This window comes from Paraburkholderia sp. (assembly GCF_050742655.1).
GTDB lineage: Bacteria > Pseudomonadota > Gammaproteobacteria > Burkholderiales > Burkholderiaceae > Paraburkholderia.
On the sequence record NZ_JBOIGG010000002.1, the window covers coordinates 343,101 to 400,771 of the forward strand.

Consider the following 57,671-nt stretch of genomic DNA (forward strand, 5'->3'; position numbering starts at 1 on the left):
TTCGTCGAAACCGGCGATGCTAGCGATGCCGAGGGCTCGACTCGCTGGCATATCCTCGACGTGCCGATGCCCGGCACGATCCATACGGCCGTGGCCGTTGCACAACCGGTCACGCGGATTCAGGCCTTCGGCTGGGCGAGTCCCGACGGCCGCATCGACGCGGGCTAGGCTGCCGCTAGCGGAGCCGCCTTCAACCGGTTGAGATCGGCTGGCTCGAGAACGGCCTGCGGCGCACCGTGCCGCGCAACTTCCAGCATCGCCTGACCGAGGCTCTCGGTGGTCTGTATCTGCGCGGGAAAGAGCCGCCGCAGCGTCGACAGCAGCGGCGCGAGCACCACGTATACCGCGTCATACAGCCGCGTCTTCGAACGCACGCCGTGCAGCGGCTGAATCACCCCCGGCCGGAACAGATACACCGCCTTGAACGGCAGCCGGCGCAACGCGTTTTCAGTGCGCCCCTTCACGCGCGCCCACATCACGCGACCCTGCTCGCTGCTGTCGGTGCCACTACCCGACACGTAGACGAACGTCATCGCCGGATTGAGCCGTGCGAGCGTGGTCGCCGCGGCAAGCGTGAGGTCGTACGTGATGCGCGCGTAATCGGCCTCCTTCATCCCGGCCGACGACACGCCGAGGCAGAAGAAACACGCATCGTAGCCGGACAGTTCGTCGTCAAGACCCGCGTAGTCGGTCAGATCGCGGCGAACCACTTCATGCAACCGTGGATCGAGTTGACCAGTCGCCGAGCGTCCAACGGTCAGCACCTGGGTCACATCGGGATCGCGCAGGCATTCGCGCAGCACGCCCTGCCCGACCATGCCGGTCGCGCCAAAAATCATCACTTTCATGTCGTCTCTCCAGGCCATCGCACGCCCGCCAGCGGCACGGAAGCCGCCCACAGTCGCGCCGCAACCGCTTCGTCGCGGACCTTTTTGCCGATCGTCGCCGCACCCACCGGCCCCTTCAATTCGAACCGTCCCACCGGCCCATAGTATCCCCCGGGCTTCGCATCCGGCGACGTCGCGGCGAACAGCGTCGGCAATGCGCCGTCCGCAGCGGACTGCGACAGGAACGGCTCGATCGCTTTCGGCAAGCGCTCGAACAACGAGCGCCCCGAGACACGTCCAAGACCCGGTCCCGACGTTTGCAGACCGGTCACCGCGTAGCCCGGATGACACGTGACGCACGTGAGGCCCCAACCCTGCGCGTCGCTGCGTCGCTGCAGTTCGAATGCGAACAGCGACATCGCGAGCTTCGACTGCGCATACGCGCGCCACGGACGATAGCGGCGCTCCCACTGCAGATCGTCGAAATGGATATCGGCAAGCAAACGATCCGCGCTGCTGCTCACATTGACGACACGCGTGTCGCGTCCCGCGCGCAGCAGCGGCAACAGCCGCGCGGTCAACGCGAAGTGGCTCAGATAGTTGGTGCCGAACTGCAGTTCGAAGCCGTCGTCCGTGGTGTGACGGGTGGGCGGCGTCATCACGCCGGCATTGTTCACGAGCAGGTCGAGCGCCGGATGCCGGCTCGAGAAACTGTCGGCAAACGCGCGGACCGACGCGAGATTCGCGAGGTCCAGATGCTCGTAGCGCACGTTCGCGCCCGGATGAAGCACGCGGATGCGGTTCAGTGCGACGCCGCCCTTCGCGGCGTCGCGCCCGGTGAGCACGACCTCGGCACCCGCACCGGCCAGCGCGAGCGCCGCCTCGTAGCCAATGCCGCCGGTCGCGCCCGTGACAACGACGAGGCGCCCCTGTTGATCCGGAATGTCGTCGATGGTCCAGTTCTTCACGATAGGTGCCTAGCGGTCGGGAAAGGCCGGAATCGGGCCGGTGTCGAAGTCGGTCGACAGGCTGACGTCGCGCCAGGCTTCTGCTGAGCGCACGCGTTCCGCGTCGACCTGGTCGAAGAAATGCAGCGCGTCGCTGCCGAGCAGCAGATGCTCAGGCGGATCGCCATGCTCGGCGATCCGCACAACGACCTGCGCGACGCGCGCCGGGTCACCTGGTATAACGTAGGACCCGAACATCTTCAGCAGCGCGCCAACACTCGCTTCGTAGTCGGGCAGCAATGCCGGGATCTTGCTGCCGGCCACCGTACCCCAGTCGGTACGCATGCCACCCGGCTCGAGCGCAACGACCTTGATGCCGATCGGCGCGACTTCGCGAGCCATCACTTCGGTGAAGCCGCCCACCGCCCATTTCGCCGACTGATACGCGGCAAGACCCGCCATGCCGATGCGTCCCCCCACCGACGAGATGTTGATGATATGCCCCGAGCGCTGCGCACGCATCGCGGGCAATACGGCGCGCGTGAGATTCACGACGCCGTAGAAGTTCGTCTCGATCTGCGCGCGGAAATCGTCGTCGCTGACCTGCTCGAGCGGCGCAATGTGGCCGTAGCCCGCGTTGTTGACCAGCACGTCGAGACGGCCAAACGCCTCGATCGCGACTTGTACCGCCGCGCGTGCGGCGGCTGCATCGGTGACGTCGAGTTCGACCGTGCGCAGGCGCTCGCCGAACTGCGCCTGCAGATCGGCGAGACGCCCCGGATCGCGCGCCGCTGCGACGACACGATGCCCCGCGGCCAGCGCCGCATCGAGAATATGACGGCCGAGGCCGCGTGCACTACCGGTGATCAACCAGACTTTGGACATACCGAACTCCTTCGAAAAAGCCGACCTTCGTCGACAGGGTTTAATCTCAATTAATTGAGTGAACACATACTCATTAAAGGGTTATAAAAAAACGCGGTCACTTGCCCGCGATCGCACTCCAGAATGCGACGAAGCCTGCTGCCTTGTAGCGCCTCGCATGCTTCGGATCCTGTTCGATGAACTCCATCGTCACCTCCGCGATTGCGTTCATCACGGCGGCAACAAACGCGGGCGGCTGATCCTTCAGCGGGCCGTCCGACGAGATCCGATGGATCATTGCGTTGATCTCGCCGAACGCCTCCATGCCGGCCGCACGGGTGTGCCCGCTGATGCGTTCGGACACGGCCAGCTGGCTCATCGCCTTGCGCTTCAGCGGAAACGCGACACCCCAATCGATATAGCGCTCCCACACGTAACGGCCGCGCTCTTCGACCGATTGTGCCGCCGGATAATCGCGCGTCATCTCGTCGCGCATATCGTGCTTGAGCGCCAGATACAGCTGGTTGAGCAGCGCGTCCTTGTTCTCGAAGTACGTGAACAGCGTCCCCTCCGCCACGCCCGCGCCTTTGGCGATCTTCGCCGTCGGCGCGCTGACGCCGAGCGTCGCGACCACGGTGGTCGCGGCCGACAGAATGGCGTTGCGTTTGTCTTCGCTGCGGGGGCGTGCCACGAATCGATTCCGATAAATGAGTGTTCACTCAATAATAAAGCAGTTCGCGGATTTGTGCAAGCGACCGGGCTCGCGCAGCCCCTCCGTCTCCCGGTCGACAACATCCCCTCAGTGAATGAACTGGTCGGGTATCTCTGTCAATCGCCGATGTGACAAGGCACTTTGCCAATCGACCGCTGCGGCAGCGACAGCCATCTGCCTGGGTCGACGTTCCACATATGGCTCATCGATTGATTGATGCGGAGCCAGCTGGACGGCAAGAAGATCAACATCGACCGGATCGTGCGACCGGGATCCCGGACCATCGCTCAAAGGATGGGCATTCCGATCTGCCACGTGCTGCTGATTGTCGACTCGACGACCGTTGATGTGACGTATTTTTTGATCGGCTTTCCATACTATTTTTCCCGGCTGCTCTTTCGGGGGAATGGACGAAGTCCTGGTGAGCGAGGTAGCAATCTGATTCTTGCGCTCCGAATCCACTACGCGGGCCGGTGTTTTCGATGGCTCGCCGGCCCCATCGGGTGAAATATGGGCAGGGTGTACTGCGACGTTGATCTTCTCTACTTGCCGATACGTGCCCTCACCTCCATGTGAACCGTGCAGAAGCAGCCAGCCCACCGGAACAACCACTACCGCCGCTATCCCTAATGCGGGCAGCGCTGCGGCAATGAACCGTCGCGTCTTTCCTGGCGTATGGATGACCGGGAGGCGACTTTTAGACGGCGTTTCGATCCCAGCCTTCGCAACAGCCTTGACGTCCGGATTGCCTTGCAGAGGTATCCAGTTGCAAAAGCGATGTGGATCAACAGGATCGATACAAAACGTAGATAGCTTGACCAGATAGAACGCTCTCGATCGATGGCCGGTTGCCCTGCAAGACAGCCATTCGCGACCGAACGTCAACCCCTTGAGCGAATCATATGGAGGTATGTCAGGTCCAACTTTTATAGGGGGGAGTGACGGGACAGTCATTGATCGATTCGACAATGTTCAAAAAAGTCGAACATTTCGACCGATGCGCGATCATCTCGATTTCAAGGCGACAATGGATGAACAATTGTTGCATTCGTTTCGCTCTTGCCTGACGTCGCCGCAACGCAGATACATCGACGCATGACACAGGTTGTCGCGGACGCGCGCAGGCGCACGGCTCGCGTGAGAATACAAGGTACGCCAGCAGATAAGCCAGCGAAGCTGTCGCACGCAGCCTGTCGACCGCTTCGCCCTCCGGCGGCATGCATGGCGCCGCGCACCCGACGTTGCTATGCTTGTGCGCAGTCCCCTCCGGAGAAGCCGCCTTGCCCATCGACGACGCTCTCGCTCCGCACGCCACCCCACAGGGCGGCGCCACGGCCGGCCCGTGCGATGCGCTCGTGATCAACGCGCAGCCGTCCGCCCCCGGCAAACCGTGTCTACATCAACGTCTCGCGCTCGTCGCGACGATCCTCGGATCGAGCATGGCGTTCATCGACGGATCGGTCGTCAACGTCGCGCTGTCGTCGATCCAGACCGAACTCGGCTCGAGCGTCGCGGCGATGCAATGGGTCGTCGACGCGTACCTGCTGCTGCTCGGATCGCTGGTGCTGGTCGGCGGCGCGGCCGGCGACCGCTTCGGCCGGCGCACGGTGTTCATCGCCGGCGTCGCACTGTTCACGCTCGCATCGATCGCCTGCGGTTTCGCGCCCGGCTCCGGCACGCTGATCGCCGCGCGCGCGGTGCAGGGCATCGGCGCGGCGCTGCTCGTGCCAGGCAGTCTCGCGATCATCGGCGCGGTATTCGACGAACGCGACCGCGGCCGCGCGATCGGCACATGGGCCGGCTTCGGTGCGATCACCGGCGCGCTCGGTCCGGTAGCAGGCGGCTGGCTGGTCGACGTGTGGTCGTGGCGCGCGATCTTCTTCCTGAACGTGCCGCTCGCCTGCGCGACGATCGCGCTTGCCGCAATCGCCGTGCCCGATAGCCGCAACCCCAACGCGCAGCGTTCGCTCGACTGGCCCGGCGCACTCACGGCGACCGCGGGTCTCGGCGCGTTCACCTACGGACTCACGGCCGCGTCCGCGCATGGCTTCGCGGCACCGGTCGTATTCGCGCCGATCGCGCTAGGCATCGTGCTGCTGATCGCGTTCGTCATGCTCGAGCGCAGCCGCGCCGAACCGATGATGCCGCTCGACGTGTTCCGCTCGCGCGACTTCACCGGCGCGAATCTCGTCACGCTGCTGCTGTACTTCGCGCTGGGCGGCCTGATGTTCTTCCTGCCGTTCGAGCTGATCCGCGCGCACGGCTACAGCGCGACCGAAGCCGGCGCGGCGCTGCTGCCGGTGCCGCTCATCCTCGGCCTGCTGTCGCGCTTCACGGGAGGGCTCACGACCCGCTTCGGCATGCGCGCGCTGCTCGTCGTGGGACCGTTCGTCTCCGGCATCGGGCTCGCGATGCTTGCGCTGCCCGGCACACACAATCTTTACTGGAGCCGCTTTTTCCCGGCGCTGACCGTGCTCGGGCTCGGCGTGACGATCACCGTCGCGCCACTGACGACCGTCGTGATGACCGCCGTGCCGCGCGACCGAACGGGCATTGCATCGGGCATCAACAATGCGGTCGCACGGGTGGCGAGCCTGCTCGCGATCGCTGTGCTCGGCATAGTGTTCGTCGGTGCACACGATGCGGCACTGTCGGCGCGGGTCGGACGCACGAACACCGAGGCTTCAACCGATGCTACGGTTCTAACGCCCGATGCGACGAAATCCGCCGCCGCGCAGGCCGCTGCGATCGATCGTGGATTCGCGGCGGTCGTGCTCGTCTGCGCCGCGTGCGCATTCGCCGGTGCGATCTGTGCGGCCGTAACGATCGGGCGCAAACCGGTCGATGCGACGTGAGCAGTGCAGGAACTTGTACCGGCCGCGCGCTGTCGGTTCTTTGTTCGGGCCATGCGCTGCATAAGTCTCATGCAGCGCATGGCCTCCGGTCCGCCGTAATACGGTGGTCGCGGTGGTTGCCCCGCTTGCGCCATTGACGTACCGCTTCCCCGTCGTCCTCCCGATCCCGATCGATCCATGCAAAAACTTCTGTCCGCCCTGCTTCTGATGTTGTCCGTGCTCGCGATGCCCGGGTTCGTCACGCATGCCGACGCCGCGCCCGCCGTCACGCTGACGCCCGATCAGGCACGCCAGGCGCTCGACGTGCTGAACGATCCCAGGCGCCGTGGCCAGGTGGAAAACACGTTGCGCGCGATCGCCGCGGCGGGCGCGCTCAGTACCCCGGCTTCCGCACCCACAGAAGCATCGGCGCCGGCAGTTGCCAGTGCGGCGAGCGCGGCCTCCGCCGTTGGAGCGCTGCAATCGAACGGACTCGCATCGCAACTGGTGCGCAACAGCGCGCACTGGACGCTGCATGTGGCCGGCGTGCTGCGTACATCGCTTGAAGCGCTGTTCGACGTATCGTCGCTGCGCGCATGGTGGAACGATCAGCTGACGAACCCGCAGCACCGTTCGGTGTTGTGGCACGTGCTCGGCACGCTGCTCGCGGGGTTGCTGCCCGCGCTGATTCTCGAATGGCTTGCACGCCGTCTGCTGCGGCGCGCAAGCGCAGCGATCGCTGCACGCAAACGCGATGCATCGGACGTGGCATCGCCGTCACCCGCTCCATCCTCGCCGGATGCGGGCACGGCCTCAGACAGCACGTCGAAAGAAGCGACCGGCAGACAGCATGCCGCGCACCACTGGTCGTTGTTGCAGCGCTTGCCGCATGCGGCGTTGCGGCTCGTCGTGAAGGCGCTGCCGCTCGTCGTCTTCGTCGCCGCCGCCAGCGCGACGATGTCGCTGCTCACGCAGGACGGCACGCCGGAAGACGACGCGCTCGGCGCGCTGATCGACATCTACGTGATCTGCCGCGTGATCGCGATCGCGGCCGGCTTCTTCACGCAGCACGATGCCCCGGGCCTGCGTCTATTGCGGCTCGGCGACGCGTGGTCCGCGTGGCTGCAGCGCTGGATCGTGCGCGGCGTCGCGGTAATCGGCGGAGGCGTGGCGATCGTCGAGACCGCCGCGGCGCTCGGCCTGAGCCCCGGTGCGCATCTCGCGCTGACGAAAATCGTCGCGCTGATCGGCCACGTGCTCGTGTCCGCGATGATCCTGCAATGCCGGAAGCCAGTCGCCGAATGGATTCGCGCGCGCACGTCGCACAACCGCCCCACGGCGATCGTCGGCGACGGTTTCGCCGATGCGTGGGCCGCGATTGCGATCTTCCTCGTGATGGCGATGTGGTTCGTCTGGGCACTCGACATCGAGAACGGCTATCACACTGTGCTGCACGTCGGTGGGATCACCGTCGCGATCCTGGTCGGGGCGCGGGTCGGTTCGATCGTCGTGTTCGGCGCGCTCGCACGGCTCTTTCACGTCGACAAGGACGCACAGGCGTCGCTCGTGCATCAGCACGCGTACCGCTACTACCCGCTGCTGCGCCGGATCATCTCCGCGATCGTCGCGATCGTCACCGTGTTCCTGCTGCTGTTCGCGTGGGGCGTGGATCTGCGGCAGTTCTTCCAGAGCGGATCGATCGGCCACCGGCTCGCGTCCGCGATCGTCACGATCGCCGTCGCCGCCGCGATCGCGCTGCTCGTGTGGGAAGCCGTGAACGTGTCGATCGAACGACGGCTCGACAACTGGACCCGACACGGCGATTTCGTTCGCGCCGCACGACTGCGGACGCTGCTGCCGATGCTGCGTTCGCTGCTGTTCGCGGTGATCGCGCTCGTCGTCGTGTTGACCGGGTTAAGCGAACTCGGCGTGAACACCGCGCCGCTGCTCGCGAGCGCAAGCATCTTCGGCGTCGCGCTCGGCTTCGGTTCGCAGAAACTCGTGCAGGATTTCATCACCGGCATCTTCCTGCTGATGGAAAACGCGATGCAGGTCGGCGACTCGGTGACGCTCGCGGGCGTGTCGGGTACCGTCGAATATCTGTCGATCCGCACCGTGCGCCTGCGTGGCGGCGACGGCTCGCTGTACATCGTACCGTTCAGCTCGGTCTCGACGGTGAACAACACGAACCGCGGACTCGGCAACGCGGCGGTCAAGGTCAGCATCGCGTACGGCGAGGACATCGACCGCGCGGTCGACACGCTGAAGGCAATCGGCGCCGCGCTGCGCACCGACGATAAGTTCAAGGACGGCATCCTGTCCGACTTCAGCTACTGGGGCGTCGATCAGGTGGACGGTGCGGCGCTTGCGCTCGTGGGGCAGATCCAGTGTCGCGATACGGCGCGCTGGGGGGTGCAGCGGGAATTTAACCGGCGGATTGCGGAGGAGTTCAACGCGCGGGGGATCCGGATTGCGAATCCGCAGCGGAATGTCTGGGTCAGGGACGAGAGGGATGACGGTGCTCGCGAAAGTACGGGCGACGCATCGGGCAAGAGCGATGCATGAGGTTCGTGATCAATTTTCCGGAGTGGGCGTCGCACCGAGCCGTCGCGCAAGCGCGGTGCCGCCTTCGCGCATCACCGCGTCGTGATTCCACTGGAAGAATGGCCGCGCTAACGGTGCGAGCAGGTTCATCCACGGACGCGTGGTGCGCACCTGCCAGTCGTAGCGCACAACCGTCATACCGCCCTCGGTAGAGAAGCGCCAGCATCCGCGACCCGCGACGTCGCCGGTTGCATCGCCAGCCAGGAGTTGTAGCGGCTCGACGTCGGTGACGTGCACGTCGAATATGAGCCGGTACGGCAGCACGCCCTTCCACGTATAGCGCTGCACCGCGCCGATCCCATCGCCGTTGCCGGGCGCGAGATCCTGCACCCGCTCGACACTCTTCCACCACCGCGGCCAATGCGCCGAATCGTGGATGGCATCCCACACGACCTGTACAGGGGCGTCGAAACACCAGATGGTCGAGAAGCGGTATTCGATGGCGCGCACGGGCGCTCCTGGTTTTGCGCATGTTTCGGGTGATCGACCACCCGTCGCGGTCCCTCTGACACGCTGACAGCGGAAACCCGATTATGCAACCCGACGCGAGCCCTGACGATCACGGGGAATCGGTCTTGCTGACGCTCCCGAGCACGAGGTTTTGCATTTCCTCCATCCACGGGTCCGGACCGATGGCGCGGGCCAGCAGGTTCGAGCCGATCATCGCCGCAAAGATGATCATGGTCTGTTCCCGGGACATCGATGGATTGCCATTTGCTTCGGCCACCTCGCTGAACGCATCAAAAAGACGACGAACGCCCTCGCTATAGGCGACGTGCAGCGGATGCCCCGGAGTCTGCGCGCCGGCGTCGTGACCGAGCCCGATCATGGGGCAGTTGCGGCCCGGCGATTTCGGAGCGAAGTAGTAGGCGACGAGATCCCGAAGCGCCCCGCTGCCTCCGTCCCCTGCTTCACGCACCTTCTCTTTCCAGGCGCCCACTGCCCGTACGAAGGCCGTGGTACAGGCCTCCGCGGCCAACGCGTCTTTCGACTCGAAATGCGTATAAAACCCCCCTTGCGTCATCCCGGCAGCCTTCATGACGTCGGCAATACTCACGGCCGCAACACCGTGCTGGCGAAACAGCCCGGTGGCGACATCCAGGATGCGGGCGCGGTTCTGTTCGGCCTGGCTTTTGCTGGATCGACCCATAGCGAACACCTTCGAAAAATAAAGTACGGTCAAACTCTATTGTTGACATAGAGTTCGATCATACTTTATCGTGAAGCTTCCATCGAAATTCGCAAACGCCGCCCCTGGCCCATTGCTGTTGACCGTCTAACCTGATTGAGGAAACCATGGCCGATCTGACGTATGAACCCGATCTCACGGGCCTGCTTATCGTCGATCCGTACAACGATTTTCTGTCGGAGGGCGGGAAGCTTTATGAGCTTAGCCGCGAGACGCTCGAGAAGCTGAATGTCGTCGAGCATATGCGTCAGATACTGGCTGCGGCACGTGCACACGGCATCCAGGTATTTATCGCGCCGCATCATCGCTGGCGTGAAGGCGACGTTCACAGCCACTGGAAAACGATGGCCCCTGTCCAGGCGGCTGCCGCCAAAAATCATACGTTCGCGGACGGCACATGGGGTGGAAGTTTTCACCCGGATTTCGAACCGCGACCGGGAGAAGTCGTCGCCCAGGAACATTGGATGTCGAGCGGCTTCGCCAATACCGACCTCGACCTTCAACTCAAGAAGCACGGCGTACGCAAGGTCGTCGTGATCGGGATGCGCGCCAACACCTGCATCGAATCGACGGTGCGTTTCGCGGCCGAGCTCGGGTACGAGGTGACGCTCATCAAGGATGCGATCGGTAGCTTCGGCCATGCCGAGATGATTGCGTCGCTCCAGTTCAATATGCCGGCCTACGCGAGCGCGATTCTTTCGACCGACGAATTGCTGGGCAAGCTGGCGGCTTGACGCCAGGCCGCATGGCAATCGAATCGGCGGACGCAAGCCCGCTTGAGAGCCGTCATGATCCGCGCGCCTCAGGCGTAGTCACTGAATAACTGTCGCCGTGGCACGAAGACGACGAGCCATACATCGAAATAACGATTGACGATTGCAATCCATGCGCTACGAGACAGCGCGAAAGGAACGTTCATGAAAATTGAAGGCGCTGTCGTTCTTGTCACCGGTGCAAATCGCGGTCTGGGTCTGCAGTTCGCGCAGCAATCTTTAGCCCGTGGGGCGAAAAAGGTCTACGCCGCCGCGCGCAATCCATCCAGCGTTACGCTAGCCGGTGTCACACCCGTGAAGCTCGACGTCACCCACGCAGCTGACGTGACCGCTGCCGCCGAACACTGCGGCGACGTTACGCTGCTGATCAACAACGCCGGTATTGCCCGTGTCGCCAGCGTCACACAGGCGGAAGGTGCTGCCGCTTTGCGCGAACAGCTGGAAACCAACGTCTTCGGAATGCTCGCGATGAGCCGGGCATTTGCGGGCATCCTGGGCGGTCATGGCGGTGGCGCCATGCTCAACATTCTGTCGGTTTTAAGCTGGGTGAATACCCCGGCCATCGGCGGCTACGGCGTCTCGAAAGCCGCCGCATGGACGCTGACAAACGCGCTGCGTCACGAGCTGCGCGCTCAGGGTACCCAGGTGGTCGGCTTTCACGCCGGATATATCGACACCGATCTCACGCGCGGCTTCGACATCGCCAAGGCCACGCCCGAGGATGTCGTGCACCAGGCACTCGACGCCGTCGAAGCCGGCGATGAAGAAGTGATGGTCGATGAACTCACCCGTCGGGTAAAACAGGGCCTGTCGCACAGCCTGTATCTGAAAGACGTGATGGGCGGTTGATCGACGACGCCAGCGAAAACTCGATCCCCCGTTCTCGCTGGCCGAAGCCTCACTCCCCCATCGCACATCAAGGACGGACCGCATGAACATAGAACAGATCAAAGCGAGCCTGGTTGGCGACTGGGTGAGCATCGACAAGGAAGAGAACCGGCCGACGAATCTCCAGATCCCGCTCGTTCGCAAACAGGCGATCGGGAAAAGCCTTTAAGGCGCACGTGCGCTGAGCGCCTGGTCGAAGTCCTCCAGAAGATCGTTGGCATCTTCCAGGCCGACGGAGACGCGGATCAGCCCGTCGGCGATGCCCATTTCCGCACGCACCTCGGCGCCGGCTTCCCAGAAGATCGTCGGTGCGACCGGGATCACCAGCGTGCGCGTGTCGCCCATGCCGGTCGCCTTGATCGGGATGCGCAGACGATTGATCACCCCCAGCATCGTCTGCACATCGCGCAACTCGAACGACACAAGCCACGACCCCGCAGCGAAGTGCTTGCGCGCCATCGCGTGCTGCGGATGCGATTCCAGCCACGGATAGCGCACCGCGGCCACAGCCGGATGAGACTCCAGATGGCGGGCCAGCGTCAGCGCGGTGGCACTCGTCTGCTGCACGCGCAACGCCAGCGTTTCGGCACCGACGCTGATGCGATGCGCCTGTTCCGACGAGAGCGTACCGCCCATATCCCGCAGCCCCTTCTTGCGGATCTGCGCGAGACCCCACTGCGCGGGGTCGCCGTGCCGGTAGCTATCGACGATGTTCGGGAATGCCTGCCAGTCGAAGCAGCCCGTGTCGGTGACCGCGCCCCCGAGCGCCGAGCCATGACCCGCGATCGTCTTGGTCAGCGAGTTGACGACCAGTCCGGCACCGACACTACCGGGCTTGAACAGCGCGGGCGAAGTGATGGTGTTGTCGACGACGTACAGGATTCCACGCTCGCGGCAGAGCGCTCCGATCGCGGCAAGATCCGGCACCTGGGTGCCCGGATTCGCAATGGTCTCGACGAATACGATGCGGGTGGTCGGCTGCAGCGCCGCCTCCACCGCGGCGACCGATCCGGCGTCGACCTTGCTGACCGCCACGCCCAGCCCCTGCAGCGTGCCGAAGAGACTGTTCGTGTTGCCGAACACATAGCGGCTGGACACCACATGATCACCGCTACGCAGCAGCGTGAGGAAGACCGCGCTCAGCGCGGCCATACCGGTGCTGAACGTCACCGTGCCGACTCCACCCTCCAGGCGCGTGAGCTTGGACTCCAGCGCGGCCGACGTGGGCGTGCCCTGGCGTGCGTAGTTGAAGCCCCCTTTGAGCGTCCCCTGGAAGACGCCGATGAGATCCTCCACCCGCTCGAAGCCGTATTGCACCGACGGATGGATCGGCTTGTGAATGCCGCCGTGTTCGACACCGAAATGGCGATCGGAATGCAGGTTTTCGGTGGTGGGATTGCGGTCAGTCATGGTTCGGTCGAGTCAGGGTCAGTCAGGATAAGCTGAAGCAAGCGCGCCACTCGCACTAAACACGGACGCTAGTCGTGAGCGGAACCGCTGGTTTCGTCAAGCCAGCGAACGATGTTCTGCACCGTGTCGCCATAGAACGTGCGATAGAGTTCTTTCGAACCGTACCCGATGTGTGGCGTAGCCAGCAGGTTCGGTAACCGGCGCAAAGGATGCGACTCGCCAGGCGGCTCCTCGTCGTACACATCGACCGCGGCACCGGCGATCCGCCCCGTGGTCAGTGCGTCGATGAGCGCAGCCTCGTCGACGATCGGGCCTCGCGAGGTATTGATCAGCCGGCTCGTCGACTTCATCTGCGCGAATTCGGCCGCACCGACAAGATGACGGGTCCGCTCGCTCAGGCGCAGATGGATCGACAGGAAATCTGCTGTCGAGAACAGCACGTCTCTCGTGACAAGCTGTACGCCCTTCTCCGCTGCGCGCTCTTCGGTCAAATTCTGACTCCACGCGACGACATTCATCCGGAAAGCGCGTCCGATGACACCGACCGCCGATCCGACCCGGCCAAGACCCAGCAAACCGAGCGTCTTGCCCGCCAGCTCCTCGCCAAGCGAAAGCTGCCATCCGCCCTCACGCAGCGACTGATGTTCGAGCGGAATATTGCGGGCCATCGAGAGAATCAGTGCCCACGTGAACTCGATCGTCGGCGTGGACGAATAACCTGTGTGACAGACCTTGATGCCGCGTTCGGCAGCGGCGTCCAGGTCGATCGACGCATTCGCGGCTCCGGTCGAAGCGATGAGTTTCAGGCTCGGCAGGCGCTCGATGATTTCTCGCGTGAGCGGCGTACGCTCACGCATCGCGCACACCACGTCGAAGGGCTTCAGACGATCGACCAGTTTGCCGACGTCATCGACGTGGTCGTTGAACACGGTGATGTCTGCACGGTGGTCCAGTGGTGACCAGTCCGCCATGTTCAATGCGACGTTCTGGTAATCGTCGAGAACCGCGACCTTGATACGGGGCACTTGAGTCACTCTGAGCACTCCAGGTGTTGCAAACGATAGAAACGGGGCTGGCCATACGCGCTGTCCAATGCGTTGCCCTTATGCGCGAGATCTGCGTTGGCAGGAATTCTACCGTCAATGCTCATTGGGCGACTGCGAGCGCGGCATCGATTGCCGCATCGACAGGGCCGGTCATTTCAGATCGACAACGGTTCAACACGGATCAGTCGTTCCCGACAAACAATGCATTCAGTTGCGCGCCGGACGCAGCATCGCCGAAGCCATCGAAGCGGCCTTGCGCGAGCGCCTGCGCTGCCTGCATGAAGCCGCCCCACGCGACCCGTGCAAGCGCGCCGCCTACGCTCACGCGTCGCACGCCGAGCGCGGTCAGGTCCTGCAACGTGAAGGCCGAGTTTGCACCGATGAGCACGTTCACAGGCTTCGGGGCCACGGCGGCGATCACCGCCTCGATCTGCTCGCGCGTGCGGACGCCCGGCGCGTAGAGGCAATCCGCACCGGCTGCCGCGTACGCCTGCAGACGTACGAGCGTGTCGTCGAGATCGGGGACACCGACGACGAAATTTTCCGCGCGGCCGATCAGCAACGTATCGCCGCCGTTTTCGTCGATCGCGCGACGCGCTGCCTCGAGCCGCGCCACCGCGACCTCGAGCGGAAACAGCGGCGCAGCGGCGTCGCCGGTGGAATCTTCGATCGACAGACCAGCCACACCGGTCGCGATGGCCAGCCTCACGCTCTCGGCTACGCCGGCGGGATCGGCGCCGAAGCCGTTTTCGAAGTCCGCGTTGACGGGCAGATCGGTCGCCTCGACCATCGTGCGCAGATGCGCGAGGATCGCGTCGCGGCCCACGTGGTTGTCGGCGTGGCCCGTCGACCACGCGTATCCCGAGCTCGTGGTCGCGATGGCCGCGAAGCCCAGGCTCGCGAGATAGCGGGCGCTGCCGATGTCCCACGGATTCGGCAGCATGAAGCATCCCGACGCGTGCAAGGCACGGAAGGCGGCGCGTTTTTCGGCAACGGTTCGTGGCATGGTGAACTCCAGATGATGAAGGAAGCGCTCGCGGGCGTCCGCACGGATTCAGGTGATCTCCGCGTCGATCATGGGGAGATCGATCGCGATGTCGAAGACGTTTCGGGCAGTGATACTGATTTTACTTTCTGTACCACGCGGCGGGTGCGCCAGCACGGCACGCCCCACGCCCCATCCACAAAATTGTTTCCCCTCTCGCGCCATTCCCGAGAATCCACTAACCTAGTCGACGCAGAAGCACCCAACGCGGCCCTGCTGTCCGCGAACAACGCGCCCCGCTCCGCCGGGATCCCTAACGTATCGAGAAAGAAAAACCCGCCGATGCCCGACGATCTCCCCGAACCGCAAGCCGTATGCAGTCCCATCACGCGTAGCGCGATCTTCATCGTCGCGACGCTCAAGTCAGGCGACAAACCTGCGGAGACCGTGCGCGACCTGTGCGCCGACGTCGACGCACTCGTTCGCTCGGTCGGCACACGCGTTCCGACCGGCAACCTGTCGTGCGTGTGCGGTTTCGGCTCCACCGCATGGGACACGCTGTTCGGCGCGCCGCGCCCCGCGTCCCTGCACACGTTCCGCGAATTCGGCGACGGCGACCGTCGCGCGATCGGCACGCCCGGCGACATGCTGCTGCACATCCGTGCCGACCATATGGATCTATGTTTCGAACTCGCTGCGCTATTGATGGAGCGACTCAACGAAGCGGTGTCGGTCGTCGACGAGGTTCACGGCTTCCGCTATTTCGACCTGCGAGCGATGGTGGGTTTCGTCGACGGCACCGAAAACCCTCGAGGCCGCGAACGCGACGAGTTCGCGTTGATCGGAGATCAGGATCCCGACTTCGCGGGCGGCAGTTACGTGATCGTGCAGAAATACCTGCACGACATGACCGCGTGGAATGCACTTCCGGTCGAGGCGCAGGAGCGCATCATCGGCCGCAAGAAACTGTCCGACGTCGAACTCGCGGAAGAAGTAAAACCGTCGTGCTCGCACAGTTCGCTGACGACGCTCGACGAAAACGGCCGGGAAATCAAAATCCTGCGCGACAACATGCCGTTCGGCCGCCCGGGCGCAGGCGAGTTCGGTACCTACTTCATCGGTTATGCAAACTCGCCGGCCCCGATCGAGCAGATGCTCGAGAACATGTTCGTCGGACGGCCGCCGGGCAATTATGATCGGCTGCTCGATTACAGCCGTGCGGTGACAGGTGGGTTGTTCTTCGTTCCGTCGGCGACGTTGCTTGAAGAGCTTTCAGAGCGGAAGCCGGGGGCGGTTGGCTAGCGGTTGCTTTAACGGTTAGCAAAGACGGAGCGAAAAGGCTATGAACGCGATGCATGGCCCCAGCTCCCTCACACGCTACCGCACCATCATCAACACAAACACCGCGTTATTCACCGCATGCAACACGATCGGCACCGCGAGCCCCTTCGTCTTCTTCGCGAGCCAGCCGGCCACCACCGCGAGCGCGAAGTAGAACACGAGGCGCTGCGGGTCGCGGTGCATCCCAGCGAATACGGCCGCCTGGCACACATTCGCCCAGCCGAAGCTCAGGTGCCGCGTCAGCCCGCCCAGCAGACACGCGCGAAACACGAACTCCTCGAATAACGGAATCAGCCCCGCGACGATCAACAATGCAAGCGGCAGCCCACCGATCGACCGCGCGCCGCCGACCAGCCCCATTACCCATGTGGTCGGCCACCCGGGCTGCACGAGGTGCGTGCCGTGCCGGTACTTCCAGTACTCGAACAACGCGTAACCGACGCACGCGAGCGGCGCGAGAAACCACCATACCTTCCATCGGCCGCTGCCGAGCCATTCGCGCCACGACATCCGCATCGCGACCCAGCCGAGGCCGAGCGCGCCGATCGCGAGCACCCACAGCATCGATATCGTCAGCTGCCGCTGCCAGACCAGCGACGTCAGCACGTCCCCGCCATAGGCGGGTGCGACCGCCCCCGAGCGGAACGACGGGACGATATACAACGCGACGAAGTAGACCGCGAACGCATACCACGCATGCCGCAGCCCGATCCTGTCGAACAGCGGTTCGAGCGGCTTGCCGACGCGTGCCCGCACGGTGCCGCGATAGTGGACAGGAAACAGCAGCAACGCCGGCGACATCGCGAGCATCAGCATGTACGTGATCAGCGTGCCAGCCAGCGGCGCGAGGGCCGGCGCGAACGCTTTCGAGGGACTCAGCGCGATCAGATGTGCATACGACAGCGCGAGCGCCGTCGTACTGCCCGACTGCTTGACCCAGTCGCCGAGCACCTTCGCGGCGGCCGCGGCATCGTGGTTCGCGAACGCGACGTCGAGACGGAACTGGCGTCGCTGCACGATCTCTCCGGCAAGCGGCGGGACGGTGACCAGCGCGGCCTGTGCGCCCTTTGCATCGCCGGCGTGTTGCAGCGCGCGAGCCACTGTGTACGCGTCGATCTGCAGGCCGGCATGTTGCGCGCGGCGCAGTTCGTCGCGCGCGATGGGCGGCGGCAGCACCTCGATCGCGATGTTGATCCGCTGGGTTTCCAGCCACGGGAATTTCGGCAACGGCGTGGCCGCCAGCAGTGCGACCGCTTCCGGCGCGCGCTGTTCGCGCGCCAGATAGTGAAGCGCTTCGCCGAGCCGTTCGCTGGACGGATCGAGCCGCACCGCGAACAGTGCCTGTTCGCCGGCGTGCTGCCTGTCGCCCTGCGCGCCATACGCGCGCGACAGCGAGCTATGCAGCCGCGCCCGCTGCGCGACGGTCCAACCGGCGGAGCGCGCGAGCAGCGGTTCGCCGTACGCGATCGCCGCCTTGCCGTAGCGGGTGTCGAGCTGCGCGAGGCGCGCCTCGGGGTCGTCCGCGAACTGCCGGCCGAGCATCGTCATGCAGCTTTCGAGGTCCTTCGACGCCGCCTCGCTCCAGCTCAGATCCTCCGACCACGCGAAGCGCTGGATGTAGTGGCATTCGGCGACCGCGAGCGTGGCGTCAGCGGGATGCGCGCGCAGCGCGTCGCGATAGGCGCCGAGCACGGCATCGTAGGCCGCGCGCTGGCGGTTCGAGACGAGTTCGGCGGCCTGGTCGGGTGCGCGCAGCACGTCGACCGGCACGACGGTGAGCGCCGTCGAAGACGGAACGGAAGCAGAAGGCGAAGGCGCAGCGACGGCGCACACGGAGGAAACGGCAACCGTGAGCGCCGCGACGGCAACAACGAAGGTCGATATCCCGCGAAGCATTGGTCTGGTTTTGTTGTGTGATTCTTGTGTTTTCGAGGTCCGGCTGGCCGGCCGGACGGACAGGACGGCGTGCGCCGAAGCGGACCGTTCGCCCGATATTACCGAATCCGGACCGTGCACAATGTCATGAATGGAAAATGTGTGTCGGCAAACGAAGCGGTACGCGAACCCGGCCCGTCGCGCGTTCTCTTCTACCGGGTCCACCGGGCAAAAGTCGCCGGCGTGCAAGCGAGCGTCGCACGGCGTCAAGCGGTGCGACGCAAGACGGCGCTAGAGTCATCAGGAAAACCCGGCAGGACGCGCGCGACGGTCGCGCCCAGTTGCACAACGAGCACGACAAGACAGGTGCCACACGATGAAAACGGCGCACGACCTCCCGCCCTGCGGCTCCACTCCGCTGCCGCAGTCCGTGGTCGCGTCCACGGCGCTCGAATCGGCGCCGCCTGCGTCAACTGTACAGCCCTCGCCACCGGCATCGCTCGACGCCCCTGTGCCGTCCACCCCGTCCGGCCTGCGGGCGACCACCGTGCTGCTGCTCGGCTACGCGATCCTGATCACCGGCAACGGCCTGCTCAGCACGCTGATCTCGCTGCGGCTGATCCAGCAGCAGGCGCCGTCGATCGTCGTCGGTATCGTGCAGTCCGCTTACTACGTCGGCTTCATGGCCGGCGCGCTGTGGGGCGGCGTGCTGATCGGACGGGTGGGTCATCATCGTGCGTTCGTCACGTTCGCTGCCGCCGCGGCGTGCTGTGCGCTCGGCTACGCGGCATGGAACGACGCGTCCGTCTGGGCCTTGCTGCGCTTCGTCACGGGCTTCTGTCTCGTCGGCATCTACACGGTGGTCGAGAGCTGGCTGCATCAGGTGGCGAGCAACGCGCACCGCGGACGCGTGTTCTCCGCGTACCTGATCGCGAACTATCTGGGCGTCGGCATCGGCCAGTTTCTGATCGGGCTCGCTGATCCCGCGGGCTTCATGCTGTTCAGCGTGGTAAGCGCGCTGTTTTCCGCATCGCTGATTCCGGTCGCGCTGGCCGGCGACATGCCCGCCGCGCAGAGTCATCGCGCGCCGGGCTCGAAGCTCGCTCTTGGTATCTCCGGGTTGCGCGCGGTCGCCACGTGGGCACCGCTCGGATTGATCGGCTGCGCGGCGGCGGGCATGCTGAACGCTGCGTTCTACACGATGCAGCCGGTGTTCATGCGCCGTCTTGGCTACCCGGTCGAGGACGTCGCGCACTTCATGGGCTTTGCGCTGCTGGCTGCACTCGTGCCGCAATGGCCGGTGCTGCGGCTCGCGGACCGCTTCGACCGGCGCCGCATCGTACTCGCGATCACCGTCGTCTGCACGGCATGCAGCACGCTGCTGTTCGTGCTGAGCGGTGGCCCGCTGCTCGATGTGCTTGGCTACCTGTACGTGGGTCTTGCGTTCTCGCTGTACGGCGTGCTCACGTCGTACGTGAACGACTGCATTCCCGCCGACCAGCGCGTCGCGGTGAGCGCCGGCCTGCTGCTGATCTTCTCGCTCGGCGCAAGCAGCGGCCCGACGCTCTCGTCCGCGATGATGAGTATTGCGGGGCCGTCGGGGTTGTATCTGTTCACCGCGATCGTTACGGGTGTGCTTGGCGTGTCGACGGTGCGTAGTCTCGGGATGGTGCCGCGAGCGGCGTTGCCTCGGGGGTGAAAACCGCGCGTGAAAACTATTCGAACCGCGCTCAATCACAAGACGCAAAACGCATGAGGCCGGCACTCACGCCGGCCCGACACCCTCACCGCTCGATCCAGACCTACACCTGCCGCCGCAATTCCGCGGGCGGCACCTTCATCAGATGCCGATACTTCGCGACCGTGCGGCGAGCGACCAGCACGCCCTGATCAGCGAGCATTTTTGCGAGCGTCACGTCGGACAGCGGATCGCGCACGTTCTCCGCGGCGATCATTTCCTTCAGCAGCGCGCGTACGGCCGCGGCCGAACAGGTGCCGCCGCTTTCGGTACCGAGTTCGCGCGGGAAGAAGTGCTTGAACTCGAAAATGCCGCGCGGCGTCGCCATGTACTTGTTGCCCGTCGCGCGCGAGATCGTCGATTCGTGCAGGCCGAGTTCGTCCGCAACGTCGCGCAGCACGAGTGGCTTCAGCGCGATCTCACCGTACTGGAAAAACGCTTTCTGATGCGTAACGATGCATTCGGCGACACGCTGGATCGTATCGAAACGCTGCCGCGCGTTGCGGATCAGCCAGCGCGCTTCCTGCAACTGCTGCGCGAGCGGCGAACGGCTCGTGCAGGACGACTGCGCGAACAGTTCCGCGTACATCCTGTGAATGCGGGCCCGTGGCAGCACCCCCGGGTTGATCGCGACGACCCACTTGTTGCGTACCTGACGCACGATCACATCGGGCACCACGTAGTTATCTTCCGTGCGACCGTAGGTGTCGCCCGGCTTCGGATCGAGCCGGCGCACCAACGCGCACGCTTCGCGCAGCATCTCGGCGCTGCAGCCGGTCTGCTTCTGCAACTCCGCGTGCTCGCGTCGCGCGAGTCGCTCCAGATGATGCTCGACGATCTCGCGCGCGACATCGCGCGCGGGCGTGTCTTCCGGTAGCGCGTCGATCTGCAGCATCAGGCATTCGGACAGCGAGCGCGCCGCGAGCCCGGGACGGTCGAGCGACTGCACGAGCCGCAGTGCGATGAGCAGCTCGTCTTCGGTCAATGCAGGCTCGAAATCGACGAGCGTCGCGAGGTCTTCGAACGATTGACGCAGATAGCCATCGTCGTCGAGCGCTTCGATCACGAGACGCGCCGCTTCGCGATCGCGCTCGTCGAGGCGATACAGACACAGCGAATCGTGTAGCTGTTCATGCAGTGTCGGTTGCACGTGTGCCCACGCGGATGGGTCCGCGCCCTCGCCGTCGCCGTTCGCACGCGACGAGCCGCGGCTGTACGGATCGCCGGGGAAATCGGCGCCGTGGTCGTCGTGTGCATCGTCTTGCGATGTGGCCGGCGCATCCTGGACGTCATGCAGTTCGGCCACCGCCGTATCGCCGGATGCATCGCGTTCGAGTCCCGTGCTTTCACCCGCAGTCGCGGTATCGGCGGTATTGGCCGTCGACGACGTTTCGAGCGCGACGTCCTCGGTTTGCGACGAGTCGTACTCGAGAAACGGATTGGTATCGAGTGCTGTCCTGAGTTCCTGCTGAAACTCGAGCGAGGACAGTTGCAGCAGGCGTACCGATTGCTGCAGACGCGGCGTCAGCGCCAGCGATTGTCTTGCGCGCAATTCAAGCGAATGAGGCATCGTCGGTTGTCCTGTGATTGAAATTCGACCTTTAAAACAGCAACTCCTGTGCCAGTTTCCACAACGTGCTGTTTTATCGACGCTTTGTCCAATCGACGTGGCCTGAGACCTGCTGCCACAGGCGCCGTTTTTACAAGGCCCCGGAAAAATGCGGACATCGCGCGTTGCAACGCACGACGCTTCTTCCGGCCGGACGATGTGCCTGCATTTCCCGTGACGCCGCGCCTCGGCACGGTCTGGTTGTACGCACAGCGCATCGCAAGATTTTCCGGGCATCGCCCTTGCGGGTTCCGTGCAGGTGGACGGATGCCCTCGCTTTTCGAATCGGGTCGAGAGACCGCAGCAAGGCAGTTAAACCGCCGCATTCATCAACAACCGGAAGGAGAATGCATGAAAACAATTCAGTTCCTCAAGGCTGCTGGCAGCATCGCATGCGTCGCGTTTGCACTGAACGCCACCGCGCAGACGAATGCTTCCGCGCCTTCCGCTTCATCGGAAACGATCGGCCAGCACATCGACGACGGCACGGTCACCACGAAGGTCAAGGCCGATCTGCTCGGCGCGAAGAACGTGAAGTCGACCCACATTCACGTGAAGACGCGCAAGGGCATCGTGTGGCTGTCGGGCACGGTGCCGTCGGCCGACGACAAGAGCGCGGCGCAGGACGTCGTGCAGAACGTCGACGGCGTGAAGGGCGTGAAGAATCATCTGAAGATCGCGGCGGAATAACGTTGCGGCGGATCGCCGTCGGGCGCGTCGCAATAGCGTTTCTTCGCGACGCGCTCACGCAGAACTCGGGTTCTGCATCTGCTCCTCGCTCGTGCGGTCAAGCGGCGCCGGGGTCCGTGTCGGATCGAAATCGGCCCAGCGTCCCTGCTGCCAGCGCCCGCTCGCACGCTCCACTTCCACACCGCCTGTATCGCGCAGCACGCGCGCCGCCTGCTGCTGCGTGTCAGTCGATACATGCACGGCGAGCAGCACACCGGAACCGCGCACTTCGCGATGCACGAACTCGTGATGCCCCGGCCGGTCGCCGTCGCGCCTATGCAACATCGCGCCGACCAGCGAACCCACATACGCGCCGACGCCGGCCGCGATAATCGATATGAGCAGCGGTGCCGCGAACGCCGCGAAGATCGCGACGCCGACCACCGCGCCCGCCACCGCGCCGATCGTGACGCCCTTGCCGGCGCCCTTCGGCGCATCGACGGGAACCGGGTCCTTGTTCATGTCTTCGCCGACGGGAAACCGCGCATGCTGTCCGCGCGGATTGACGAAGAACAGCGTGACGTCCTCTTCGACGAAGCCGCTTTCGAATAAATGCCGGGCGGCCTGCTCCGCAGACGGAAACGTCGTATAGCGTGCAGCGACAATCAATGACATGTCAGCCTCCTCTGGATCGATATGGAAACGCGATCTACGCCAGGATTCATCGCGATCCGTTTCCATTCCCTCCACACGAAAGAGTCCGCTGTGTTGTACCACGCTCGCACCGCTGTTCTGCTCGAGCGCCGCAGCGCACACCGGACGGACGCGCTGCCTGCAGCACCTGAATGCGGCGAGTAGCACGCACTCCAGCGGCGAACCGGTGCCGAAGTGATCTTCGAGCGCCTCCGCCGCGATTTCACGGACCACCGCCTCGCCCTCCACGTGCGCGCCGTCGAATGTGGGCGGGTCGTCCGGAAGTTAGACATGATGGGTTCTCGTTGATGCGAAAAATTTTCGGAAGAATGCGAAAAAACCCATAAAACAGGGTGGAAAAAGGTCGCCGTGTGTGCGTTGCAACAATCGGAACGCCAGCGCGCTGTCGCTATTCGGCTGAACGATCAGGTCGAAAGTCTGCCAGGGACCGACACTCGCGCGATTGGCAATCAGCGGCCGGCTGCCTGCGTTCCCGGCAGTGACATACAGGCTATTGGCTCGCGGCGGCCACGCCCCCGAAAGCAAAGGGGCTTCGATTGCCGTCAAGATCGCAGTCGCGGCATCGCCCTTCAAATGGTGCGACGTGAAATTCCCATGGAAATTCCTCAGCAAATAATTCTGCAATAAATTTAAATGCGAAACGAATAATTGAATCCAATCCCGAGTCACCGATGAAAAATTATTCAATTTGAGTGACTTCCATGGATATCTCGAAGCAATATACCGACTCATTGCGCATTGACGCATAAGCGCTCAGAAATTCGACATCGATCCGGATCCTGCGAATCTGACATTATGGGAACATTGCCTGACCCACATGCCCATTTTATCTGGGTATTAAGCCAATAATCTCTTGGGTTCAATTGACGGGTACACGAAAACTTCCGATGATGGGTCGCTGCCGTTTCGCGTAAATCTTATGCGAATCGGTAGTGCTGTGCTGGTCAATGTCTATCCCTCATCGACAATCAAGAACATGGAGAACAGCATGCAATTCAACTTTCCCACATCCCTTGTCCGTCGTGTGCTCAATCAGGCAACTAGCATTAAAGGAAAAGAGAACAGGCCCACGCTGAAAAAGCGATCCTCAATAGCAATGCAGGTGGCATTGAGTGCCACGGCGGCATTGCTGCTGTTCGGAGCGTCATCCGAACGGGCATCGGCGGCTAATGCGTGGGCTCCTGATACGTATTACACGGCGGGAACCGTCGTGAGTTACAACGGCAACGATTACCAGGCACTCGTCAATCAGACCGATTATTCGAGCACCGGCTGGAATCCGACGACGACCTCTCTGTGGACGCTCGTCGGCGCGGACTCCGGTTCGACCGGCACCACTCCGCCATCAGGAGGAGGGTCCACGGGTGCCCCCACCGGGACGGCGCCGGGATTCATCTACAGTCCATACAAGGACGCGTCGATCTCGATGAACTGGAACACCAACACGATCTCCACGAACGTGACCGGCAACCTGAGTCCCGTGCTGACCGTCTTGCCGACCAGCGTACGTACACTGACGCTCGCCTTTGCGACGGGCGAGTGCGGTAGCGAGAGCTGGGGCGGCGTCAGTGGCAGTGCCATCGCAACGGCAAACGTGTCGCTCTTTACTGGGTCGAACATCAACTATGTGCTTTCGACAGGCGGCGCGGCGGGGGTATTTACGTGCGGTACCGATGCGGGCATGACGACGTTCATCAATCGTTACGCGTCGAAGAATCTTGTCGGGATCGATTTCGACATTGAGGGAGGACAGACGCAGCAGGTCATCAACGACCTCATACAACGCGTCGTCGCAGCCCAGAAACAGTACCCGAATCTGCGCTTCAGCTTTACGCTCGCGACCGTTGCCCCTGCCCCGTCAGGCGCCTCCCAGGCCACTTCGTGGGGCTCGAGCGCGCCGGACAGTTTCAATACCTACGGCGACTGGGTCATGCAGGCAATCAAGACCTACGGCCTGCAGAACTACACCATCAACCTGATGACGATGGACTACGGTTCCGCGCTTCCGGGTAATTGCGTGCTTTCGGGCGGCGCATGCCAGATGGGGCAATCGACGATCCAGGCAGCGCTGAACCTGCACGATCACTGGGGCGTGCCGTACAACCAGATCGAGGTCACGCCGATGATCGGCGGCAATGACACGGCCGGCGAGACGTTCACGCCCACCGACGTGGATACCGTTTCGACCTTCGTGAAACAGAACGGACTGGTAGGTCTCCACTTCTGGTCGCTCGATCGCGATGCCGACTGCGCGCCTAGCGGCACCGCATCGCCGACGTGCAATTCGATCGGTGGCGTGGGGGCGCTTGGCTACACCAACCGGTTCGCCAACGATCTCGCGTCGGGCGGATAGTGAGCAGGGGCTGGCGCGTGGTTAGCGCACGCGCCAGCCCTTCACATCGTTACTGGCTCGCACCCGACGCAGCGGCCGGCGCGCTTGCGCTTGCATCCGCCGGACCGCTGCTCGCCGCAGGCGCGCTCATCGCGCCGGTACTGCTGCTACTCGCGCTGTTGTCGCCGCTCGCCCCGCTGTTGTCCGCCCGCTTGCAGCCGGCTACGCCGAGCGTGACGAGCGCGATCGATGCGACCACGAGAACGTTCTTCATCTGCATCGTGTTCAGCTTCATTGCAAGCCCTCCTGGCTTTGGTGGCAACCCGATTGCAATGGAGCAAACACCGTGCCTCGTACCGTACGAAAGTACGGGCCAGACCCTGTGCGCATCGCACAGCCGTGCTGCGACGTATTTTTCGCAACGCACCATGCGCACTCGCGACGGCGGTAAATTACACGGACCGGCGTAATTTTTTCGCTCTCTCGTCGCCATCCATGCCGCACGAATCGTGTAACGTCGACTTTCTTTCACGGAGAACATCATGCGTATCGAAACGTCCTTCCTGTTCGACCTCGACGGCACGCTGGTCGACAGCGTCTATCAACACGTGCTCGCATGGAAAGAAGCGCTCGACGCGGAAGGGATCGAGCTGTCGGTATGGCGTATTCACCGCAAGATCGGCATGAGCGGCGGTCTGTTCACAAACCAGTTGCTGCGCGAGACCGGTGGCGAAATCAGTGCTGAACGGGTGGAGCGGCTGCGCCGCGCACATGCGGACGCCTATACGCGGATGCGTGCGCAGGTGTGTCCGCTGCCGGGCGCAAAGGCGCTGCTCCATGCGCTGACGCATGCCGGCACGCGTTGGGCTGTCGCGACGAGCGGCCGGATGGAAACGGCACGCCTGAACCTCGAAGCGCTCGGCATCGATCCGTCGAAGTCGGTGATCGTCACGCGCGACGACGTGAAATACGCGAAGCCCGATCCCGATCTGTTCGTCGCGGCTGCGCACCGGCTGGGCACGCCGATCGAACACGCGGTCGTCGTCGGCGACAGCATCTGGGACATGCTCGCCGCGCGACGTTGCCGCGCGCTGGGCGTCGGGCTGCTGTCGGGCGGCTATGGCATGGAAGAACTCGAACGCGCCGGCGCACTGCGCGTGTACGAAGATCCGGCGGATCTGCTGCTGCATCTTGATGAGGTTGCCGCGCGACCGTAACGAGCGGCAAGCACCACGCGCACCGTCACGCGCCGCTATTGCTGCGCTTTCGGCCTGCGCCGGTAACGCCCCGGCGTCTCGCCGGTACTTTGCTGGAATGCCTTGCCGAACGCCGCCTCCGACTGATACCCGACCGCCATCCCGATGTCGGCGGCACTGCGCTGCGTACGCAGCAGCAGGTCGCTCGCGATCGCCATCCGCAGCTGTGTCAGGAACTCCATCGGAGTCATGCCCGCACGCTCGGTGAAGTGGCGCGCGTACGTGGCCCGCGACATCGCCGCAACGTCACCGAGCTCCGCAAGCGTCCACGCGCGTTCGGGTGTGTTCAACATCGCTTCGACCGACCCGCGCAAACGCGGATCGGACAGCAGCGTCAGCACGCCGGACTGCGTCGCGGACTCGTCGCTACCGCCGTGTGCGCGCAATGCGAGCGCGAGCAATGCCTGACTCAACGCGGTGACGATCGCAAGCGCGCCCGGCGCGCGCTGTTGCGCTTCGCCACGCATCAGCGTCGTCAGCGTGCGCAGCGCGTGGCCAGTGGATGCAGCAGATCCGGCAGTGGGAAGATCGTACGCGGCGCCTGCGAACACATCGGGTAACGCATCCGACAGCGACACATGCAGCGGATCGGGCAGTGAATCGAGCAGCAGCGCGGCCGGTCCGCTCGTATAGATGAAGCGGCCGCACAGCAGATTGAGTTCGACCTCTTCGGTAGGGTCGCCGTTGCGCCGCACTGGCAGCAAGCCGTCGTGGCTCAGCGTGAATGGCTGCGGAATAGGCGTGGGCCGGTCGCGGTCGGGAGATTCAGTTCGACGCTCGCGCACTCGATGCGCTGCACCGCGCGGAAACAGCACGAAATCGCCTGCGCGCAATGACAGCGGCGTGCGCCCTTCCGACGTTTCGATGATGCATGCACCGTCCAGCACCAGATGAAACGGCGCGATGCCCGGTTCTTCGGGCGCATGGTCGACGGTGAACGGTCCGGCAAACAGACAGCGCAGATCGAGGCTCGCCTGCGGGCGCGCAAGGTCGATCAGGCGGCTGAGCGTATCCATGAGACGATCCCGCTAAAAGAAGAGTCGAGCGAGTATTCAGGAGATCGCTGCACCGCGCAATACTGGCTTCAACGCGCAGGGCATCCGGCCCGCGCACCCTCGACAAGGAGCAAGCCATGCTGGACTGGATCGATTATCGCAAGGAGCTGACGGGCCGTATCGGCGAGATCGCAAGGCTGTCGCCGGACACCGTGAAGGCTTATCAGATGCTGTCGTCGGCCGGACAAAAGACCGGCCACTTCGACGCGAAGACGCGCGAGCTGATCGCGCTTGCAGTCGCGGTAACGTTGCGCTGCGATGGCTGTATCGCCGTGCACACCGGCGAAGCGCTGAAGCACGGTGCGACCCGCGAAGAGATCGCCGAAGCGCTCGGCGTCGCGATCTCGATCAATGCGGGCGCGGCGCTCGTGTACTCCGCGCGCACGATGGACGCGGTCGCGGCGCACAGCGCGCAGTAACACGGTCAACCATTTCGGAGAAGCCGCTCGCGTAGACGTCGGGTGTCGATGAACTTGACGCCCACGTCGAGCGCGCAGCCGCCTGCTGCAGCGCACCGATCTGCTGGTTCGCATTGCCTGAGACTCCCGTTCGCGAAAATGGGCAACAAAAAATCCAACCGCGCAAACATAACGCAGCGATGAAAAATCCACTGCCGGACCGGCAGCGAATGCGGCGTCACCCATCCGTTATCTGAAAGCTTATTGAATAAAGAAAATCGTCCCGCAAGCGAATAAAGACGGGCGATTCGAACCGTCTTACGAAACATACAGTGGACGTCATTCCCAGATCCACCTCAGCGCAACGTGTCACGACGGGCAACGGCGGATTAACCACGACCCAATCGACAAAACCGTCAATCAATTAAATCCCCACCTTTCCTTTAATGTAAGGAATGCTATAACTCTCATGCGTTCGAGTGCCGTCGTTTTATTCCCTGCATATACGAGGACAATAACGATGAGAAAGTCACTTGGAATTGGCGTGAGCGGTATGGTCCTCCTGTCGGAAGCTTTCGGTCCGTCAGCGATGGCCGCATGCAGCAACGGCGCGCCGACGGCCGGTACAACCGTCACCTGTACCGGCACGATCACGGCGCCGGTCACGGCTGCGACCGGCGCCGCAAACGTCGCGATCAACGCCGATGCGAGTACCACGGGCAGCTTCACGCGCGGCGCGACGGCCACCGTCTTCAGCGTCGACAACACCAGCCAGATCTCGAACGGCGGCAGTCTGTCGCTGACCGGCGGCGGCAGTACGGGGACTGCGCGCGGCGCGGTGCTGCTCGGCGTCGGCAACACGAACACGCTGACCAACGCAACGGGCGCGACGATCACCACGACCGGCGCCTTCAACGACGGTATGGCCGCGAACGGCAGCGGCAATACGCTCGTCAACAACGGCACGATCACGACGAGTGGCCCCAACGCGTACGGCATGAGCGCGGCCTGGGGGCAAACCAACACCGGCCAGTCGAACAACACGCTGACCAACACCGGCACCGTGTCGACGTCCGGCAGCAACGCGCGCGCGGCGTCGATTCTCGGCGGCAGCGGCACCGTCACGAACAGTGGCACGCTGTCGACCACCGGCACGTCGAGCACCACCGTCTATATGCAGGGCAACAACGACAGCCTCGTCAACACCGGCACGATCACCGCGAGCGGCAACGGCGCGGACGCGGTGTTCTCGAACACGGTCGCCTCGAGCTTCACCGCGACGATCGAAAACCGCGCGGGCGGCCAGATCATCAGCCAGAGCGCCGCGGGCATCCGCACGCTGAACGGCAATAGCACCGTGATCAATGCAGGCCTCGTGCAGGGCGGCGGCGGCACGGCGATCTCGATGGGCAACGGCAACAACTCGCTGATCCTGCAGACGGGCTCGGTGATCAACGGCGCCGCGAACGGCGGCAGCGGCACGAACACAGTGACGCTGCAGGGCACCGGCACCGCGTCGAACGCGTTCACGAACTTCCAGACACTGCTGATGCAGGGCACGCTGTGGAACTGGACCGGGAGCGGCACGTTCACGCTGGCACACGTGCAGACCGGCACACTGAATCTGACAGGCACACTCGGCGTGTCGGCGGCCGCGCTCGTCGACGGGGGCGCGACGTTGCAGGCGAACGCGCAGAACCTGCCGCAGAACGTCACCGACAACGGTCTCGTACGCTTCGCGCAGGACACGGCGGGCACCTACGCGGGCACGATCTCCGGCAGCGGCGCGGTCGAAAAAGCCGGCGCGGGCACGCTGACGCTCGCGCCGTCGGCGGCGGGCGGCAACACGTATGCGGGCGGCACGACGATCAGCGCGGGCACGCTCGCGGTGGGCGCGGACAACGCGCTCGGCGCGACAAGCGGCGGCCTCACGTTCAATGGCGGGACGCTGCAACTCACGCAGGCATTCGACCTCGCGGCGAGTCGCGCGGTCACGCTCGGCTCGGGCGGCGGTACGTTCGACACGCAGTCGTTCGCCTCCACGCTCGCGCAGCCCGTCACCGGCAGCGGCGCATTCACCAAGGCCGGCAGCGGCAGCCTGCTGATGACCGGCGTCAGCAGCTACACGGGCGCGACGACGGTCGCCGCCGGCACGCTCGCGGTCGGCGACGCGGCGCACACCAACGCGGCGCTGGCCGGTAACGGCGGCGTATCGGTGGCAGCCGGCGCGACGCTCGGCGGCTACGGCAGCGTCAGCGGCCCCGTGACGAACGCGGGCACGATCGCGGTCGCGAACGCGCTGTCGTCGATACCGTCATTCGCAGGCGGCGCGAACGGCAGCTTCACGATCGCCGGTTCGCTGAGCAATGCCGCGCTCGTGCAGATTGGCGGCAGCGGCGTCGGCAACCAGCTCGTCGTGCGCGGCAACTACGTCGGGCAGAACGGCACGATGGGCCTCAATACCGTCGTCGCAGGGGACGGCGCCGCGTCCGACCGGCTCGTGATCGACGGCGGCACGGGCAGCGGCACGACCGACCTGAAGATCACGAACGTCGGTGGCGCAGGGGCGCAGACGGTCGCGGACGGCATCCAGGTCGTGCAGTCCGTGAACGGCGCGACCACGACGAACGGTGCGTTTACGCTCGCCACGCCGGTGGACGCTGGCGCGTATTCGTACTACCTCGCGAAAGGCGGCGTGACGACCGGCACCGGCAACGACTGGTATCTGCGCAACACGGTCGCGCCGCAACCGGAACCGCGGACGCCCGGCGAGCCGCCCCCCGAGGAGCCGATCGCGGCCGTCGGCACGCCGCCGCTGCCGGAGCCACCCGCCGCGGGTTCGGACCCGCTGCCGCTGTACCGCATCGAGGTGCCGGTCTATGCCGCGGTTCCAGGCGTCGCGCGGCAGCTCGGTCTGCTGCAGATCGATACGTTCCACGACCGTCACGGCGACCAGTCGCTGCTCGACGGCAATGGTCCGCTGCCCGCCGCGTGGGCCCGTGCCTGGGGCGGCCACGACGTGTTGAGCCAGAGCGGCGCGGCGAGCCCCGAATTCGACGGCTCGGTGTACGGCGCGCAGGCCGGTCAGGACCTGTACGCGGATCGCAGCGCGAGCGGCCATCGCAACCACTACGGTCTGTTCGTCGGCTTCGCGCGCGCGACCGGCGACGTCGAAGGCTTCGCGCTCGGCACGCCGAACGTCGACGCAGGCCATCTGGCGATCAACACGTACAGCCTCGGTGGCTACTGGACTCACGTCGGCCCCGGCGGCTGGTACACCGACACCGTGCTGATGGGCAGCACCCTGACCGTCGATCCGCGTTCAAGCGACAACATCGGCGCGACAACGCACGGTACCTCCGTCAGCGGATCGGTCGAGGCCGGCCTGCCGCTGCCGCTCGGCAATGGGCTGACCGTCGAGCCGCAGGCGCAGATCACCTGGCAGCATCTGTCGATCAACGATCTCAACGACGGTGTGTCGAGCGTCGCGTTCGACGACGGCAACACGTTCACAGGACGGCTCGGTGTGAGGCTGAAGGGCACCTTCAACAGCGCGGGCATCGACTGGCAGCCGTGGCTGCGCGTGAGCGTGCTGCGTGCATTCGGCGCGAGCGATACGGTCACGTACGGCGGCGCCACGGCGCTCAGCACGCAGGTCGGGCAGACGTCCGGCCAGATCGGCGCGGGCATCGCCGCGCAGGTCGGCAAGCGGGCCAGCGTGTTCGCGACCGCGAACTGGGTCACTAACCTCGGCGGAGCGCATCAGCGGACAATCATGGGGGATGCGGGCGTGCGCTGGGCGTGGTGATGAATCGCTGTGGCGCGACGTAAAAAAGGAGCCGGCCTGCCGCGATTGCCGCGTGCACGGCCACCGGAAACCTGCGAGACTGACCCCTCCCCATCGCAAAGATCGCACGGTGCGAACGGTCGGCTGACAATCGGCTGGATATCGACCGCCGCGCCCCCAACTACGGCTCCATGACTTCCGCCCTGCCCCCGGCCGGCGTACTGGCCGATTTTCATCCGGCGGTCGCCGGCTGGTTTCTGAAGACGTTCGCGGCGCCGACCGACGCGCAGGTCGCCGCGTGGCCGTCGATCCGCAGCGGCCGCTCGACGCTCGTCGCCGCGCCGACCGGCTCCGGCAAGACGCTCACTGCATTCCTGTCCGCGCTCGACGAACTCGTCCGCGACGGCCTCGCAAATAATGGCGCGCTGCCGGACGAAACGCTCGTCGTCTACGTGTCGCCGCTGAAGGCGCTGTCGAACGACATCCGGCTGAACCTGCAGGTGCCGCTCGAAGGTATCGCCGCCGAACTCGCGGAGCGCGGCTTGCCCACGCTCGACATCCGCACCGCCGTGCGCACCGGCGACACCACGCAGCAGGAACGCAGCGCGCTGCGCAAACGCGCGCCGCACATTCTCGTTACGACGCCGGAATCGCTGTACGTGCTGCTCGGTTCCGATTCGGGCCGCGCAATGCTCGCGACGACGCGCACCGTGATCGTCGATGAAATTCACGCGATTGCCGGCACCAAGCGCGGCAGTCATCTCGTGCTCAGTCTCGAACGCCTCGACGCGCTGTGTGGACGACGTCTGCCACGCATCGGTCTGTCGGCGACGCAAAAGCCGGTCGCGACGGTCGCACGCTTTCTGATCGGCGGCGCGAGCCTCGACGGCGACGACGGCAACGCGCCGCCTGATCCGTCGGAATGCGCGATCGTCGACGTGGGCCACACGCGCGCACGCGATCTCGCGCTCGAACTTCCGCCGGTGCCGCTCGAAGCCGTGATGGCCAACGACGTGTGGGAACGCGTGTACGACCGGCTCGCCGAACTCGTCGCGCAGCATCGCACGACGCTCGTGTTCGTCAACACGCGGCGCATGGCTGAACGCGCGGCGCGCTATCTGACCGATCGTCTCGGCAAGGACGTGGTCGCCGCACACCACGGCAGTCTCGCGAAAGAACATCGCTTCGATGCCGAGCAGCGTCTGAAGCGCGGCGACCTGCGCGTGCTGATCGCGACTGCATCGCTCGAACTCGGCATCGATATCGGCGACGTCGATCTCGTATGCCAGCTAGGTTCGCCGCGCGCAATCGCGCCGTTCCTGCAGCGTGTCGGGCGGTCGGGACACCAGGTCGGCGGAATGCCGAAGGGTCGTCTGTTCCCGACGTCGCGCGACGATCTGCTCGAATGCGCGGCACTGCTCGACTGCGTGCGACGCGGCGAACTCGACGCGTTGCAGGTGCCGCGTGCGCCGCTCGACGTGCTCGCACAACAGATCGTCGCCGAGGTATCGAACGCCGAATGGAGCGAGGACGCGCTGTTCGACTGCTTCCGTCACGCGGCGCCCTACGCGGACCTCGCGCGCGAACACTACGACGCGATCCTGCGCATGCTCGCCGAGGGCTACACGAGCCGGCACGGCCCGCGCGCCGCGTATCTGCATCGCGACGCAGTGAACGGCACACTGCGCGGACGGCGCGGCGGCAAGCTGGTCGCGGTGACGTCGGGCGGCACGATTCCCGAGAACGCGGATTACGCGGTGCTGCTCGAGCCGCAGGGCGTCAACATCGGCACCGTTAACGAAGACTTCGCGGTGGAGAGCCTCGCGGGCGACGTGTTCCAGCTCGGCAACGCGTCGTACCGCATCCTGCGGGTGGAGTCGGGTCGCGTTCGGGTCGCCGATGCGCAGGGACAGCCGCCGAACATTCCGTTCTGGCTCGGCGAAGCGCCGGGACGTAGCGACGAGTTGTCATTCGGCGTGGCACGACTGCGCGCACGGATCGAAGCGCTGCTCGACGAACGCGACGCATCGTCTGCAACGGTCAGCGCGAAACGCGCGGCGGCGAAAAAAGCCGCGGCACACAAAACACTCGCGCTGGTCACAGCCGACGACGCATCGGATGCACCCATCGCCGATGCGACGCCTGTCTCGCTCGCCCATGGCGCAAACGTCCCACGTGCCGTCGCATGGCTGACCAGCGAGCTCGGTCTCACGGAACCCGCCGCGCAGCAGATCGCCGACTATCTCGCGCGCGCCCGCGCGGCGCTTACCGTGCTGCCGACGCAGGACACGCTCGTGATGGAGCGCTTCTTCGACGAATCGGGCGGCACGCAGCTTGTCATTCACGCGCCGTTCGGCAGCCGGATCAATCGCGCGTGGGGCCTCGCGCTGCGCAAGCGCTTCTGCCGCACGTTCAACTTCGAGTTGCAGGCGGCCGCGACCGAAGACGCGATCATCCTGTCGCTGACGGGCAGTCATAGCTTCGCGCTCGATGAAGTGTGGCGCTACCTGCATTCGAACACGGCCGAACACATCCTGATCCAGGCGCTGCTCGACGCGCCGCTATTCGGTGTGCGCTGGCGCTGGAACGCGACCACTGCGCTCGCGCTGCCGCGCTACACGGGTGGCCGCAAGACCGCGCCGCAATTGCAGCGCATGCGTAGCGAGGATCTGCTCGCCACCGTGTTTCCGGATCAGGTCGCGTGCCTCGAGAACATCGTCGGCGAACGCGAGTTGCCGACGCACCCGCTCGTCGATCAGACCGTCGACGACTGTCTGCACGAAGCGATGGACACCGACGGCTGGCTGCGACTGCTGCGACGCATCGAGGCCGGCGAAGTCACGCTCGTCACGCGCGAACTGCCCGCGCCGTCGCCGCTCGCGGCCGAGATCCTGACGGCAAAGCCGTACGCGTTTCTCGACGATGCGCCGCTCGAAGAGCGTCGCACGCAGGCCGTGCTGAGCCGTCGCTGGACCGATCCCGAATCCGCCGACGATCTCGGTGCACTCGATGCCGATGCAATCGCAAGCGTGTGCGACGAAGCGTGGCCGCAGGTGCGCGATGCCGACGAAATGCACGAGGCGCTGACCGGCCTCGCGTGCGTGACCGATACGGAAGCGCGGCAGAACGAAGGCTGGCCGGCATGGCTCGACACGCTGGCGAAGGCGGGCCGCGCAACACGCATGCAGATCGCACAAGACGATGTGCTGTGGGTTGCAGCGGAGCGCCTCGCATGCGTGCGTGCGATCTATCCGGCCGCGCCGATTGCGCCGTCGATCCAGCCACCGAAAGGCTACGCGGACCCCTGGACCGAAGACGATGCGCTCGTCGACGTGGTGCGCGCACGGCTCACGGGCTACGGCCCGCTGCCCGTGTCCGCGATCGCGCGACCGCTCGCGCTGCCCGCATCCGCCATCGCGCTTGCGCTCACGCGTCTCGAAGCGGAAGGCTACGTGATGCGCGGACGCTTCACGCCAGGCGCACGCGAAGAGGAATGGTGCGAACGGCATCTGCTCGCGCGGATTCATCGCTATACGGTGCGTCGGCTGCGACGCGAGATCGAGCCGGTCGAACGTCATGACTTCATGCGCTTCCTGTTCGAATGGCAGCACGTGAGCCCGTCGACGCGCGGCGAAGGCCGCGACGCACTCGCCGGTATGCTCGATCAGCTGGAAGGCTTCGAGGCGTCGGCCGGCGCATGGGAGGACGACATCCTGCCCGCACGCCTCAAGGACTATTCGATCACGTCGCTCGACGAGTTGTGCCGCTCCGGCAAGATCGTCTGGACGCGGCTCACTGATCGCGCGCGGGCCTCGTCCGCGCCGGTACGTAGTACACCTGTCGTGCTGCTGCCGCGTCGGGATCTCGCAGTGTGGAGCGCGCTACTCGAGCCATCGCAAAGCGCCGACCTGTCGCCGCGCGCGCAACGCGTGCACGACGTGCTCGCGCAGCACGGCGCGATGTTCTTCGACGAACTGCTCGCCGATGCGCACATGCTGCGCGTCGAACTCGAGAACGCGCTCGGCGAACTCGTCGCGGCCGGGCTCGTGAATTCGGACAGTTTCGCGGGACTGCGCGCGCTGCTCAAGCCGGTTGCGAAGCGCAACGCGTACTACGGCAGCCGGCGCGCGCGAGTCGGTGCGAGGGTGGGTGCATTGATTGGCGGTATGGACGATGCGGGCCGCTGGGCGTTGCTGCGACGTCCGTCCACGGCGACCGAATCTGAGCCAGCCGCGGCGACAAACACACGTCGCCCCACCTTCGATGCCGACGTGCTCGAACACGTCGCGATGGCGCTGCTGCGCCGCTACGGCGTCGTGTTCTGGCGGATGCTCGAACGCGAAGCCGCATGGCTGCCGCCGTGGCGCGATCTGTTGCGCGTGTATCAGCGGCTCGAAGCGCGTGGCCAGGTGCGCGGCGGACGCTTCGTCAACGGGCCGTCGGGCGAGCAGTTCGCACTGCCCGAAGCGATTCCGCTGCTGCGCGAAATGCGCCGTCATGCGAACGACGGTCTATACGTCTGCGTCGGCGGCACCGATCCGCTGAATCTGCCCGGCACCCTGCTGCCCGGCGACAAGGTACCCGCGGTGGCCGGCAATCGCGTGCTCTATCGCGACGGCGTGCCGGTCGCAACGCTCCTTGCCGGCGAGTTCGCTTACCTCGGCGACCCGGACAGCGCGGCGAAAAACGAAATGCGTTTGTTGCTCGCGCGACGATATTGACGCGAACCCGTGCGCGATGCGGCGCGCATGCGTTCGACGTCGATACGTGCGGCGTGCATACATCGATCGCACGGCGTTGTCGCGCTTCGCATGCCGCCACCCACTTTGTCGATACGCGGGTGATCTCAAAAAAGAAAACCTCACAAAAACTTAAATTACGCTTACGCGTACGTAAGAATTTGCGCAAACGCCCGCCCGACAAGGCACCATCATCGTGATCGGTCGAAACGACCGTAAGCTTCCATAGCGGCGGAAAGACTACCTCGCCGACGAAGTGCGGTTAAACCACTGCGAAATCTCCCCTTCGTGCTGTCAATGCAGCAAACGTCCTCCACTGTCGTCGCGGACCTCACATTACGTTTATGACGAGTGGGTCGCGATTGAAACAATCCGTTACATCCCTGATCCAGCCGACGCTCTACTGTCCGATCAATCACAAGAGAACGCCAGACGAACCACGGTTCGCTTCGCGTCACGGTCCGCCAACTACAAGGGACCCACCGGAGGAAAGATGAAGCTTGCAGTGATGACCCGGAACACGAATCTGTACGGATTGATCTGTCAGTGTTTCGAGGCCGACGGTGCGCTATGCAGCCGCTTCGCCGACGACGTTGCGCTTGCGCGTGCCGTCTATCGGGAAGAATTCAGCGCCATCCTCGTCGACGCCGACACCGGCTTTAATCCACTACGCCCATTACTCGCACGACGTGAGTGTTACTCGGATCGGCGCGCGCCAGTCGTCGTCGTCGGTGCGCTTCACGACCGCGAGAGCATCGCCGACGCGCTCGACGCCGGCGCCGACGACGTCGTGCTCTCCCCGGTCGATACGCGCGAACTCGTGCTGCGCGTGCATCTCGCGCTGAGACGTTTTCAGTGCACGCCCGCTTCGCAGGCGGACGATGCGATCGAATGCGGCGCCTACCGGCTTGACCGCGGCACATGTGCCGTGCAGATGGACGACAGGACAATCCGCCTGACGTCGCGCGAATTCGCGATCGTCTGGCTGCTGTTCTCGCGGCTCGGCGAATATGTGAGTCGCCGTCAGATTGCGGGGGCGGTGTGGAGCAGCCCGGAGGATGTCGTCGGGCGCACGCTCGAACAACATATCTACAAGCTGCGCAAGAAACTCGAACTGAACGGCGCGCACGGCGTGCATCTGCGGACGATGTACGCACACGGTTATCGCGTCGAACGGTCGGATGCGCCGCCCGACACGCCGGCCGCGGCCACGCTGGACACGTCGCCCGACATGGCGACGGCGGCGACTGCTGCGACAAACGCAGTCACGGTGACAACCGCCATCCTCGATGCAGCCGTGACCTCAGCCGCGCGAGCGCGGCATTTCGCAGAGCGGCCCGCGGTCAATCCGCACACGGCCGGCGCACCGGCGCTCGTGCTGCACGTCCCCCCGCACACGGAGATTCACACGCCGGGTAGTCCCGCCGTGCGCAACGCACGGCCCTGAACCGGCCTGTGCCATCGCGGCGAGCGAACCATGCTCGACGCGATGGCACCATTCCTTCGCTTCGCTTTTATCGTCATCCGTTCCGGCGCCGCGCGAAAACGGCGGCGCGGTTCAAGCATAGTCACATCAACGCGAAACACGACGAGATCGCGAACCATCGGGGACCCTCCTGGGTAGTCCGGCCTGCGCATGCATTCGCGCAGGCACCGACACGCTCCGATGCAACGCCATCCCCTCGATGTTTTCCGGAACGGATTCGGCCGGCGCAATAGAACAGCCAGCGTGCAAAACGCATCGGCAATCGTCACAGTGTCACGCCGAATGCCCCGCCATCGACGCCACGTGCAGCCCGGCTGAAATGCCCGAAAGCCCCGCCGGACAAGCGTTTGCACACCAAACGACGCACTCTCTCGCCACCCATCCGTCCGGCGGAAGGTAACAGACCATCACAAACTCGCGACCGCGTCGCGCCCCGATGAAAAGATTCACTCACCGGTTCCGCAGTTCGCCAAAGAGGCAAACCAGCGATCCACACCAGAATCTTTAGTCAGGAGCGACACCATGTTCTCGACGGTCTATTTCGCAGCTTCCTCGGTCCTCTCGTGCGACGGTCTCCCCGCCGCTCTCACTGCGCGTGTTCTCGACGGCCAGCTTCTCGAAGCCGCGCGTCTCGCCGCCAACTACGCCGATACCGACGAAGCTGGCGACGACGGCTACCTCGCGCTGCAGATCCTCGCCGATCTCGAACTGGCGCTCGGACGTCACGAAGAAGCCGAAGAAACCTACCGCAAGACGCAGAAGGCGATCCGCCACTCGCGCGATGCGATGCGTGTCGTGTCGGTACGCAACGCCGGCTGGCAAGCGTGCTTCCGTAACCAGTTCCACGTTGCGCTGACCTGCTTCCGCCGTGTCGCCGAAGACCGCAGCGCGACGCCCGCGCAGCAGCTCGACAGCCTCGTCGGCGCCACACTCGTGCTGTTCCATCTCGGCTGCGTGCAGGCCGCCTGCGACCGTCTGGGCGAACTCGCACCGCTCGCCGCCGCGCACGCCGATCCGCGCTGGGCCGCCGTCGTCGATATGCTGCGTCGCGACCTGCTCGCACAGCACGCGCTGCACGGCGCCGAACAACTCGCCGATCACATCTACTGGCGCCCGGTCGTCACGAGCCTCACGGGTCTGGACACGGCCGCGACGCTGACCGGCAACGTGCGCATCCCGCTGCTCGAACAACGCCTCGACTATCTGCGTCATCTGCAGGCATTCGCCGACGGCCGTGCCGATGCGCGCGAACCGCTGCGCCAGTACGCCGCGTGGAGCCGCAAGGCCGGCCTCGCCGACTATCACCGCAGCCTGTGCCTCGAGATGACGCTCGGCGCAATCGCCGCGCGTGCCACCGCCACCGCCGAAGAACTGCTCGAACAGTCCGGCGCCGCCGCACTGCACGGCACGCAAAACGCGCGCTGGTATCTGGACTTCCTGTACTGCCGCGCAAAGATCATGCAACAGCAGATGCGCACGCAGGAATTCGCGACGCTGTACGGCCGCTACGCACTCGCATCGATCCAGCACGTGCGCGCCGACAGCGTGTCGCTGCCCGCCGCCTCGCCGGAAGCCGCGCAATCGCGCAGCACGCCGCGTGCCGACGACGTCAGCGCACGGTTGCCTGCGAAGTATCGCCGCGCCTACCGCTACCTGATGGACAACCTGGACCAGAAGGATCTGTCGGTGCGCGAAGTCGCGTCGCAGATCGGCGTGACCGAACGCGCAATGCAAGGCGCCTTCCGCAAGCACCTGGGCCTGTCGCCGAGCGAGCTGATCCGCCGTCAACGGATGGAGCGCATCCGTGAAGAACTGCTCGACGACGACGCACCGGTCGCCCGCGTGCTCGATGTCGCGAAGAAGTGGGGCGTGCAGCACCGCTCGACGCTGATCAACGGCTATCGCAGCGTATTCAACGAAGCGCCGTCGCAAACGATGGGCCGCTGAGGGTAAGCCGGCGCGGATCAGGAAGTCCGCGTCCGCCGTCCGTTCATTCTTCGGCAGAACATCATGCGCATTTCATCCCGTTTTTCGTCCCGCTTCATCCATGCGTCGGTCGTGCCCGCGTTCGCTTCGCTGACCTTCGTGTCGCTCGCGCTGTTTCCGGTCGCGGCGCACGCGCAGCAGACCGACTGTTTCACCGCCGCAGCCGCCTATCAGCATGTGAGTCCGCTGGTGTTGCGAGCGATCGCGTGGCAGGAGTCGCACGCGAACGCGCGCGCGATTCATCACAACGCGAACGGCTCGACCGACTACGGCATGATGCAGATCAACTCGATTCACCTGCGGGTGCTGTCGCACTACGGCATCTCGGTGGACGATCTGTACACGCCGTGCAAGAACATCTTCATCGCCGCCTGGTATCTGCGGCGGATGACCGTGAAGTACGGCTACACGTGGACCGCCGTGGGCGCGTACCACTCGGAAACGCCCGCCGAGCGCGACCGCTATGCGCGCGCGATCCAGCAGATCGTCGCACGCCTGCAGCAGCTGCGGCCCGACGACGATCCGTCATGACACGCGGCGCTTCGATGGTTTGTCGGACCGGCGTCGATGCGATGGGCAACGATCGCCGGACCGCTGTATCAGCAGGAAATCAGCAGGAAATCTGTAAAAAGCAGGCAGCACGCGTATGGGCAGGATCGCGCGCGAACCGTCCGGCGAGCTGTCCGCGCCCCTTCGCTCCGCAGTCGATTCGTTCGCATCGGGCGGTTCCGGGACGACGCGGATGCGACACACTGATCATATCGGCCGTGCTCACAGCATGGGCCAGGGAAGACGGGGCTGCGCAGGTAGAGCGAGTGTCACGGTCTTTTAATGCAACTCCCACACAGGTGACGAAATCGTGAATGACACAGGATGCAGGGATGACGTTGCGGGCGGCCTCACCAAGGTACTGTGGACCGCTTCGCAGCTTGACGATCTGTCCGACTTCGATGATCTGCTCGACGCGATCCGGGTGCTGCGGCCCCGCTGGAATGGCGCAGGCACCGTCGTCGCATGGCGTTACTTGCGCCGCCAGTCGTGGCTCGAGGCATTGCGCGTACTCGAAGACGACGACCAGGAAGCGAAGCGCTCCGCGCTGCACGCCGCGTTGATGGCCGTGTGCCTGTTCGGCATGCAGGATCCGCTGTGGCAGAGCTACGCACGCACGGCGGCCGAACAGCGCGAGCATCGCGAGGCGTCGAGCATCGGTACGCGACTGCTCGAACGCGCGGCGAAGCTCGACAGCAGCGTGCGCGCGGCGGCCGACGAGCCGGCTGCTGCCGAGCCCGCGACCGCAACGGCCGCATGGTCGGCGCCTGCGGCACCGGCCGCGCCGATGCCGCCGACGTGGATGCGGGCGTGATGGGCAGGCAGGACGGCGCATCGCGACGCGACGCTTCGCGAGGTGGATCAAAGCTTCGCATTCGTACCGAACCGCTGCGAGCGTCGAAGTACAATTTTATCAGGTAGGCCAATCCGACCGATCCGGAAGAAACGTCCTCTGTTCAGGCGGTTTGCCGCCACCTTTAGGAGAGTCATCATGGGTAACCTTGCACTTAAAGGACTCAGTACATTATTCAAGACGGCCACTCAAGCTGCTCCTGAAATTGCGAAGCAGGCGAAGAAGGTCATATCGAACGGCCCAACCGGCGCATTGGCAATGTTGCAAACGGCGCCAAAGCTGGGGACGAAGGATGCAAACGCCACAACAACCGGAACGTCCTCCTTGCGGCTCCCGAAACCTCCGTCGCTGACGAGGGATGCCGGCGCCGGAGCACCTCCCATGCAGTCGTCCTCGAAGCTGCTTTCGGCGCTGGACCTGGCAGGCGGGTCATCCGGAATGTCCTCGACACGAAACTCACCGATACTTTCGCAGCTTACGCAACCGGACACTGGAGCATCCTCGACGCGCGACTCGATACTTTCGAAGCTCAAGCCGTCAGGCGCGGAACCATCCACGACGCGAAACCTTGCGCAATCGGCGGTAGACATGGCCACCGGCGGATTGAATCCGCAACACCTCGTGGTGGCAGGTTCCGAAGCGGCAACGCAAATCTCGCAGGCCTTGCACCCAACCGATCCGCAGGCATCGATGACACCGATCACGCCGCTAACGTCCCAGCAGCAGCACCAGATGGACGCAATGGAATTGCAGGGAAACCAGAGCATGGCGATGCAGATGAAGGTGGCGGCGATGAAGCAGCAGATGGATATGACGTCATCGCTTGTCGACGTGGCAGAGAAAGGCACGGCCAATATCGGGAAGGCGGCCTCCGGCGGGAGCTGACCGTTTCCCGCTGCCACTTCCCCGTTGCAGCGGCGGCCAGCGACCTACATTCCGCGCCGCTCGACGGGCCTTCCAGTTCGCCATGTCCACCACATCCTTTCCGATGCATCTCGCTGGCGCGACCGCATTCACGGAACCGTCCAGCACCGCCGCGAACGCGACCCCAGTCAACCCCGCCCGCTCCCGCCGCAACAGCCTCGCCACCGACCCGCGTTTCGATTCGCCGAGCACACGTCAGCCGCGGCTCGCGCCTGTACGCCGCAACAGCGACATCGGCGGCCTCAGGGCGGCGGCTTCAACGCTCGCGGCAACCCGTGCGCGTGCGGCCGAGGAACTGCAACCCTTGCAGACGATCCACACCGCGATCCGCACAACGGATTCGCTCGACGACCTGCTCGCGATGATCGATACGCGCGCGCCGCTCAGCCTCAAATCGCTCGTACGTGCGGCAACAACCTCGACAAAGTGCTTGCGCAAATCCGCAGTGTCCCGGACGACGCTCGTGCACCGATCCTCACGACAGTCGCGCAGTTGCTGCCCTGGTACGCGATGGGCCAGTGCGAAGAAGAATGGAAACGCCGCAGCAGCGATGTGATCGCAACAGTCCGCGATGCATCGAAGGAAACGCGAGCGGCCGTGCTGCCGGCGCTAGACCAGGCGCTGGCGTTCTGCCACCAGGCTATCGGCGGGCTGATCACCCAGGACGATTTCGACAACGTAGCGGCACAACTCGCCGACCTGCGCAAACAAACGGTTTAACGCATTCAACGTCCCGCTACGGAGCAGGCTACAAAGCGGGCGCGCGCGCGAAACGACACAAACATTCGAAGCGCGCGGGTGCATGAGAACACGCCAAAGACGAACAAGCCCAGGCGACAGGTACTCGCAGACATCGCAGCGTCTCGTGCGCGCATTCCGTCGAACACGCGGCGGGCCCGGATCATCATCCGTGCCCGCCGTGCGCTTCGTCAAATCGTTACACGCTCGCCGCGATGCTCAGGCAACCTCGATGCTCGGCGACCGGGGACGCCCGCTCGTGCTGTTCTGCGTAAGCACGCTGACCGGACGCCGACCGGAGGTGCTGGGCTCGTTGCTGGCGAGCACCGCGTCGTCCGACACGACGCCCGTAGTGGAGAGCCGCACGTCTTCCGTCGACGGTGTGCTCAGATTCACCGTCGGCGTCGGCGCCTTGCCGCTCGTGCTCATTGCGAACTCCAGGCAGCCCACGACGATCAACGCCGCACCGGTCGCTTCCTCGAGGTGATTCTGCACCCCCGCCGCGAGGCGCGTACCGCTGAACGCATGGGCGATCACCGAGCCCACTGCGTAAAGCGAAAGGAACAGGCTCAAACGCGCGAGCCCCGGACCGGCCATCTTGTCGACGAACTGAGCGCCGAACGAGCCATTCTCCGAACTGTATTTACCGTACTGCAGACGCAGATCCTTCATGTTCTGCAGCGTCTCGCGGCTACGCCAGCCGCCGATCGCCACTTCGTTCGCCGCGCGCAGGCTAACGTTCGCGATCGCTTCGCCGGCCGTATTGAGCAACGAATAGCCAAACAACCTTCCGATCGAGCGGCCCGGGCTCATCGAGTGACTCATGAGTGCATCCAGCACGCTGACGCCCGACATCCCGATCGCGTCCTGTCCCGCGTTCACGGCTTCCTCGGTGAGGAAGTACGACCCGTCCGTCGCCTGACCCTGCACCGGCTTCGTGTACTGGTCGTCGCGATTGCCGTTGAGCGGCACGAGCAGATTGAGCAAGTCGCGCGACATATAGGCAACGGATTTGATCGCCGACGGCAGCAGCGTCGACAGCACGCCGAACTGCCCGTTCTTACCGCCGCGGCCAACCAGCCCCGCAAGCGTCATCGTGCCGAGCAGCGTCGCGATCTGCAGCATATGACCGCGTTGGGTGTTGGGAATCGACGTGCCCTTGTAACTCTTGTGCACCATCGCCAGCACGTTGGCTCCGGCGGCGAACATGAAAATGCCGAAGACGCCGAACGCCTGCTGCTCCGGCGTCAGATGCTTCGCCTCGACGATCGCCTCCGCCCCCATCGAGACCAGCTCGCGGGCCATAGTGGTCGGGTTGGTACCGACGAGCAATTCCTTCGTCAACGTATTCGCGATGCTGGAGCCCCAGCCCTTCAGCCAGTCGCCGCTGCTGAACTCGTTTTTCATCACGATCAGCGACTTCTCCCGAACCGCTCCGTATGCCTCGCGAACCGGCGCGGTGAGCGCCGCCAGGCGCGTCTGGGTCCGGTCCGGACGGTTCGTACGGTCCAACGGCAAGGCAGCTTCAAGATTCCGGTCTGGGTCCAGGTTGTCGAGCCGTGTACTGGATATCGGGCGAGTCGTTGCCGGCATGACCGAGAGTTCGGGCGCGCGGTCCAGCATCGATTCGTGTGTCTGCTGGCGGTTCAGCCGCAGATGCGCGGGCGGCGGCGCCAGTAGCGCGCCGCTTCCGTCCGATGATGAAGCTGACGCTTCACGGACATGGCGTGTCTTGAACCGCAGCGACCCCGGGGATCCCTTTGGAGCCGCGTCTTCACTCGTGAGAAGCCCTTTCCCTTTGATCGACGTAGGCGTCTGCGGTTCGTCCAGTGAAGCGGGCTCGATCTCGAGCGGAAGCGACAGGCGTTGAGTCGAAGGGCCCGCTTTGAGCAACTGCGGTGTCGGCGTGTGCGGCAACTCCTGCTTGAGCAGCGACGGAGCTTTCTCCTTGAGCGGCGACCCGGTTTCGGATTCGGACAGCGGCGTCGACGGTTCGAGCCTGGGCAACGAAGGGGATTCCGTTTCCTTCGTGATCGACGACGATTGCACGTCGCCTTCGACGGAAGATGCTTTTACCTTCGTCTCGACCGGAGACGGTTCGATCTTGCCTTCGAGCGGCGGTGTTTTCGCCTCGGTCTCGAGCGGAGGCGCTTGCACCCCGGCCTTGATCGGAGATGGCTCGGTTTCGTTCTTGAGTGGCGGTGTTTCCACTTCGATCCTGAGCGGAGGCGGTTCCACGCTGGCCTTGACCGGAGATGGCTCGGTTTCGTTCTCGAGCGGCGGTGTTTCCACTTCGATCTCTAGCGGAGGCGGTTTCACGCTGGCCTCGGCCGGAGATGGCCCGGTTTTGTTTTCGACTGACGGTGTTTCCGCTTCGGTTACGACCGAAGGCGTTTTCGCCCTGGTCTCGACCGGAGACGTGCCGGTTTCTTCTTTGGCGACAGACTCCTTCGCATCGTCCTTGACCGAAGACGTCTCGACCTCCTTCCCCTTCGACAACTTCGCTTCGGGCAGCGCGGACGACGATTCGTGCAAAGGCACATCCGCGCTTACAGCCGGCGCGTCATGCTGCGAGTCGGGCTGATGCAGCGGCTCGAGGTCCTGCGTATCGAGGTCGTGCGATTGCGTGTCCGCCGGCAGCGGCGCGGGTGGCAAAAATGTCGTCGCCGATAATGTCGTGAGCGGCTCCTGCTCCGTCCCAACCGATGACGCGCGCGCACGGCCCCGTGCCGGCGCCGAGCCGCCAGATCGCGACCCAGGCGCCGACGGCGAGCGCGTCAACTGCGGAAACTGAGATGCATGCGTCGGCGAAGGCACGGAAGCCTGCACCGGCGCAGCGGGCGCGGCATTCGGCGGCCCGGCTTGAGTCACAGGGGGGCTGGGAGAACGCGAAATCGTCGAACCAGGCATGATTGTCCTTTTTTCTGATAACCACCATCGAGTGAGCCGCCCTCGGACCGACTCACATCCCTATTGTGTGGATTTCGTGTCGACCGCTCCGCTGCCTTACGAAACATACGTACGAAAAGCGAAGCGTTAGTGCGGCGCCAGGCGATGTGCGGCATGATTTACGGCGCTCGCGCATAACCTGCTTCGCGCGTACCGACACAACTTCGGGCGCACGTGTCGCCGCGACGTGCGCGGCGGTACGCTCGTCACCACGCGCTGCATGTCCTTCGCATCGCTCGTCTTTTTCTATCAGGAGAAACCATGCGTTTCGCTTTCGCCGGATTCGATCGCGGCATCGGCGTGTTCGACATGTTCGTGCAGTCGGGCTGGGAACCGGTGGCGCTCTTCACCATCCCGGTGGACAACAAGGTGGACTTCCACGACGTCACCGCCGAACGGGCGGAGCACTATCAGTTGCCGCTGAAGCTCTCGCGCATCCGCGACGACGATCTGCGGATGCTGCAGGCCATGCAATGCGATGCGCTGATCGTCTCGGGCTATGCGTGGAAGATTCCTGACTGGACCCGCTCGCTGCCGTACGCGATCAACTTTCATCCGTCGCCGCTGCCGGAAGGACGCGGGCCCTATCCGCAGATTCAGGCGCTGCTCGAGCCGCGGCTCGAATGGGCCGCGACCTGTCATCGCATCGCGGCGGAATTCGACACCGGCGACGTGCTCGATACCGAGCGCTTTCCGCTGTCGCACGACGAGTCGCACGAAATGCTGGAACTGAAACTGCAGATGGCGATGCACCGGCTCGCGTCGCGTGTCGCGATCGACTTTCACCGTCTGTGGGACGAGCGGTCCCCGCAGTCGCCAGGTAGTTACTGGCCGCGCGCCAGCGACGCGCAACGCACGCTCGATTTCAATCAGCCGGTCGCCGACGTGATGCGTGTCGTGCGCGCCTGCGGGCTGCTCGAATGCTTCGCGCCGCTGCGCACGACACAGGTGTCGGTACGACGCGCGGAAGGCTGGGTTGAAGCGCACACCTACCAGCCGGGCGATATCGTGCACGAGTATCGCCGCCGGATCGTGATCGCAGCACAGGACGGTTTTATCGCGTTGATCGAATGGAGCCCGCTGCCGCTGATGGTGCGCGCGCAGATGGGGCCGTGAGTTCGCATGCGCGCCGCGCGGAACGTTCGCGATGTAGTGCAACGCTTCGCATCGCAACCGACGATGCCGTACCGATTCAATATTCTCCAGGTGTGGAAGCGCTGTTCACCACATAGCCAGCTGCACACTTCTGATCAACTATCCTAGTTAGAGGCAAGCCATGAGTCTTACCACGACCATTACATCGAACCAGCCGGGTGGTGCCAGCCTGTACCCCGCCACGCAGCCGCCGGCCGGCGGGAACTCGACGTCGACGATGGCGCAACTGCTGTCGGAAGTGCAACAAATGATACAAGCCCTCGGCGGCGGCTCGACCACCTCGCAGCCGTCGCAGTACCCGACGTCGCCGTCGCAGTACCCCACGTCGCCGTCGCAATACCCGACGTCGCAACTACCGACGACGGGTGGCCTCCCGACCACCGGTGGCCTGCCAGCGACGGGCGCACTGCCGGCGACGACCGGCTCGTCGAACACGAATCTGTCGAGCGTGCAGTTGCAGACCGGCACGAGCGGAAGCGGCGTGAACATGATGCAAGGTCCGAAGAAGCCCGACGGTTCGACGGATCTGTACATGCCGCAGAAAGACGGCACGGAGAAGCACGTCGGCTCGCAGATGGCCGACGGCTCGATCAAGTTCGACAACATGGACGACGCGAAAGACGTACTCGGCAAGGGCGGCATGCTCATCAACGGACTCGGTGGCAAGCTGTCGCACAACAGCGACGGCACGGCCACGTTGCAGGCTGGCGCGGCGACGCTGACTGGGGGCAGCCTGCCGGCACCGGTCTGATCGCAGTGCCCGACGCGCCGCCGCGCGATGCGGCCGCGCGCTTCGACCCGCATCCAGGCGGAGCAGCGGTAACCCGCCGCGCTCCGCCGCTTCTTTTTCTCCCGCCATTTCATGCATCGCTTCGATGTACTTCGATGCGTTTCGACGTACTTCGCTGCAGGCGTTTCGCTACGTCCACATTCGTCCGCATCTGTCTGCATGACGACGTTCGCGCAAGCAGCAGGCTCTGCCGCCGCATACCGATCGACGTAGCGACGCCGGCCGTTTTATCCGCTGCGCGTGCGTCGTCAAGTGTCGCGATGGATCACCCGCACGCGCCGCGAAATTCGCTTCGCACCGCTGGACAAAACTTCCTGCACCACGCCGACCCCGGCTGCGCCAGATCCTATATTGACTCCGAACGAGCGGCTCATCGTGCGCATGGCCGCCACTCACTCAACGCAGGTTCAAAACGGAGAAGACCATGGCAGGCGTAGCGGTGGCGAGCCCCTATTCGACTAACCCGATGGACTACCTGAACGGCACCAGCGGTATCGGGTCGTTCCAGGGGTCAGGCGGATCCGGCGGCGTTTCGGGAGCGAGCGGCAGCAACAATTCAATGGGCGGTCTGAGCCAGCAGCAGATCCTCCAGTTCATCGAGGAACTGCTCCAGCTGTTCCAGCAGGCGTTGCAGAACGCGAGCAGCAGCGGCGATTCGGGCAGCGGTGGCGGCACGCCGTCGGTCGGCGGTGGTGGCGGTGGCGGTGGCATGCCGTCGATGGGCGGCGGCGGTGGTGGCGTGCCGTCGACAGGCGGTGTACCGTCGACAGGCGGCACGCCTTCTACAGGCGGCGCACCCTCAACCGGTGGCATACCCTCGACCGGTGGCACGCCTTCTACAGGCGGCACACCGACGACGACCGGCACGCCAACGACCACGCCCGGCGGCTCGAGCGCACCTCCCTCCGGCCTCAGCACCTCACCGCAGACGACGGCCAATACGCCGCAGCAGAGCCAGCAGGTGGCGCAGCAGTACGTGCAGAACCTGATGCACGACTTCAACCTCACGCAGCCGCAGGCCGAAGGCATCGTCGCGAATCTGTGGCACGAAAGCGGCGGCATGAACTCGGGCATCAACCAGGGCGGTGCGATCGGTCAACCGAGCGGCAACAACGCCGACGACAACGCGAACGGCTACGGCATCGCCCAATGGGGCGGCACGCGCAAGCAAGGGCTGGAGCAATACGCAGCGCAGAACGGTCTCGATCCGTCGAGCCAGGCCGCGAACTACGGCTACCTGAAGCAGGAACTCTCGGGATCGTATTCGAGCGCGATCGACGCGGTGAAGGGCACGAGCAACGCGCAGGACGCGACCTCGGCGTTCATGAACTCGTTCGAAAAACCGAGCGATCCGGAGCTGTCCTCGCGTCTCGCCGACCTCTCGCTGGTCGAGCAAGGCTGACGCCCGCGAGCGTCGTTGGCTGGTTCGACGCAACACGGCAGCATGGGACGGCGAGCGATCCACAGCGCGACCTTTTAGCCCTTGACGCACGTCCGGATAAAACCCGGCGTGCGTCTCACGCACGACGCGGATCGAGCCGACATGCATCCAGGTTGGCCCGATCCGGCACATGCGCAGGCTCGCACATTCACCATAACGATCGAAGCAGCGCAATCCCAAGGCTGCCGACAAGACGACAAGACGACTGGACCATGACCGCACCCGAACGCCTGAACGACGAAGCACGCTGTGATCTGCTCTGCCATCTGGTCGTCGTGCAGTTAATCGAGCATACGCGCAGCGGCGCATGGCTGCGCGCGGCACAGATCGCCGAATCGACACGGCTATGGCTCGGTGCCGATCGCACGCATACGACGCGTACCGAACAGGCCACGCTCGCGCGAACCGCTAGCGCGCTTGCACCGGTGTTCCTGCAACAGCCCGCGTTTCGCGACACCGCGACGCTCGCAAGACTGTCGTTCGACATCTGGCGCATGAACTTCGCAGCGCCTCTGCTGCGCACGTTGCGCGCGGCCTGCGCGACGCGCCTCGCGCAACGCAGAAATACAAAATCGCCCACACCCTCCGCAGACGGCAACGACCTGGACAACGCCGCGGCCAAACCCGAACCGCACACGGTCGACCAGACGACTCACTACGCGACCTGCTCCGCATGCGCGGAAGGACGCGCGCTGATCGTGACGGTCGGTGCGATCCGCAGGGCGCAGGGTAAAAAGAATCCGCAGGACATGCCGATGCATTCGCCGGAATGGCCAGTCGTCCACGAAGCGTTCGTGCGCGATCTGCTGCATGCGCGCCGTAGTCCTCTCGATACCGGCTCAACCGGCACGTTGTAAAACGCCTCGACACGTTGCGCAAACTCATCCGGAAAGCGGTGACGTTCAACGCGATTTTATGCACGTTGTGTACGCGATTCAAACGTACGTCACATTCGAAAGATAGGATTCCTGTAACGACGCGGCGTTACCGATTTTTAGTGTGATCCGAGATCAGCGTGTTCTGAATTACGCCGCTTCGCATGACGCATCGACGCATTCGCATTCAACGCGAATTTCTTCGTGAGGCCTGCGTAAGCTGGCCGTAGTTCAGACCTCCTGGTACCCCGAGTCGCACCATGCCATCGATCTTCAATTCTCTTCGCCGGACCACCGCGCCCGACGATGCAAATCATCCGCATGACGCACAGACCGGTGGCGCTGCCCCGAAAGACCTGAATCCGAATTCATCCGCGGCTCAGGCGAAACAGAACGCGACCTTCGATGGTCTCAAGACCATCAAGAACGCCACGCAGAACGAACCCGGCAAGTTCGCCGCACTGCGCGCCAACTTCAAGGGGCGCCAGACGACCGTGGGCACCCGCATCCTGGGACTCGGCAAGAGCCGCTCAAGCGACTTGCCGAGCGCCGCCCTGCTGCCAAAGCCGCCGGCGGAGTCGAGCATCGGCGACGATCCGAAGTCGGAGTCGTTGACGCAGGCACTCGCACTGACGCAGCGGGTCAATGCGATACTCGACACGACGCTCGAGGAATTGCCCGGCACGAACAAGCGCCCCCAGCGATCGCTCGGGATGCGCGCCCTTCTCGTTATTCCCGGCATGGGCCACGTCCTGAAGCCTAAAACGGTTCGCGAACTGATAGCCGGCGATCCCGCCTACAAGGCAACGTCGAAGAAGACCAGGCAAGCCAAGGGAGATCGGGATATCGATGCCGGCAATATCGAAGGCAACCAGACCGGTATGCTCGAGCGGCTCGCGCAACATGGCAGCGCCTGCGAGAGCGCAATCAGGGATGTGCGACAGGTGCAGAGCGAACTGGACACGCTCACGCAGACAACGCAGCCCGCATCAGGCGAAGCCGGGCCGCAACCCCAGCAAGGCGCGGCTCCCGGCACGGCAGCAAACGCTATAAAAGCAAAAGAAGAGCAGCTCGAACAGGCGCACGACAAACTCAAGAATGCGGTGGCGGACCTGCGGGCAAGTGCGTCCGTTTGCTCGATGCTCGACGTCGGTGTGCACGTTCTCTCGACGGATCTCGTCAACCAGAAGATCCGGTTCGTCGACACACAGATCACCCATTTGCGCAGCGAGTTGGGACGGGACGGAAACGACGTCGGTCAGTTCATCGACAACCTGACGAACACCCGGAATCAGATCGTCTCGAAACAGCTGTTGACAGCGGAGAACCTCGAGAACGCACGAACGCTGCACAAGGAAGCGGAGTCACTGGTACAGAAAATCGGGGGAGAACTCGAGAGCGCCAGGGCCAGCCAGAAGGCACCTCTGTCGGACGCCAGAACGGCCCTGAGTGCCACAGACCCGGCATTCGATAGTGTGGCGCAGCTCCAGCAACGGATCGACTCGGGGCAAACCGTGACGCTGGAGGAAGTCGCCCATGCGAGAACGCTGCTCAACGACGCGAAACCGCACCTGCAGCAAGCCGGACAAAAGCTCGACGAGCATCGGGCCACGCGCGAGGTTCAGGCCGACCTGTCGAGTCGGGTCGCCGACCTGACGCGCCAGTTCACCGCTGCCAAAGCGGCCTTGACGAATGCGGGCAAGGAACTCGAACAGCGGCAGGAAGCGGCCGGTGACGCGATGCGCGCGCTGAAGGAATTCACCCCTTATATCGATGAAGAAGTCGGCCGGCTCGGTCAGTTGCAGCTCAAGCTGGACGCAGCCGGGGGCGGACTGGCGAATCCCGCGAAATCGGTTGGCGACAAGCTGAAGGCGAGCAGCGAGCAGCTTGAAAAGAATCGCGCACTGGAGAAGCAGCTGAGCACGATCGGCACCGAAGCGATCGCATCGACCGCGCCCGGATTCAATCCCGGGCACCTTGCCACCCGGGAAGGCGAAGCGCTCGTCCAGAAGCTTCTGGATGTCGCCAGAGCATTGCCGGAGGACGACGTCACCGCCGAGCGTGCATTGCCTCGTGCCGCAGCGATGGACATGATTTCCCGCTCGCTGGCCGTGGTGACCGGCGGCGACATGCAGGCCGCCGGCAAACTCCTCGGCGAGCTGACCGCGCATCCGCTCAATCACTGGATTGAACCGCCTGCGCAGGAAGGCAATGGCACCGCGGTCAGTCACACGGCCCCGAGCGCCGAAATGACTACCCTGTCGCAGTTGATGGCACGGATCCCCCGCGGCACTGAAGTGCTCAACCTCGCCTCGACTCCCCCTTTGGGCAAACCACTGGAGCGCGCGCAGGTGGAAGCGACCCAGGCCTACTGGATGGCACATCTGGCCCAGAGCGCGGAAACCGATGAGGCCGTCAAGACGTGGTTAGGCAAGGCAATGCACGTGGCATCCCACGTGGTGCGCAACAGCAAGGACGAAACGGTCTTTGATCCCAGCAAGCTGCCCCTCAGGAGCAGCGCCGCGTTCAACGCGGTCCGCAACGGGTTCCTGTCGAATGCGGAGGGATCGGACTACGATCTCAGCAACAGGAATCTGCTGAACGTGACCTCGTCGATCGGAGAGCCCGGCAGCTCGAGCTGGTTACCGAGCTCGTTCGATCCGGCTAAAGCAGCCACCCTGTTCGATCCGAAGACGCTGAATTTTGCGCAGAAGCAAATGGAAGCGCAGGGCATGGACACGACCAAGACGCGCGCGGAGGCCAGCATCATGACGGCGTTCGAGCAGCTGGGTAAAGACGCCAGGGTACGTTTCGGCCAGTTGTCGGCGCCGGCGGCGAACACTACGGCGAACCCGGCGGCGAATGCCGCACAATCGTCTGCCCGCGGAGCCGGCGACAACGCAGAGCGCCTGTTCGCCGCCACGATGGTCGCGCTGAGCGACTACGTCGGTCATGAGAAACGCAGCCCGACGATCATCAGCCGCCTGACGAGCCCGGTCAGCCCGCCTAGTTTCAACCACACCAAGCGCATCTACGATGCGCACCTCGGACCAGGCGAAAAAACCAGGATCCGCCAGGCCGTGCACGCACTGCTGTACCCGCCCAGGCCGGCGATCGGTTCGCGCAAGTTGACCAAACCCAATCCGAACGCGACGGTCGCATTGCCGCCCGAGATCGAGAACCTCTTCAGGCAGGAACGCGTATCGGTCACGGATCTGCTGAAAACCCTCGAAGCGCAACTCGGCAAGAGTTCCGCCGCGACCAAGGCTGTCATGGCCTCGTCGATCAAGACACTCGGAGACGATTTCGGGTCGCCCGAATCCGGCGCTCCAAAGATCGACGAGCAGGTTCGCCTCGCGAAAATGCGCAAGTTCGAATCGAAGGACGACGTCGAGGCGTTTTTCAGGCCATTGCTCGAAACGTTGCGCTTGCGCGATCAGGTCACCGTCACGAGCGGCGGTACGCTCGGTGGAGGCATTCCGCTCCTGCCGGCCGTGCCCAAATTCCCGATGAGTGCGTCGTTCGGCCTTTACGCCAAACGGACCGAATCCTTCGTGCAATTCAAGAATCCGACGTTCGCGTCGGAAATCATGGTCGGCAGCACGGTGTCTCACCTGCACGATGCAAAAGTCTCCTTGGGGAACAGGCTCGAAATCGGCATCGCGACCCTGACCGCGCCGTCCGGTTCGGTCAAATTCGAAACGGCACGACCGAAAACCATCTACACCTCCTTGCGAACGCTGCGCGGCAAAGACGAGATGGGCGTACGCAAGGAGCAGGAAGCGATCGACGCCAATCTCAAACTGCTGGACATCCTGCTGCGCTGGGATACCGATCCGTCGAAAACGGCGGAAGACGGGCAACCGTTCTCCGACCCGCTGGAGGCGATCTTCGCGCTCAGTCCCGATACGCTCGTCGCGTCGGGAGAAAAAGAAGGGCGAACGAATCAAGGCTCGCTGGACATCGGCGCGATCGCACGTTTGCGCACACCAGGGAACCACGCATCGGTGGGAACCTCGGTAATACCGTTTTCATTGAAGGTCGAGAGGACCGCCGAGCAGGGAACCGAACGCACCGGTTACCCCCACCAGACCGTCCATGACAGCAGCAGCCAGGCCCGGCAGCGCGTCAATATGCTGGCGAATTTCGGCGTGATCGGCACGGCGTTCAAGGAGCCGATCGGTACCATCGGGGCCGACGGCAAGGGAACCGGCCAGGCGCACATCAATCTCATCGGCAACCTGCTGGAAATTTCACGCGAAATCGTGTCGAACTTCGAGAAAAACGGTGCGACGCGATTTCCGATCGGCGACCAGACGGGGGGCGCCGTGGATCGCACCTACGGAACGCCAAAGGATCTGCTGGCGGAAGTCCAGACGTATCGTGAAGACTGGCTGCAACGCTGTATGGATACCCTGCCGCGCGAAAAAACCGCGGAGGTCGATACGCCTGAACGGCGTGCCGTCGCGGCCGGAATTCTCGAGCAATTCGAAAACGATCTCCGCGTGGCCGGTTCGAATTCGAGCCTTCAGTTCAACATCAAATACGAAATGCAGCCGCGCATGAGCGGGGTGATCGACGGACTGCGCGGTATGGAAGCACTGGCTCGGGAGCAGGGCGATACGGATACCGCGGCCGAGGCGCGCAACATGATGAACACCATCCTGTCGTACCGCGCGAGCTGGTCCGTCAAGAACACGACGGTGCGCAGCAAGGGGAAGACCTCGGAAGACATGGGTCTCGACTTCTTCCTGCGCTGGCAGAAGACGTATTCGTCCGAGAGCACTCGTGCACGCGTGGCGTTTCCGCCGTCCTGATTGCTGCTTTGCCCGATGCCCAAAAAGGAAAGGAGCCGGATTACCGGCTCCTTCTGAACCACCCCGAACAACTTCAAACCGGCACCGCCCTCGCCTCCCGCTCCCCCAGATCTCCATCGAACGGCTCGATCCCGGGCGCCGCCAGCAACGCGAGCGCGGTCCGCGTCGCAAGCGCATTGTCCGATTGATACGCGGCCGCGTACGCATAGGTGCGCCACGCGGGATCCTTCAGCGCGTACAGGCACGTCGCCGTCAGCGCCGTGCCGAGCGACGACAGTTCACCGTAACGTTCGGTGCGACGCAACTCGCGCAGCGCGTCGCTCCACGCGCGCGCACGCACGTGCCACCACGCGAGCACGACGCGATCGGCGTCGGTGCCCGGCCGCAGCACGACGAGCGCGTCGAGCAGATCGTGCAGGTCGCCGAGCCGGTCGAGCTGCGCGCCGGCCCACAACAGATCCAGCATACCTCTGAGCAGTTCGCCCTTCTCGCTCGTTACGCCACCTTGCCAGCGATCCTTGCCGCCGTTTCTGTCATCGGTCATCCCGTTCAGTGCATCCATCACTACCCCCGTAGGTTACGCAAGTCAGACTCCCCAAAAAATCATGCCGTCATGTTGTGTTCAATTACCGTGCGCGATCGCGCGCGCCTCGGCGGAAATGTTGCTGAGCGATAGCTGGCCACGTACCTCTTCGATGAAGACGCTCGTGAGCAGCGCCAGCATCAGCACTGTGAGCGCGCCCTTGACCGGTTGTCCGAGGCTGCTCAGGTTCAGCTTCGACGACACCTTGCCGGTAAAGCCGAAGCCAATGTCGATCAGCAGCAGCAACAGCATCATCGGCGTCGCAAGCTTGGCGACCATCTCCATCAGCGAATCGGTCTTGTGCATCACGAACGCCTCGATAATCTGACCGCCCACCGGCATCAGGTTGTCGAGCGGCCACCACTGGTACGACTGGTAGACCGCGGCGAGCAGCGACATCATGCCGCCCAGCAACCAGAACGCGGCGATCGCAAACTGGCTGAGCAGCGTCGCGATCAGCGAGGTCTGCTGGCCCTGGCTCGGGTTCTGCATCTGGATGTTGTTGAAGCCGGTCAGGTCGTCGACGTAGGTGCCGACGCTTTCCGCAGCCCAGAACACGGTCGACGCCGCGAAGCCCAGGCCGACGCCGATCAACGCTTCCTTCAGCCCCACGCCGATCAGAAAGAGCGGCGTCTTCTGGTCGAGCAGCCCGTGCTGCCCGTACGCGACGAAGCTACCCCACAGCAGCGCCAGCGCGGTGCGCAGGCGGCCCTGGATCACGTTGTCGCTGGTCGGCGGAAAGACGATCATCAGCACCATCAGACGCTCGCTGCACAGCGCGAGCATCATCATGTAGCCGACCATCTGGTGGCTGAGTTCGATTGCGTTATAGCTGGTGCTGCTCATCGTGGTTTCGTTTCCAGCGAAGCCGGCCGGGCCGGCGAATCAATCGGGAACAATCAGGAACAAGCGGGAACAATCAGAAAGCCCGTGGCCCGGGCCGCCGGTTTTCCGAGGCTTCCTCGTCCTGCGCATCTTCGAGCGCCATTTCGATGGCCTTGCACAGCGTGTCGCGCCGCTTGCCGTAGATATCGATCCGCGCGCGGTTCTGCACGATCCGCGCGCGCCCCTGATCGATCTCGGCCTGCTTGCCCGCTACCTGCGCCTCGGCGCGCGCAACGTCCTGCAGCATCATCGTGTGGCGACCGGCCATGTCGACCTGATGCTCGCGCAGCCGCAGGAACTCATCGGGACGAAACGCGCCGCCGATCATCTCGTCGACCTTGCGGTCCTGCTCGGCGAGGGCCTCGGCCTGGCGATCGGCTGCACTCTGGCTTTCGGCGACCGCCTGCTCAAGCGCTTCGCGCTCGCCGCGCAGCGCGAGCAGCGCATCGTTCAGCTTGCGGTCGAGCGTCTTGCGCCGCGACAGCACCCGTTCGAGAGAAACGACCCGGCGATCCTTCATCGGTGTGCTCCTGTCGTCACGCCGCCGCGATCTGCTGCAGCAGATCGACGGTGATGTTCATGTCGACGAGCTGGTCGGTCTCCTGACCGAGGAACTGGCGAATGATGTCGATCTTGTTGATCGCCTCGTCGGCGAGTGGATCGGTACCGCTCTGGTATTCGCCGACCTGCAGCAGCAATTCCACTTCCTTGTGCTTCGCCATCAGCCGGCGGATATGCCCGGCCGCCGCGACGTGCTCGCGTGGCACCACCTGGGTCATCACGCGCGACAGGCTGCCGAGCACGTCGATCGCGGGATAGCGGTTCTGTGCGGCGATTTCGCGCGACAGGATCATGTGGCCGTCGAGAATCCCGCGCACTTCTTCCGCGATCGGATCGCCGCCCGATTCATCCTCGGCGAGCACGGTGTAGAGCGCGGTGATCGAGCCTTGCACGCCGAGCCCCGCGCGTTCGAGCAGACGCGGCAACTCCGCGAAGATCGACGGCGGAAAACCGCGCCGCGTCGGCGGCTCACCCATCGCGAGGCCGA

General features: G+C 64.3%; 46 protein-coding genes and 2 pseudogenes (2 of these 48 cut by a window edge). 26 read left to right on the forward strand and 22 right to left on the reverse strand.

Annotated elements, in window-relative coordinates; translation table 11 throughout:
- On the forward strand, positions 1–168 hold the 3' portion of the coding sequence (locus ACREXZ_RS04175) for a 4'-phosphopantetheinyl transferase family protein (protein WP_431762767.1). It extends 702 nt beyond the left edge of the window; only the last 168 of its 870 coding nucleotides appear in the window; the start codon falls outside the window, past its left edge; the stop codon is at positions 166–168.
- On the opposite strand, the gene ACREXZ_RS04180 is transcribed toward ACREXZ_RS04175, so the two are convergent.
- The 5 genes from ACREXZ_RS04180 to ACREXZ_RS04200 form a co-directional block, all read right to left on the reverse strand.
- The gene (locus ACREXZ_RS04180) at positions 165–848 is read right to left on the reverse strand and encodes an NAD(P)H-binding protein (RefSeq protein WP_431762768.1); all 684 of its coding nucleotides are present in this window, start codon (positions 846–848) and stop codon (positions 165–167) included. The two genes, ACREXZ_RS04175 and ACREXZ_RS04180, sit on opposite strands and share 4 nt — an antisense overlap.
- Positions 845–1,795: an SDR family oxidoreductase gene (locus ACREXZ_RS04185; RefSeq protein ID WP_431762769.1), complete on the reverse strand. Its 951-nt coding sequence runs from the start codon at positions 1,793–1,795 to the stop codon at positions 845–847. Before ACREXZ_RS04185 ends, ACREXZ_RS04180 begins: the two co-directional genes overlap by 4 nt.
- Before the next feature lie 9 nt (positions 1,796–1,804).
- Entirely contained in the window at positions 1,805–2,659 is an 855-nt protein-coding gene (locus ACREXZ_RS04190) for an SDR family NAD(P)-dependent oxidoreductase (RefSeq protein ID WP_431762770.1), read from the reverse strand.
- Positions 2,660–2,756: 97 nt separating this feature from the next.
- Positions 2,757–3,329 (reverse strand): TetR/AcrR family transcriptional regulator, encoded by a 573-nt coding sequence (locus tag ACREXZ_RS04195; protein ID WP_431762771.1) that lies wholly within the window; start codon positions 3,327–3,329, stop codon positions 2,757–2,759.
- A gap of 108 nt (positions 3,330–3,437) precedes the next feature.
- The gene (locus ACREXZ_RS04200) at positions 3,438–4,235 is read right to left on the reverse strand and encodes a hypothetical protein (protein WP_431762772.1); all 798 of its coding nucleotides are present in this window, start codon (positions 4,233–4,235) and stop codon (positions 3,438–3,440) included.
- 332 nt (positions 4,236–4,567) lie between these two features.
- Between ACREXZ_RS04200 and ACREXZ_RS04205 the strand changes: the two genes are divergently transcribed.
- Together ACREXZ_RS04205 and ACREXZ_RS04210 are read left to right on the forward strand one after the other, a co-directional pair.
- Positions 4,568–6,205, forward strand: coding sequence for an MFS transporter (locus tag ACREXZ_RS04205; RefSeq protein ID WP_431762773.1), 1,638 nt, complete (start codon positions 4,568–4,570; stop codon positions 6,203–6,205).
- A gap of 177 nt (positions 6,206–6,382) precedes the next feature.
- Complete coding sequence (locus ACREXZ_RS04210) at positions 6,383–8,749, forward strand: mechanosensitive ion channel family protein (RefSeq protein ID WP_431762774.1); 2,367 nt, start codon at positions 6,383–6,385, stop codon at positions 8,747–8,749.
- Between the two features lie 9 nt (positions 8,750–8,758).
- Here ACREXZ_RS04210 and ACREXZ_RS04215 read toward each other — a convergent pair whose 3' ends face one another.
- Both ACREXZ_RS04215 and ACREXZ_RS04220 read right to left on the reverse strand, forming a co-directional pair.
- Positions 8,759–9,238, reverse strand: coding sequence for an SRPBCC family protein (locus ACREXZ_RS04215; protein ID WP_431762775.1), 480 nt, complete (start codon positions 9,236–9,238; stop codon positions 8,759–8,761).
- Between the two features lie 109 nt (positions 9,239–9,347).
- A complete protein-coding gene (locus tag ACREXZ_RS04220) occupies positions 9,348–9,938 on the reverse strand; it encodes a TetR/AcrR family transcriptional regulator (RefSeq protein ID WP_431762776.1) in 591 nt (196 codons plus the stop codon).
- 146 nt (positions 9,939–10,084) lie between these two features.
- Between ACREXZ_RS04220 and ACREXZ_RS04225 the strand changes: the two genes are divergently transcribed.
- The 3 genes from ACREXZ_RS04225 to ACREXZ_RS04235 all read left to right on the forward strand — a co-directional run bounded on the left by ACREXZ_RS04225 (position 10,085) and on the right by ACREXZ_RS04235 (position 11,807).
- Positions 10,085–10,711 (forward strand): isochorismatase family cysteine hydrolase, encoded by a 627-nt coding sequence (locus tag ACREXZ_RS04225; protein WP_431762777.1) that lies wholly within the window; start codon positions 10,085–10,087, stop codon positions 10,709–10,711.
- Positions 10,712–10,894: 183 nt separating this feature from the next.
- Positions 10,895–11,599 carry an SDR family oxidoreductase gene (locus ACREXZ_RS04230; protein WP_431762778.1) on the forward strand — a complete coding sequence of 235 codons (705 nt, stop codon included), beginning with the start codon at positions 10,895–10,897 and terminating at the stop codon, positions 11,597–11,599.
- A gap of 82 nt (positions 11,600–11,681) precedes the next feature.
- Positions 11,682–11,807, forward strand: a complete 126-nt coding sequence (locus tag ACREXZ_RS04235; RefSeq protein ID WP_431762779.1) for a hypothetical protein — start codon at positions 11,682–11,684, stop codon at positions 11,805–11,807.
- Here ACREXZ_RS04235 and ACREXZ_RS04240 read toward each other — a convergent pair.
- From ACREXZ_RS04240 to ACREXZ_RS04250, 3 genes are all read right to left on the reverse strand, one after another.
- Complete coding sequence (locus ACREXZ_RS04240) at positions 11,804–13,048, reverse strand: cystathionine gamma-synthase family protein (RefSeq protein WP_431762780.1); 1,245 nt, start codon at positions 13,046–13,048, stop codon at positions 11,804–11,806. The two genes, ACREXZ_RS04235 and ACREXZ_RS04240, sit on opposite strands and share 4 nt — an antisense overlap.
- 68 nt (positions 13,049–13,116) lie before the next feature.
- Positions 13,117–14,082, reverse strand: a complete 966-nt coding sequence (locus ACREXZ_RS04245) for a D-2-hydroxyacid dehydrogenase family protein (RefSeq protein ID WP_431762781.1) — start codon at positions 14,080–14,082, stop codon at positions 13,117–13,119.
- Between the two features lie 193 nt (positions 14,083–14,275).
- The gene (locus ACREXZ_RS04250; protein ID WP_431762782.1) at positions 14,276–15,100 is read right to left on the reverse strand and encodes an isocitrate lyase/PEP mutase family protein; all 825 of its coding nucleotides are present in this window, start codon (positions 15,098–15,100) and stop codon (positions 14,276–14,278) included.
- Between the two features lie 321 nt (positions 15,101–15,421).
- Between ACREXZ_RS04250 and ACREXZ_RS04255 the strand changes: the two are divergent.
- Positions 15,422–16,372: pseudogene (locus ACREXZ_RS04255) on the forward strand (Dyp-type peroxidase); the annotation flags it as partial.
- 84 nt (positions 16,373–16,456) lie between these two features.
- Here the strand turns inward: ACREXZ_RS04255 and ACREXZ_RS04260 are convergent.
- On the reverse strand, positions 16,457–18,316 hold the full coding sequence (locus tag ACREXZ_RS04260) for a CPBP family intramembrane glutamic endopeptidase (protein WP_431762783.1): 1,860 nt from the start codon (positions 18,314–18,316) through the stop codon (positions 16,457–16,459).
- A gap of 355 nt (positions 18,317–18,671) precedes the next feature.
- Here ACREXZ_RS04260 and ACREXZ_RS04265 point away from each other — a divergent pair, with 355 nt between their 5' ends.
- Complete coding sequence (locus ACREXZ_RS04265; protein WP_431762784.1) at positions 18,672–19,994, forward strand: MFS transporter; 1,323 nt, start codon at positions 18,672–18,674, stop codon at positions 19,992–19,994.
- 103 nt (positions 19,995–20,097) lie between these two features.
- On the opposite strand, the gene ACREXZ_RS04270 is transcribed toward ACREXZ_RS04265, so the two are convergent.
- Positions 20,098–21,603, reverse strand: a complete 1,506-nt coding sequence (locus tag ACREXZ_RS04270; RefSeq protein ID WP_431762785.1) for an RNA polymerase factor sigma-54 — start codon at positions 21,601–21,603, stop codon at positions 20,098–20,100.
- A 390-nt stretch (positions 21,604–21,993) separates the two neighbouring features.
- Between ACREXZ_RS04270 and ACREXZ_RS04275 the strand changes: the two genes are divergently transcribed.
- Complete coding sequence (locus tag ACREXZ_RS04275; RefSeq protein WP_431762786.1) at positions 21,994–22,332, forward strand: BON domain-containing protein; 339 nt, start codon at positions 21,994–21,996, stop codon at positions 22,330–22,332.
- A 54-nt stretch (positions 22,333–22,386) separates the two neighbouring features.
- On the opposite strand, the gene ACREXZ_RS04280 is transcribed toward ACREXZ_RS04275, so the two are convergent.
- From ACREXZ_RS04280 to ACREXZ_RS04290, 3 genes and pseudogenes are all read right to left on the reverse strand, one after another.
- Entirely contained in the window at positions 22,387–22,986 is a 600-nt protein-coding gene (locus ACREXZ_RS04280; protein ID WP_431762967.1) for a hypothetical protein, read from the reverse strand.
- A 117-nt stretch (positions 22,987–23,103) separates the two neighbouring features.
- A pseudogene (locus ACREXZ_RS04285) lies at positions 23,104–23,253 on the reverse strand (DUF1488 family protein); the annotation flags it as partial.
- A 36-nt stretch (positions 23,254–23,289) separates the two neighbouring features.
- Complete coding sequence (locus tag ACREXZ_RS04290) at positions 23,290–23,712, reverse strand: fascin domain-containing protein (RefSeq protein WP_431762787.1); 423 nt, start codon at positions 23,710–23,712, stop codon at positions 23,290–23,292.
- Between the two features lie 250 nt (positions 23,713–23,962).
- On the opposite strand from ACREXZ_RS04290, the gene ACREXZ_RS04295 reads away from it, so the two are divergent.
- A complete protein-coding gene (locus tag ACREXZ_RS04295) occupies positions 23,963–25,378 on the forward strand; it encodes a carbohydrate-binding protein (protein WP_431762788.1) in 1,416 nt (471 codons plus the stop codon).
- 49 nt (positions 25,379–25,427) lie between these two features.
- Here ACREXZ_RS04295 and ACREXZ_RS04300 read toward each other — a convergent pair whose 3' ends face one another.
- On the reverse strand, positions 25,428–25,652 hold the full coding sequence (locus tag ACREXZ_RS04300; RefSeq protein ID WP_431762789.1) for a hypothetical protein: 225 nt from the start codon (positions 25,650–25,652) through the stop codon (positions 25,428–25,430).
- A 247-nt stretch (positions 25,653–25,899) separates the two neighbouring features.
- On the opposite strand from ACREXZ_RS04300, the gene ACREXZ_RS04305 reads away from it, so the two are divergent.
- Positions 25,900–26,574, forward strand: a complete 675-nt coding sequence (locus ACREXZ_RS04305; protein WP_431762790.1) for an HAD family hydrolase — start codon at positions 25,900–25,902, stop codon at positions 26,572–26,574.
- 35 nt (positions 26,575–26,609) lie between these two features.
- On the opposite strand, the gene ACREXZ_RS04310 is transcribed toward ACREXZ_RS04305, so the two are convergent.
- Positions 26,610–27,629: a cupin domain-containing protein gene (locus tag ACREXZ_RS04310; protein ID WP_431762791.1), complete on the reverse strand. Its 1,020-nt coding sequence runs from the start codon at positions 27,627–27,629 to the stop codon at positions 26,610–26,612.
- 116 nt (positions 27,630–27,745) lie between these two features.
- Between ACREXZ_RS04310 and ACREXZ_RS04315 the strand changes: the two genes are divergently transcribed.
- The 10 genes from ACREXZ_RS04315 to ACREXZ_RS04360 all read left to right on the forward strand — a co-directional run bounded on the left by ACREXZ_RS04315 (position 27,746) and on the right by ACREXZ_RS04360 (position 43,110).
- Positions 27,746–28,087, forward strand: a complete 342-nt coding sequence (locus ACREXZ_RS04315) for a carboxymuconolactone decarboxylase family protein (protein ID WP_431762792.1) — start codon at positions 27,746–27,748, stop codon at positions 28,085–28,087.
- A 532-nt stretch (positions 28,088–28,619) separates the two neighbouring features.
- The gene (locus tag ACREXZ_RS04320) at positions 28,620–31,874 is read left to right on the forward strand and encodes an autotransporter outer membrane beta-barrel domain-containing protein (RefSeq protein WP_431762968.1); all 3,255 of its coding nucleotides are present in this window, start codon (positions 28,620–28,622) and stop codon (positions 31,872–31,874) included.
- 170 nt (positions 31,875–32,044) lie between these two features.
- Positions 32,045–36,574: an Lhr family helicase gene (locus ACREXZ_RS04325; RefSeq protein ID WP_431762793.1), complete on the forward strand. Its 4,530-nt coding sequence runs from the start codon at positions 32,045–32,047 to the stop codon at positions 36,572–36,574.
- Positions 36,575–37,085: 511 nt separating this feature from the next.
- Positions 37,086–38,039 carry a winged helix-turn-helix domain-containing protein gene (locus ACREXZ_RS04330; protein ID WP_431762794.1) on the forward strand — a complete coding sequence of 318 codons (954 nt, stop codon included), beginning with the start codon at positions 37,086–37,088 and terminating at the stop codon, positions 38,037–38,039.
- Positions 38,040–38,600: 561 nt separating this feature from the next.
- Positions 38,601–40,025 (forward strand): helix-turn-helix transcriptional regulator, encoded by a 1,425-nt coding sequence (locus ACREXZ_RS04335; RefSeq protein ID WP_431762795.1) that lies wholly within the window; start codon positions 38,601–38,603, stop codon positions 40,023–40,025.
- 63 nt (positions 40,026–40,088) lie between these two features.
- Positions 40,089–40,595, forward strand: a complete 507-nt coding sequence (locus tag ACREXZ_RS04340; RefSeq protein ID WP_431762796.1) for a lytic transglycosylase domain-containing protein — start codon at positions 40,089–40,091, stop codon at positions 40,593–40,595.
- A 328-nt stretch (positions 40,596–40,923) separates the two neighbouring features.
- Positions 40,924–41,427, forward strand: a complete 504-nt coding sequence (locus ACREXZ_RS04345) for an HrpB1 family type III secretion system apparatus protein (protein ID WP_431762797.1) — start codon at positions 40,924–40,926, stop codon at positions 41,425–41,427.
- Positions 41,428–41,604: 177 nt separating this feature from the next.
- Complete coding sequence (locus ACREXZ_RS04350; RefSeq protein WP_431762798.1) at positions 41,605–42,351, forward strand: hypothetical protein; 747 nt, start codon at positions 41,605–41,607, stop codon at positions 42,349–42,351.
- A gap of 82 nt (positions 42,352–42,433) precedes the next feature.
- A complete protein-coding gene (locus ACREXZ_RS04355; RefSeq protein WP_431762799.1) occupies positions 42,434–42,946 on the forward strand; it encodes a hypothetical protein in 513 nt (170 codons plus the stop codon).
- Positions 42,943–43,110, forward strand: coding sequence for a hypothetical protein (locus tag ACREXZ_RS04360; protein ID WP_431762800.1), 168 nt, complete (start codon positions 42,943–42,945; stop codon positions 43,108–43,110). Before ACREXZ_RS04355 ends, ACREXZ_RS04360 begins: the two co-directional genes overlap by 4 nt.
- 237 nt (positions 43,111–43,347) lie before the next feature.
- On the opposite strand, the gene ACREXZ_RS04365 is transcribed toward ACREXZ_RS04360, so the two are convergent.
- Complete coding sequence (locus ACREXZ_RS04365) at positions 43,348–45,783, reverse strand: hypothetical protein (protein ID WP_431762801.1); 2,436 nt, start codon at positions 45,781–45,783, stop codon at positions 43,348–43,350.
- Between the two features lie 555 nt (positions 45,784–46,338).
- On the opposite strand from ACREXZ_RS04365, the gene ACREXZ_RS04370 reads away from it, so the two are divergent.
- The 5 genes from ACREXZ_RS04370 to ACREXZ_RS04390 all read left to right on the forward strand — a co-directional run bounded on the left by ACREXZ_RS04370 (position 46,339) and on the right by ACREXZ_RS04390 (position 55,155).
- Positions 46,339–47,193, forward strand: a complete 855-nt coding sequence (locus ACREXZ_RS04370; RefSeq protein ID WP_431762802.1) for a methionyl-tRNA formyltransferase — start codon at positions 46,339–46,341, stop codon at positions 47,191–47,193.
- 160 nt (positions 47,194–47,353) lie between these two features.
- Positions 47,354–47,983 carry a hypothetical protein gene (locus tag ACREXZ_RS04375; protein ID WP_431762803.1) on the forward strand — a complete coding sequence of 210 codons (630 nt, stop codon included), beginning with the start codon at positions 47,354–47,356 and terminating at the stop codon, positions 47,981–47,983.
- Positions 47,984–48,446: 463 nt separating this feature from the next.
- A complete protein-coding gene (locus tag ACREXZ_RS04380; protein WP_431762804.1) occupies positions 48,447–49,424 on the forward strand; it encodes a phage tail tip lysozyme in 978 nt (325 codons plus the stop codon).
- A gap of 251 nt (positions 49,425–49,675) precedes the next feature.
- Positions 49,676–50,320 carry a hypothetical protein gene (locus ACREXZ_RS04385; protein WP_431762805.1) on the forward strand — a complete coding sequence of 215 codons (645 nt, stop codon included), beginning with the start codon at positions 49,676–49,678 and terminating at the stop codon, positions 50,318–50,320.
- A gap of 278 nt (positions 50,321–50,598) precedes the next feature.
- Positions 50,599–55,155, forward strand: coding sequence for a hypothetical protein (locus ACREXZ_RS04390; protein ID WP_431762806.1), 4,557 nt, complete (start codon positions 50,599–50,601; stop codon positions 55,153–55,155).
- A 73-nt stretch (positions 55,156–55,228) separates the two neighbouring features.
- Here ACREXZ_RS04390 and ACREXZ_RS04395 read toward each other — a convergent pair whose 3' ends face one another.
- The 4 genes from ACREXZ_RS04395 to sctN form a co-directional block, all read right to left on the reverse strand.
- Positions 55,229–55,699, reverse strand: a complete 471-nt coding sequence (locus ACREXZ_RS04395; protein WP_431762807.1) for an HrpB1 family type III secretion system apparatus protein — start codon at positions 55,697–55,699, stop codon at positions 55,229–55,231.
- Positions 55,700–55,777: 78 nt separating this feature from the next.
- Complete coding sequence (sctT, locus tag ACREXZ_RS04400; RefSeq protein ID WP_431762808.1) at positions 55,778–56,584, reverse strand: type III secretion system export apparatus subunit SctT; 807 nt, start codon at positions 56,582–56,584, stop codon at positions 55,778–55,780.
- 73 nt (positions 56,585–56,657) lie between these two features.
- Positions 56,658–57,143 carry a type III secretion system protein gene (locus ACREXZ_RS04405; protein ID WP_431762809.1) on the reverse strand — a complete coding sequence of 162 codons (486 nt, stop codon included), beginning with the start codon at positions 57,141–57,143 and terminating at the stop codon, positions 56,658–56,660.
- 16 nt (positions 57,144–57,159) lie between these two features.
- Positions 57,160–57,671, reverse strand: partial view of a type III secretion system ATPase SctN gene (gene sctN, locus ACREXZ_RS04410; RefSeq protein ID WP_431762810.1) — the 3' end only. Its footprint extends 859 nt past the window's final position; the window shows 512 of its 1,371 coding nt (coding positions 860–1,371); its start codon lies off the right edge, out of view; its stop codon occupies positions 57,160–57,162.

Excerpts from the sequence above, each read along its gene's own strand:
- sctT (WP_431762808.1), bottom strand. The coding sequence starts at position 56,584 with ATGAGCAGCACCAGCTATAACGCAATCGAACTCAGCCACCAGATGGTC.
- ACREXZ_RS04180 (WP_431762768.1), bottom strand. The coding sequence starts at position 848 with ATGAAAGTGATGATTTTTGGCGCGACCGGCATGGTCGGGCAGGGCGTG.
- ACREXZ_RS04250 (WP_431762782.1), bottom strand. The coding sequence starts at position 15,100 with ATGCCACGAACCGTTGCCGAAAAACGCGCCGCCTTCCGTGCCTTGCAC.
- ACREXZ_RS04320 (WP_431762968.1), top strand. The coding sequence starts at position 28,620 with ATGGTCCTCCTGTCGGAAGCTTTCGGTCCGTCAGCGATGGCCGCATGC.
- ACREXZ_RS04220 (WP_431762776.1), bottom strand. The coding sequence starts at position 9,938 with ATGGGTCGATCCAGCAAAAGCCAGGCCGAACAGAACCGCGCCCGCATC.
- ACREXZ_RS04315 (WP_431762792.1), top strand. The coding sequence starts at position 27,746 with ATGCTGGACTGGATCGATTATCGCAAGGAGCTGACGGGCCGTATCGGC.
- ACREXZ_RS04375 (WP_431762803.1), top strand. The coding sequence starts at position 47,354 with ATGAGTCTTACCACGACCATTACATCGAACCAGCCGGGTGGTGCCAGC.
- ACREXZ_RS04210 (WP_431762774.1), top strand. The coding sequence starts at position 6,383 with ATGCAAAAACTTCTGTCCGCCCTGCTTCTGATGTTGTCCGTGCTCGCG.
- ACREXZ_RS04235 (WP_431762779.1), top strand. The coding sequence starts at position 11,682 with ATGAACATAGAACAGATCAAAGCGAGCCTGGTTGGCGACTGGGTGAGC.
- ACREXZ_RS04330 (WP_431762794.1), top strand. The coding sequence starts at position 37,086 with ATGAAGCTTGCAGTGATGACCCGGAACACGAATCTGTACGGATTGATC.
- ACREXZ_RS04300 (WP_431762789.1), bottom strand. The coding sequence starts at position 25,652 with ATGAAGCTGAACACGATGCAGATGAAGAACGTTCTCGTGGTCGCATCG.
- ACREXZ_RS04275 (WP_431762786.1), top strand. The coding sequence starts at position 21,994 with ATGAAAACAATTCAGTTCCTCAAGGCTGCTGGCAGCATCGCATGCGTC.
- ACREXZ_RS04340 (WP_431762796.1), top strand. The coding sequence starts at position 40,089 with ATGCGCATTTCATCCCGTTTTTCGTCCCGCTTCATCCATGCGTCGGTC.
- ACREXZ_RS04230 (WP_431762778.1), top strand. The coding sequence starts at position 10,895 with ATGAAAATTGAAGGCGCTGTCGTTCTTGTCACCGGTGCAAATCGCGGT.
- ACREXZ_RS04260 (WP_431762783.1), bottom strand. The coding sequence starts at position 18,316 with ATGCTTCGCGGGATATCGACCTTCGTTGTTGCCGTCGCGGCGCTCACG.
- ACREXZ_RS04325 (WP_431762793.1), top strand. The coding sequence starts at position 32,045 with ATGACTTCCGCCCTGCCCCCGGCCGGCGTACTGGCCGATTTTCATCCG.
- ACREXZ_RS04370 (WP_431762802.1), top strand. The coding sequence starts at position 46,339 with ATGCGTTTCGCTTTCGCCGGATTCGATCGCGGCATCGGCGTGTTCGAC.
- ACREXZ_RS04405 (WP_431762809.1), bottom strand. The coding sequence starts at position 57,143 with ATGAAGGATCGCCGGGTCGTTTCTCTCGAACGGGTGCTGTCGCGGCGC.
- ACREXZ_RS04390 (WP_431762806.1), top strand. The coding sequence starts at position 50,599 with ATGCCATCGATCTTCAATTCTCTTCGCCGGACCACCGCGCCCGACGAT.
- ACREXZ_RS04310 (WP_431762791.1), bottom strand. The coding sequence starts at position 27,629 with ATGGATACGCTCAGCCGCCTGATCGACCTTGCGCGCCCGCAGGCGAGC.
- ACREXZ_RS04280 (WP_431762967.1), bottom strand. The coding sequence starts at position 22,986 with ATGTCATTGATTGTCGCTGCACGCTATACGACGTTTCCGTCTGCGGAG.
- ACREXZ_RS04350 (WP_431762798.1), top strand. The coding sequence starts at position 41,605 with ATGGGTAACCTTGCACTTAAAGGACTCAGTACATTATTCAAGACGGCC.
- ACREXZ_RS04385 (WP_431762805.1), top strand. The coding sequence starts at position 49,676 with ATGACCGCACCCGAACGCCTGAACGACGAAGCACGCTGTGATCTGCTC.
- ACREXZ_RS04190 (WP_431762770.1), bottom strand. The coding sequence starts at position 2,659 with ATGTCCAAAGTCTGGTTGATCACCGGTAGTGCACGCGGCCTCGGCCGT.
- ACREXZ_RS04305 (WP_431762790.1), top strand. The coding sequence starts at position 25,900 with ATGCGTATCGAAACGTCCTTCCTGTTCGACCTCGACGGCACGCTGGTC.
- ACREXZ_RS04335 (WP_431762795.1), top strand. The coding sequence starts at position 38,601 with ATGTTCTCGACGGTCTATTTCGCAGCTTCCTCGGTCCTCTCGTGCGAC.
- ACREXZ_RS04240 (WP_431762780.1), bottom strand. The coding sequence starts at position 13,048 with ATGACTGACCGCAATCCCACCACCGAAAACCTGCATTCCGATCGCCAT.
- ACREXZ_RS04355 (WP_431762799.1), top strand. The coding sequence starts at position 42,434 with ATGTCCACCACATCCTTTCCGATGCATCTCGCTGGCGCGACCGCATTC.
- ACREXZ_RS04225 (WP_431762777.1), top strand. The coding sequence starts at position 10,085 with ATGGCCGATCTGACGTATGAACCCGATCTCACGGGCCTGCTTATCGTC.
- ACREXZ_RS04270 (WP_431762785.1), bottom strand. The coding sequence starts at position 21,603 with ATGCCTCATTCGCTTGAATTGCGCGCAAGACAATCGCTGGCGCTGACG.
- ACREXZ_RS04265 (WP_431762784.1), top strand. The coding sequence starts at position 18,672 with ATGAAAACGGCGCACGACCTCCCGCCCTGCGGCTCCACTCCGCTGCCG.
- ACREXZ_RS04380 (WP_431762804.1), top strand. The coding sequence starts at position 48,447 with ATGGCAGGCGTAGCGGTGGCGAGCCCCTATTCGACTAACCCGATGGAC.
- ACREXZ_RS04395 (WP_431762807.1), bottom strand. The coding sequence starts at position 55,699 with ATGACCGATGACAGAAACGGCGGCAAGGATCGCTGGCAAGGTGGCGTA.
- ACREXZ_RS04205 (WP_431762773.1), top strand. The coding sequence starts at position 4,568 with ATGCATGGCGCCGCGCACCCGACGTTGCTATGCTTGTGCGCAGTCCCC.